Source organism: Streptomyces sp. NPDC098789, assembly GCF_044759975.1.
Lineage (GTDB): Bacteria > Actinomycetota > Actinomycetes > Streptomycetales > Streptomycetaceae > Streptomyces.
The window spans coordinates 448,221-505,165 of record NZ_JBIWAJ010000001.1 but is presented as its reverse complement, the minus strand read 5'-3'; the positions used below and the strand labels follow the sequence as shown (position 1 = coordinate 505,165).

Below are 56,945 nucleotides of genomic sequence, written 5' to 3'. Positions count from 1 at the left end.
CCCCCGCGCGTGGTGGGGGCGGCCGTAGACCGGCGCCGTGGGCTCGCTACTTCGAGCCGGCAGCCTTGCCGAAGCGGGCCTCGAAGCGGGCCACGCGGCCACCGGTGTCGAGGATCTTCTGCTTGCCCGTGTAGAACGGGTGGCACTCGGAGCAGACCTCGGCACGGATGGTGCCCTCGGCCAGGGTGCTACGGGTGGTGAACGACGCGCCACAGGTGCAGCTGACCTGGGTCTCGACGTACTGGGGGTGGATGTCGCTCTTCAAGGTGTCTCCTAGATCGGGAGGGCACCGGGTCGCAGGGGCCGAATTGCGCGCTGCGTGAACCGGGGCCGACGGACCAGTCTGCCAGGACCGGGCCGCCTGTCAAAATTCAGGACGCCAGCCATAACGGGCACGGGACCTCCGGTATTCCTACTGGACGATCGAACCCGCCCCGCTCTTGTCATTGGCGGAGTTCTGCGTGGCCTCTTCGGGTATCGGCCGGTCACCGCGCAGGGCCTCCCAGACCTGCTTGGACTCCTTCTCCAGCGGAATGACCCGGTCCTTGTCCTTGGGGTAGTCCATCACCGGCAGGGTGACCATGTGCATGTTCTCGGCCCCGAGGCCCTGCAGGCCGGCGGCGAAGCCCATGAGGGACTTCACGTCGCCGAGGCCCTTGTCGGTGGTGATCGCCTTGGTGGCGGTGTCCGCGACGGCCAGCAGTCGCTTGGGGTTGTCGAACACCCCGATGCTCTTGACCTGCTTGATCAGCGCCTTGATGAACGCCTGCTGGAGCTGTATTCGACCGAGGTCGCTGCCGACGCCGACGCTCTTGCGGGTGCGGACCAGGCCGAGGGACTGTTCGCCGTTGAGCTTGTGGGAGCCGGCCGGGAGGTCGAGGTGGCTGCCCTTGTCGTCCTTGATCGGCTTGGTGGTGGTCAGCGGGACGCCGCCCAGGCTGTCGACGATCTTCTTGAAGCCGGTGAAGTCGACCTCGATGTAGTGGTCCATCCGGATCCCCGACATCGATTCGACGGTCTTGACCGCGCAGGCGGCCCCGCCGACCGTGTACGCCTCGTTGAACTGCTCGAAGGTGGGCTTGGCCGTCTTGCCGTTGCTCGTCGTGCAGGCCGGCCGGTTGACCATGGTGTCGCGCGGGATCGAAACGATGCTCGCCTGCTTGTGGCCGTCGTAGAGGTGGACGACCATCGCGGTGTCCGAGCGCGCCGAACCGCCGTCGTCGGCCCCGTACTGGGCGTTGTCGCCGCCGCGCGTGTCGGAGCCGAGGACGAGGATGTCCATCGAGCCGTTGTCCACGTTCTGCGGGCGGTCCTTGCCGAGCGCGGCGTCGATGTCCACGCTCTTCAGGTTGCTGTTGTACTTCACGTAGAAGTACCCCAGGCCCGCCCCACCCAGCAGGACCACCCCCGCCGCGGTCCAGGCGGAGATGGTCAGGGCCCTGCGGCGCTTCGTCGTCGGTTTCCGGCGGCTGCGCCTGGCGGCACGCCTGCCGCTGCCCCTGCTGTCCTGACTCATGCTCTCCTCAGTCCTGATGTCCCGGCGACCCGGTCCGGACGCCACCCCCGTTGCCGAATGTCCTCATCCTTCAGACGGTCCAGCGGACCCTAGGGTTCCACGCCGAATGTGACCATTCGGTGATGAACGTCCATCCGATCATCCTGCGGACGCTCCGCGCAACGTCCTCGCCACCTGCGCCTTCGTAGGGCGGGCGGGGTTCCCCGGGGCCCCCGCCCCTGTGGTGAAGGTCGCACGGGCCCGCAAACGCCGAACCGCCCCCGCCGGGTGACCGGCGGGGGCGGTTCGTCGCGTCGCTGCTCCAGGTGCGGCGGCGCGGAGATCAGTCGTCGTTCTTGCCCGACGGCGTGGTCTTCGCGATCTGCATCAGGAACTCGGCGTTCGACTTCGTCTGCTTCATCTTGTCGAGCAGCAGCTCGATCGCCTGCTGCGAGTCGAGCGCGTGCAGCACCCGGCGCAGCTTCCAGACGATGGCGAGCTCCTCGCTGTTGAGGAGGATCTCCTCCTTGCGGGTGCCCGACGGGTCGACGTCGACGGCGGGGAAGATCCGCTTGTCCGCGAGCTTGCGGTCGAGCTTGAGCTCCATGTTGCCGGTGCCCTTGAACTCCTCGAAGATCACCTCGTCCATGCGCGAGCCGGTGTCGACCAGCGCGGTGGCCAGGATGGTCAGCGAGCCGCCGTCCTCGATGTTGCGCGCGGCACCGAAGAAGCGCTTCGGCGGGTAGAGCGCGGTCGAGTCGACACCACCGGACAGGATGCGGCCGGAGGCCGGGGCCGCGAGGTTGTACGCGCGTCCCAGACGGGTGATCGAGTCCAGCAGGACGACCACGTCGTGACCCAGCTCGACGAGGCGCTTGGCGCGCTCGATGGCCAGCTCGGCGACGGTGGTGTGGTCCTCGGCCGGGCGGTCGAAGGTCGAGGAGATGACCTCGCCCTTGACCGACCGCTGCATGTCGGTGACCTCTTCCGGACGCTCGTCGACCAGGACGACCATCAGGTGGCACTCGGGGTTGTTGACGGTGATCGCGTTGGCGATCGCCTGCATGATCATGGTCTTGCCGGTCTTCGGCGGGGCCACGATCAGACCGCGCTGGCCCTTGCCGATGGGCGCGACGAGGTCGATGATGCGGGTCGTCAGCACGCCCGGGTCGGTCTCCAGGCGGAGCCGGTCCTGGGGGTACAGCGGGGTCAGCTTCTGGAACTCGGGGCGGCCGCGGCCCGATTCGGGCGCCATGCCGTTGCACGAGTCGAGGCGCACGAGCGCGTTGAACTTCTCGCGGCGCTCGCCGTCCTTGGGCTGGCGCACGGCACCGGTGACGTGGTCACCCTTGCGCAGACCGGCCTTGCGGACCTGGGCGAGGGAGACGTACACGTCGTTCGGGCCGGGCAGGTAGCCCGAGGTCCGGATGAACGCGTAGTTGTCGAGGATGTCGAGGATGCCCGCGACGGGGATCAGGACGTCGTCGTCGGCGACCTGCGGCTCGTTCGGCGTGAACTCGTCGCGGCCGCGACGGCCACGACGGTCGCGGTAGCGGCCGCGACGGCCGCGCCGACCGTCCTCGTCGAAGTCGTCCTGCGGACCGTTGTCCTGCTGACGGTCCTGACGGCCCTGGCCCTGGCCGCCCTGCTGCTGGCCCTGACCCTGCTGGCCCTGACCCTGGCCCTGGCCACGGCCCTGACGGCCGCCCTGCCGGTCCTGGCGGTCGGCGCGCTCGGCGCCGCCCTGCTGCTGGCCCTGGCCGCCCTGCTGCTGGCCCTGACCCTGCTGGCCCTGGCCCTGGTCGTCGCCCTTGCCGCGGTCACGGCGCTCGCGCTGGCGCTCCGTACGGTCGCCCCGCTCGGCACGGTCGCCGCGGTCGCGGCGGTCCCGGCGGGTGCGGCCCTCGGCGGCGTCCTGACCGGAGACGGCGGTGGCCGCCTCGGCCTTGGCGTCGGGCTGCGCGGTGACGGCCGCGGTGGCGGTCTCGGGCTTGGTCTCGACCTGCACGACCGCGGCGGGGGCCGCGGACTCCGGGCTACCGGAGGGAGCCGTGGCGCGGCGGCGGCGGCGCTCGACCGGCTGGTCGTCTCCCCCGCTCTCGGCTTCGCTCGCGCGGGAGGGGCCCCCTGCCGGCTGGCCGGGGATGTCGATCTGGGCCTGCGCGGCGGGCTTCTCGACGGGCGCCGCGGCGGCGGCCTCACCCGTACGGGCCTTGCTGGTGGCGCGACGCTTCGGCTTGGCCTCGGCGGTGTCGGCGGGGGCCGCGGCCTTGGCGGCGGAGGAGCCACCGGCCTGCGTTTCCTTGATGACCTCGATCAGCTGGCTCTTGCGCATCCGCGCGGTGCCCCTGATACCAAGGCCCGACGCGACCTGCTGCAGCTCGGCCAGGACCATGCCCTCGAGGCCGGTGCCGGAGCGGCGACGCTTGGGTGCGGCGCCCGCGGCGGAGGCACTGGTGTCGACAGTGGTGTCGGCAGCGCCCATCAGATCGGTGGTGTCGCTCACGAAGGGTCCTTCCCTGGAGCGGACGTCGGCCTGTCTGGCTCGGCGACCGGTTGTGCTGTCCGACAACGGGCCATGACTTGATGGGTCGTGGACCGGGGCCGGGGCGGTGGTCCGCCGGCAGAGATACCGCGGCGGAGGGAAACGTGCATGGGTTCCGGCGAGAAGCCCCCGAGCTGGAAGCGTGGGAATATCACGCCGATTCCGGAGCGTGCTCGAAACTGCTTGGCAATGATCAAAGCAGTTGGGGAGGCTCCCGGAAGAAAGGTGGTCCCTGATGGGGACACTGAGCACCGAGCCATGGCGGCTTCGGATGCGCACTTGAGACTAACACTACCGGATCCAACAGATATTCCCCCTCTCGGTCACCGGCAATAGCGCCCGTCCGCGGGGGCGGCCTGCCCGGCCGCCCCGCCCCCTGGCGGCTGTGTCTAGCCGCCCTGGCTGCCCAACGGAAGGACGCTCGCGCCCGCGGCGTCGAGGGCCAGCCGGTTGGCCGCCCACCCTTCGCCCGCGAGCTGCGCGACCTTGTCGGCCGCGTCGTTGTCGGCCAGCGCGAGGACCGTGGGTCCGGCGCCGGAGATGACCGCGGGGATCCCGTCCGCCCGCAGCCTGTTGACGAGTGCCACGCTCTCGGGCATCGCCGGGGAGCGGTACTCCTGGTGGAGCCGGTCCTCGGTGGCGGGGAGCAGCAACTCGGGACGCCTGGTCAGGGCTTCGAGGAGCAGGGCCGCGCGGCCCGCGTTGGCGGCGGCGTCCACGTGCGGGACGGAGCGCGGGAGCAGGCCCCGGGCGGTCTCGGTCAGAACCGGCTTGGAGGGGACGAAGACCACCGGAACGATGGAATCCGCGGGCTCCATACGGATGGCCTTGGCGCTGCCCCCGTCCATCCACGCCAGGGTGAACCCGCCGAGCAGACAGGCGGCGACGTTGTCGGGGTGGCCCTCGATCTCGGTGGCCAGTTCCAGCAGGGCGGCGTCGTCGAGGCGCGCCTCGCCGCCTATGGTCACGGCGCGGGCGGCGACGATGCCCGCGCAGATGGCGGCGGAGGAGGAGCCGAGGCCGCGACCGTGCGGGATCCGGTTGGCGCACACGACCTCCAGGCCGCGCGGCTGACCACCGAGCAGGTCGAAGGCGATGCGCATGGATCGCACGAGCAGGTGGCTCTCGTCGCGCGGCAGGTTGTCGGCGCCCTCGCCGGCGATGTCGACGTTCAGGCCGGAATCGGCGACGCGGACGACCACGTCGTCATAGAGCCCCAGGGCGAGTCCGAAGGCGTCGAAGCCCGGGCCGAGGTTGGCACTGCTGGCGGGAACGCGCACCCGTACGGCGGCGGCGCGGAATGCTGGACCGGCCACGCTCGATGACACTCCTTGTGACTGTGCGAGATCTCTAACCGTGGATCTCTAACCGTGGATCTTCAGCTGTGAATCTTCGCTGCGAAATGTACTGGAGAACGTACGACACCCGAAGGCCCTCGGGGCAGCACCGCGTCACGTGCGCGATGGCGGATGTCAGTACAGCGTATCGAAGGAAGGTTCTTCTCCGACATAGGGCGCACAGGAGGCGCACGATGCGTGTCGCGGTGCTCCGTCAGGCTTTTGTGGCCCTTCGGGCCGACTTGCCGGATTCCGGAAGGCTCTGACGAACGCTTCCGGAAGCCGGCGACGGCCGCGGCGGGGAGGTCGTCCCGGCCGCGACCGTCGGATCAGACCAGGCCGAGGCGTACGGCGGCGGCCTCGGCGTCCACCGGAACGGTGACCGGCTGCGGGGCGCCCGCGACGGCCCAGTCGGGGTCCTTGAGGCCGTTGCCGGTGACGGTGCACACGATCTTCTGCCCCGGGTCGACCAGACCCAGCTCGGCGGCCTTGAGCAGACCGGCGACGGACGCGGCCGAGGCGGGCTCGACGAAGACGCCCTCCTGCGCGGCCAACAGACGGTAGGCGGCCAGGATCTGGCGGTCCGTCACCTCGTCGATGAAGCCGCCCGACTCCTCGCGGGCCTGGAGCGCGTAGTCCCAGGAGGCGGGGTTGCCGATGCGGATCGCGGTGGCGATCGTGTGCGGCTCCTTGACGACCTCGCCGCGCACGATGGGCGCGGAGCCGGAGGCCTGGAAGCCCCACACGCGGGGGAGGAGGGAGGCCAGGCCGTCAGCCTTGTACTCCTTGAACCCCTTCCAGTACGCGGTGATGTTGCCCGCGTTGCCCACCGGGAGGACGTGGATGTCGGGCGCGTCGCCCAGCGCGTCGACGATCTCGAACGCGGCCGTCTTCTGGCCCTCGATGCGGACCGGGTTGACGGAATTGACCAGCGCGACCGGGTAGTTGTCGGACAGCGCGCGGGCCAGGTCCAGGCAGTCGTCGAAGTTTCCGTCGACCTGGAGGATCTTGGCGCCGTGGATGAGCGCCTGACCCATCTTGCCGAGCGCGATCTTGCCCTGCGGCACGAGGACGGCGGACACCATGCCGGCCCGCACCGCGTAGGCGGCGGCGGAGGCGGAGGTGTTGCCGGTGGAGGCGCAGATGACGGCCTTGGCGCCCTCCTCCTTGGCCTTGGTGATCGCCATGGTCATACCGCGGTCCTTGAAGGACCCGGTCGGGTTCGCACCCTCGACCTTGAGGTGGACTTCACAGCCGGTGCGCTCGGAGAGCACCTGGGCGGGGACGAGGGGCGTGCCGCCTTCGCGGAGCGTGACCACGGGGGTCGCGTCCGTCACCGGAAGCCGGTGCCGGTACTCCTCGATGATGCCCCGCCACTGGTGGGTGCCGTTGTCGGTCATGGGTCCCTTACTCCCCTTCAACACGCATGATGCTGGCGACACCGCGTACGGTGTCCAGCTTCCGCAGCGCCTCGACGGTCCCGGAGAGGGCGGCGTCGGGCGCGCGGTGGGTGACGACCACGAGGGAGGCTTCGTTGCCGACCCCGTCCGGACGTCCTTGCTGCCTAACGGTATCGATGGAGACACCGTGTTCCGCGAACGTGGTCGCCACCTGGGCGAGCACGCCCGGCTTGTCGGCCACGTCCAGGCTGATGTGGTAGCGGGTGACGACCTCGCCCATGGTGCTGACCGGCAGCCGCGTGTACGCCGAATCGCCGGGCCCGGTCACCTCCGCGAGCTTGTTGCGGCAGACGGCCACCAGGTCGCCCAGGACCGCCGACGCGGTCGGCGCGCCGCCCGCGCCCGGACCGTAGAACATCAGCCGTCCGGCGGCCTCGGCCTCGACGAAGACGGCGTTGTACGCCTCCCGGACCGAGGCGAGGGGGTGGCTGAGCGGGATCATCGCCGGATGGACCCGGGCGGTCACGGACTGGCCGTCGGCGGCGCGCTCCAGGATGGCGAGCAGCTTGATGGTGCAGCCCATCCGCTTGGCGGAGGCGAAGTCGGCGGCGCTGACCTCGGTCATGCCCTCGCGGTAGACGTCGTCGAGGTGCACCCGGGTGTGGAAGGCGATGCCGGCCAGGATCGCGGCCTTGGCGGCGGCGTCGTAGCCCTCGACGTCGGCGGTCGGGTCGGCTTCGGCGTACCCGAGGGCGGTGGCCTCGTCGAGCGCCTCCTGGTAGCCGGCGCCGGTGGAGTCCATCTTGTCGAGGATGAAGTTCGTCGTGCCGTTGACGATGCCCATCACGCGGTTGATCTTGTCGCCGGCGAGGGACTCGCGCATCGGGCGCACCAGCGGGATCGCACCGGCGACGGCGGCCTCGTAGTAGAGGTCGCGGCCGTGCGCGTCGGCCGCCGCGTGCAGGGCGGCGCCGTCCTGGGCGAGCAGCGCCTTGTTCGCCGACACCACCGAGATGCCGTTCTCGAAGGCGGTGGTGATCAGGGTGCGGGCGGGCTCGATGCCACCGATGACCTCGATGGCGACGTCGATGTCACCCCGTTTGAGGAGGGCGGTCGCATCGGTGGTGATGAGCGCGGGGTCGATGCCCTCGCGCACCTTGGAGGGCCGCCGCACGGCGACGCCGGCCAGCTCGACCGGCGCGCCGATCCTCGCCGCCAGATCGTCGGCGTGCGTCGTCATGATGCGCGCCACCTCTGAGCCGACCACTCCACAGCCCAGCAGCGCCACCTTCAGCGGACGCGTACGCATCATTCGACCCAAACCTTTCGATCCACGGATCGATCTCTGCATCGATCCGTCCATCAGCCCCCGCTGCGCGGTCTTGCGCACCAGGTGTGAACAAGTCTCACTCAATGGACAGAACTTTCCATCCTTGGTCCATTGAGTGAGACGGTTATTTCATTATCCGACGTCGATGCGCAGGAGATCTTCCTCCGTGTCGCGTCGGACGATCACGCGGGCGGCGCCGTCACGCACGGCGACGACCGGCGGACGCAGCGCGTGGTTGTAGTTGCTCGACATCGAGCGGCAGTACGCGCCGGTCGCGGGCACGGCGATCAGGTCGCCGGGCGCCAGGTCGGCGGGCAGGAAGGCGTCGCGCACGACGATGTCGCCGCTCTCGCAGTGCTTGCCGACGACGCGCGAGAGCATCGGCTCGGCGTCGGACCGGCGCGAGACCAGGGCCACGCTGTATTCGGCGTCGTAGAGGGAGGTGCGGATGTTGTCCGACATCCCGCCGTCGACGCTGACGTACGTCCGCAGGCCCTCCAGCGGCTTGATCGTGCCGACCTCGTAGAGCGTGAAGGCGGTGGGCCCGACGATGGCGCGGCCGGGCTCGACGGAGATGCGCGGCGCGCGCAGGCCGGCGCCCTCGCACTCACGCGCGACGATCTCGGTGAGCGCCTTGGCGATCTCGTGCGGCTCGCGCGGGTCGTCGCTGTCCGTGTAGGCGATGCCGAGGCCGCCGCCGAGGTCGATCTCGGGCAGCTCGACGCCGTGCTCGTCGCGCACGGCCGCGAGCAGCTGCACCACGCGCTTGGCGGACACCTCGAAGCCGGCCATGTCGAAGATCTGCGAGCCGATGTGGGAGTGGATGCCGATCAGTTCGAGGCTCTCGTGACCGAGCACCCGGCGCACGGCCTCGGCGGCCATCCCGTCGGCGACGGCGATGCCGAACTTCTGGTCCTCGTGGGCCGTGGCGATGAACTCGTGCGTGTGGGCCTCGACGCCGACGGTGACGCGGATCTGCACGCGCTGGCGGACCCCCAGCTCGGCGGCGACGTGCGCCACCCGGACGATCTCCTGGAAGGAGTCGAGGACGATCCGTCCGACGCCCGCCTCGACGGCGCGGCGGATCTCGGGGACCGACTTGTTGTTGCCGTGGTAGGCGATGCGCTCGGCGGGCATCTCGGCGGCGAGCGCGGTGACCAGCTCGCCGCTGGAACACACGTCGAGGTTGAGCCCCTCCTCCTTCAGCCAGCGCACGACGGCCTTGGAAAGGAACGCCTTGCCCGCGTAGAAGACGTCGGCGCCCGGCCCGAAGGCGTGCGCCCAGGCGCGGCAGCGGGCCCGGAAGTCCTCTTCGTCGAGGAAGTAGGCCGGGGTGCCGAACTCCTCGGCGAGCCGGGTCACTTCGACCCCGCCGACGCTGACCACGCCGTCGCCGTCGCGGGTGACGGTCCGGGACCACACCTTCTCGGGGAGCACGTTGAGGTCGGCGGCCGGCGGGGCGTAGTGGCCCTCCGGCAGGACGTCGGCGTAACGGGGACCGGCGGGGTGTGCGGAACGGCTCATGGCGCTTCTCTTTCTCCTTCTACAAGTCCATGGGGGCGGCGCGCCCGGCTAGACGACGTCGGGGGCGCCGATGCCGAGCAGGGTCAGGCCACCGGCCAGCACCGTCCCGGCGGCGTCGGCGAGTGCCAGCCGGGAGCGGTGGGCGGCCGAGGGTTTCTCGTCCCCCTTGGGCAACACGTCGTACTGGAAGTCGAGGAGGGCGTCGGCGAGCACGACGAGGTGACGGGCGAGCCGCTCGGGCGCCCGGTGGTGCGCGGCGGCCTCCAGCACGAGCGGGTACTCGCGCAGGGCGTCGAGGAGGGTGGTGGCGTCGGCGGCGGTCGTCGCGTCGGCATCGTCCGCCGCGGGGGCGAAGCCGAGCTGGGCGGCGTTGCGCACGAGCGCCCGGGCGCGCGAGGCGGCGTACCGCACCCGGAAGAACTCGCTGGCCTCGCCCTGTACGAGCAGGACCGGCCCGAAGTGCGGCGGCCCGCCGGGGTCGGTGGCGAGCATGGCCCAGCGCGCGGCATCGGCCCCGAAGCGCCGGACGACGTCCCCGTCGGCCCGCGCCGGGGGCACGACGCGCTGCGTCCCGGTCCCGCCCGACACGCCCTGGCAGGCCAGCAGCCGCCCGACGGCCTCGCGCACGGCGCGTGCGCGGGGCTCCTGGTCGGTGGCGGCGGGTGTCACGTCCGGGCGGGGGCGGTCGGCGAACCCGTATCGCGCCCCGCGCTCGCGGACCAGCCGTACGACATCGGCGGCATCGCCGTCGGCGTCAAGACTGAAATTGAGGAACCCCGGCCCGGTGATGTCCACCTGCCGGATCCCGGCCACGCCACCGAGCCGTCGGGCCAGCAGCCCGGCCACCTCGGCGGGGGCGCGTCCACTCGTACCGGCCAGCTGGAGGGCGACGGGGCTGGCGTACTCCCCCACGCCCCCGGGCCGGGTCCGCTCGACGACGATCCGCTCGGGCACGACCGCCCCGGCGCCCAGCTCCCCGTCCTCGACGGCGCAGCGCACGGCGCGCACGACGGTACGGGAGAGGTCAGCGGGGGTCACGGGACCCACCCTAGGGGAGAAGGTCCCCCCTGACGCGAACCGGTTTCGCCATGTGAACTCCCCGCGCCCCGCCACCGCCGCGCTTGCGCTCGACGAGCCGCCGCACGACCCGCACCAGCTCGGTCGGCTCGAAGGGCTTGGCGAGGAACGCGTCCACCTGCGCGACGGTCCCGGGCTCCCCCTCGTACTGGTTGCACGCACTGACGATCGCGACGGGCACCAGCCGCGTCCGCGGATCGGCCCGCAACCGGGCGACGGTCCCGAACCCGTCCAGCCGCGGCATGACGACGTCGAGGGTGATCACATCGGGACACACCCGGTGCACCACGTCCAGGCACTCGGCACCATCGTTCGCGGTCACGACCTCGAAGCCCTCCAGCTCGAGATTGACCTTGATCAGCTGCCGGATGACCTTGTTGTCGTCGACAACAAGCACCCGACCCGAGGCGCCTGACACAACTCGAGAGTAGGTCGCCCTAAGCCCCCGCGTCCGGGTTTTTGCCACTTCCACCCCGTCCGGGCGACCCACCCCTCCTCCCCCACAAACGGGTTCCTGATCACCCCGCGGAAGCTGGTAGTGTTCAACCCGTCGCCGCACAGCGGATGACACGCCCCCGTAGCTCAGGGGATAGAGCAACGGCCTCCGGAGCCGTGTGCGCAGGTTCGAATCCTGCCGGGGGCACTCCAGCTGGTGGTGTGAAAGTGACGCTGACCAGCTGAAGTGCCAAGTACGAAGGCCCGGACTCAGTCCTACTGAGTCCGGGCCTTCGTCGTTGTCGCGCAGGGCTCACGCGTGAGCGGCGTGTGGGCCACACACGGTCCGTCAGGAGGGCGGCGCCTGGCCCACCTGACCTTCTTCCTCCGGCCCGGCCGAACCGCGACCGCCGCGAGCTCGACTGATCCACGGGCGGGGCCGGGACACCTATGGTGGGCGCGACCTGACCGCCGGATCCCGGAGTCGCGCCTCATGCCCACCCGTCAAGCCCGCACCACGCCCCGTACGCGCCGGTCCATGGAGATCCTGGCCGAGCAGTCCGGGGAACTGCACCACGCGGAGTTGTGGAAGCGGGTGAAGGACGAGCTTCCGCTGGCCGCCGAGGACGCCGAGACGTACAAGGACGGACAGGAGAAGGGCGAGAACGCCTGGCGTTGGCAGACGACCGATCTCGTCATGACGGGCTGGCTGCGCAAGAACAACGGGCTGTGGCGGATCACCCACCTGGGGCGGGAGGCACTGCGCGAGCAGTCCGACCCGGCCGCCTTCTACGACGCGGCGAAGGCAACCCTCGCCTACTGGAACCGCAACAAGCCCGGTTTCGCGTACGCGATCCGTCTGGTCGGCGCCATTCCCGCCGGTCGGTGGCTGGCGCTGGACGACCTGTCAGCGGCGACAGGGCTCGACCGCACCCCGCTCAGCCGCTGGCTCTGGGGAGTGCGTCCGTCCGGCGCGCACAGGGTCCTGGATTCCGACGGCCTCCCCGCTCCCGAGGTGAGGGCCGATCCCGACGAGACCGAAGCAGTGCTGAGGGCTGTCGCCGAGGAACTCGGGACCGGGGGCCTCACGGCTGCCACGGCCGACGCTCGTATCGAGATGGACGGACTCCAGCCCTACCTCCTCCCCGAAGACACCAGGGGCGCCCACTCCGTCAGCGCCTGGCTGGTACGGGGAACCAGTGCTCAGGGCAAGAGCATCGTGTCCCAGTGGTTGTCGGACGGCTTCTGTTCCCTGGCCGCGGCCAGGCTCGGCCCTGTGACCGCACCCATCCCCCGGGAAGAGCTGCGCCTGCGGGTCGAAGACCGCTACGCACACCTCTCGTACAACAAGCGCGGGGAACTCGCCGCGGAGTTCGACCTGTTCCTGAACCGGATGCACGAGGATGATCTCGTGTGCGCCACCGGCGGCGGCAGGTTCTTCCTCGGCCGGATCACCGGTGGGCCGCAGTGGCGGTCGGGCCCGGACGACCGAGGCGACCTTCGGCGCGCGGTCGAGTGGAGCGAGCTGGAGCTCGCGTACGAGGAGCTGCCGGAGGAACTGCGCGGACGCCTGTCGAGCCAGCACGATGTGGTGGACCTGACCGGGGCCGTCGACCTGCTCCGGGAGCTTTCCGAGGCGCGGCGGACCCCCGTGGTCCCTGAGGACGAGTCGGCCCTGCTCCCCTCGACCACCGGTGTGGGCGTCTCGCGCCCGGGCACCGAACTTCCCATGCCCGCTCCCGATCTGGCGGCCAGGCTGCTGGTCGGCGAGGACTGGCTCCAGGAAGTCCGCGATCTGCTCCAGGACCGGCGGCAGCTGATCTTCTACGGGCCGCCCGGTACCGGCAAGACCTACCTGGCACAGCACATCGCGGAGCACCTCGCCGGCGATCCGCGCGCGGTCAAGCTGGTGCAGTTCCACCCCTCTTATGCCTACGAGGACTTCTTCGAGGGTTTCCGCCCCGCCGTACAGGACGGCAGCGGATCCGGGGCCCTGACCTTCGCGCTGCGGCCGGGTCCGTTCCGGCAACTCGTCGACCTCGCGGACGAGGATCCCGACACCTCGTACTTCCTGATCATCGACGAGATCAACCGGGCCAATCTCGCCAAGGTGTTCGGCGAGCTGTACTTCGTGCTGGAGTACCGCGACCGCACGGTCGACCTCCAGTACTCGGGAGAATTCCGGCTGCCGAAGAACGTCTTCATCATCGGCACCATGAACACCGCGGACCGCTCCATCGCCCTGGTCGACGCGGCCATGCGCCGACGCTTCGCCTTCCTCTCCCTCCACCCGGACGAGGAGCCCACCCGCGATCTGCTCTCCCGCTGGGTCGAGGAGCAGGAAGCGGCCGGGGTGATCAGTCCGAGCGAAGACGTGCCCGCTCTGCACCGGGAGCTCAACCGGCGCATCGAGGACAAGGACTTCAAGATCGGCCCGTCGTATCTGATGCGGCCTTCCGTCTACGCCGACGGCGGCCTGGAGCGGGTGTGGAAGACGGCCATCCTGCCCTTGCTCGACGAGCACCACTACGGCGACGACGCGGTGGACGTCCCGGCGCGGTACGGGCTCCCGGCCCTGCGGCGCGCAGGCCTCGGTGAAATCCGGCCGGCCTAGTGGACACCGGCATCGCGGGCGAGGGACCGTCGGCGCGGCGCATCGACCTCGTGGAGCACGGCCCGTGGACCGACGTGCGGCTGGCACCCGACGCCGGTCGGGCACTGGCAGACTCCGGCATCGTCGACGCCCGCCCGGACCCGTACTCCGCCCGGACCGGAACCACCTGGCAGGTGCGCGGGCTGGGCAAGGTCGGCGCGATCCGGCTGGGCGGGGTGGAGGTGCACATCGCACCCAAGCTCCCCGTCCGGCGGTTGTTCTTCCTCCTGGGCTACGCGGCGGACCCGGTGAAGCACTGGCGGGACGACACCGAGGGGGTGGAGGTCGGCGCCGAGCCTGAGCTGCTCCCCGCGCTGGCCGCCGCCTTCGTGCGGCAGGCAGAACGCGCATTGCGCCAGGGCCTGCTGCAGGGCTACCGCACCACCGACAGCGCCCTGACCGTGGTGCGCGGACGGATTCGGGAGGGCGATCAGATACGGCGCCGCTTCGGTGTGCCCCTGCCGGTGGAGGTCACGTACGACGAGTTCACGACGGACATCGCCGAGAACCGGCTGCTGCTCGCGGCGACGACCCGGCTGCTGCGACTTCCCGGCGTACCGCGTCCGGTCCACCTCGGACTGTCCCGGCTGCGCGCCCGACTGGCGGATGTCTCCGTCCTGCCACCCGGTCACCGGCTGCCGGTGTGGCGTCCCTCCCGGCTCAACACGCGTTACCAGGCGGCGCTGCGGCTGGCCGGGCTGATCCTGAGGGAATTCTCGGCCGAGCAGGGCGGCGCGGGCACCCGGCTGGACGGCTTCGTCCTCGACCTGGCCGCGGTCTTCGAGGACTTCGTCTGCGCGTCGCTCTCCCGCGCCCTGCGCGCCTACGGCGGCCGCTCGGTCGCGCAAGCGCGCCATCACCTGGACGAGGCCGGCGGGATCCTGATGAAGCCGGACCTCGTCTGGTACGACGATGCGGGGCGGCCCCTCGGGGTCGTGGACGCCAAGTACAAGGCGGAGAGGCGCGAGGGCTTCCCCGGCTCGGACCTCTACCAGATGCTGGCCTACTGCACCGTGCTCGGCCTGCCCCAGGGGCATCTCGTCTACGCCAAGGGCAACGAACCGCGACAGCAGCACGCGGTTCGCGGATCGGGCACGATCCTCACCCAGCACGCGCTCGACCTGGACCAGTCACCGGACTCCGTGGTGCGGTCCATGTCCGTGATCGCCGCGGCTGTCGCCGGGAAGCCCAGCCGCCCTCCCGGGATGTTCGAGGGCACCGCCGGCCGGACCGGAACCGCGATCCGGACCGACCGGTGATTCGGTGTCACCCGTCGCTTCCCCGGCCCGACAGCAGGCCGGCCAGGGTCCGGGCGCTCGCCGGGCCGCCTCGGACCGGTCCGCCGTACATCGCCCGGGCCTGGTCCAGGGTGGGGAGGAGGCTGGGCGCGCGGTCCGTGGGGGCGCGGTCCAGGACGGTGGTGCCTGTTTCGGCTTCATGGGTGGGGGCGTAGCCGGCCGTGCGGAGGGCTGACAGCGTCTCCTCCGGCGGGGCTGTGGAGATCAGGACCGTGGGGGCGATGCGGCGCAGGCGGAGTGTGGTCAGGCCGCGGGCCTGGGCCACCTCGGCGATCAGCGCGGTGTCGTCCGAGCGGATGCAGCAGGCCGAGCGGACGACCTTGAGTTGTCCGTGGGTGCGGGCGCTGTCCTTGATCGTGTAGGCGAGCGGTTGGGGCAGTGCGGTGCCCTGTTCGCTTGCCTCCGTGAGGCGGCCGAGGAGCGCGTCCGCGCTCCAGCCGGCGTCCAGGGCCCGGCGGATGGAGGTTGCCGTGATGCGCCAGACCACCGCGTGCCCCTCGGACTCGATGTCACCGACAGCGGAGAGCAGGTCGGCGAGGGCGGGCGCGGGCGCACCGGTGACGGTGGCGGTCAGGTCGCTCTGGAAGCGGGCCGTCTCGCTGGGCTCGGGCAGCACGGCGTACAGGTCCTCGCGCAGCGCGGTCACCGCATGCGCCAGCGTAGGGCGCGGGGACAGGTCCTCGCCCAGGCCATCGGCGTCGCGGGCGGACGGGTCCGTGCCCGCGCCGGGCACCGCCGGGTAGTGGTGGGCCGCTCCCGCCTCCAGCAGTCGACACAGGGCCCGCCCGATGGGGGTGAGCGCGCCGTGGGCGACCACGCCGAGCAGGGCCGCCTCCGTCAGGGTGGCCGCCAGGCGATCGAGCACTCCGTGCAGGCCGGTCAGCTCCCCGGCGTCGTCCGTGGCCAGGTGGGCGCGCAGGGCGGGCCGGAACCACGCGGCCAGGGAGAGGAGTTCGGCGTAGCCCCGCGCGTCGCCGGTCAACCCGTGTCCGTCGGGAAGGACGGCGAGCGCTCGTAGGACACCGGTGCGCAGGGTCACGGCGTCCTCGTCCTGCGGGCTGACGAGCGCCACCGGGGTCTCGTCGGGGTCCGGCCAGTGGCTGAGCACTGCGGGGACCACGGCCCAGGCGGCCAGCAGCGGCAGCAGCTTGCCCGCGGCGGGGGCGGCCGCCCAGGCGTCGTAACGGTCGCTCGGCAGCAGCCGGGCGGAGGGCTTGGGGGCCTTGGGGTTCCGGCGGCCGCGGGGAGCGGGGGCCGGTTCGTCGTCCTGAGGGGCGGCCAGGCCGGCGTTGACCGCGAGGTCCAACCACAGCCGGGTGCCGGCCTCATCGGCCCCGGCCGCCTTGGCGAGCCGCCGGGTGTCCCGTACGGCGATCCCACCCGCCTTGCGGATCGCGACCGGCTGGGCGGCCAGCGCCCGCAGTACCAGTTCGGCCCGCCAGGAGGCCGCCGCGGCGGCCGCGCCGCCCTCACCGTCCCAGCCGGACGGCAGCGGCACGGTGGCGGTGAACGGTTCCGGTTCCAGCCGGGGGCGGGGTGCCGCACCCTCATCGCGCAGTGCACGCGCGACCTCGTACGGAAGCTCCACCAGGTCGGGACCGACCGGGACCAGCAGCCCGCGCACCGCCAGCCAGTCGGTGCCCTCGTCGCCGCTGCCGCCCTCCCGGAAGGCGTACTTGGCGTCGGGGCCCGCGTAGTGCTCGCCGTACCGGCCGACGAAGCAGTGGGTGCGCAGCAGCGGCGGGCCGGGGACCAGGTGGTCCAGGATCTCCCGCGCCCGGCCCGGGGCGTCCGCCACCAGCGACCGCACCCGGGCCGGATCGGCGAACAGGGCGAGGATCAGGTCCTGGGCCTGGTCGCGGGTACGGGCCGCGCCCTCGCCGAAGAGGTGTGCGGCGATCCGCTTGACCTCGGGGGCGTTGTAGGCGTGGGTCAGCAGCCGGTTGGCGGTGCGCCCGTAACCGTCGAAGCCGGTGGCCCGGACGTGCAACAGCGGCGGCAGCGCCAGTCTCCCCTTGGGCGCGGGGAGCAACAGCGCGCGCTCCCGCAGTCGGGCGAGCGCGTGCTCCGCCCGGCCGCGCTCCTCCCCCGGCTCGAACCAGGCCAGTACGTCCCGCTCGGGCACCAGCCGGTCCGCGGGCTCCACCGCGGCGAGGGAGTTCCTCTGTTGCCAGGGATACCGGGGCCCGTCCTCGGCCTCGCCACCGACCACGGGACCGTGCCGCTCCAGGGCGAGGGCGGCGATGGAAGCGAGCAGTTCCAGTTCCCCGGCGGTGCCCGCCATGAGGCCCTGCACCACGGATTCGTCGGTGAGCAGGTGGTCGGCGAGCTCGCGCAGGGTGGTGATCCGTCGGTGCTCGGCCGCGAGCGGCAGATCCCGCTCCTCCAGCAGTTCGGTCAGCTGCACGGGATCCAGGGTGCCCAGCCATTTCGCGAGGGCGGTACGCGCGTTCACCCGGCCAGGCTAGCGACGCCGGGTGACCCCATGGGGGTGACCCCGACTATCGCCAGGCACGAACGAGGTCTTCCGGACCCCAGTGCGCCGCGAGAGGCAGATCGGCCTCGACACCACAACGCGATACCGCCACCAGCGCCGTGCCCGGCTCGGCGCCGGGCACGGCGAGCACGTCCCGCACCAGGGCGTCGTACTCACGCCGGCCGAACGGCTGCGACTCCAACCACTTCACCGAGCCGATGAAGTGAACCTGCCCCGCGACGGGTTCACGGTCGGCTCCGATCAGGTCGATCTCCGGGTTGTTCTGCCGGTTCCACCAACCTCCGACCGCCTCCGTCCGCGGCCACCTCTCGTCGGGCAGCAGGCGCAGCAGGGACTCCCGGATCAGCGGCTCGACGGCCCGGCCCCGCCAGGTCGTCCACGACCGCTCGATGCGCTCCAGCGCCAGATCGCCGCGACCCCGTTCGACGAGCGGGATCCCGCGCTGCAAAAACGCCAGCCAGAACCGGAGGTACGGATCGGCGATGCGATAACGCTTGTTCTTGTTGTCCGCCTTGACCGACAGCGGCAGGTCAGCGGCCAGGACCCGCTTGGACAGCAGTGTGTTCAACAGTGGAGACAGCGTCCCCGAGGGCAGCGCGCCCGCGCCGCCGGCCTGTGCGGCAATGGTGGAGAACGTCCGCTCGCCGCTGCCGACCGCTTCCAGGATCGCGCGCGAGTGGGACGCCTCGGGAAACTCCCCGAGCAGCGACAGCTCGCCCGCCACCAACAGCGGCGCGAGCGGGTTGTTCACCGCCTCGCGCAGGAAGTCTCCGCGGCCCATCCCCGGCCGCCAGGACTGAACGATCTCCGGGAACCCTCCGGTGATCAGCAGCGCGTCCACCGCTTCCGCCGCGGCAAGGCCGGTCATCGCCTGCACATCGGCCAGATGCAGCGGCCGCACGGTCATCTTCGTCGCCCGGCCGAAGAACGGGCGTCCATAGGACTGCAGCGCTTCCATCACCGACATGTCACTGCCGACCAGGATCAACAGGACCGGCTTGGCGGACAGGTGCCGGTCCCAGACCGTCTGCAGCGCCCCCTCGAACTCCCCGTCCTGTTCCACCAGCCACGGCACCTCGTCGATCACCACGATGCTCGGGGCATCGTCCGGAACCGCGACCGCCAGGGAACGCAGCGCCTGGTTCCAGTCGGCGGCCTGCAACCCGGCCACCAGCTCGGCTCCGGGCAGAGCGGAATGCGCCAGCGTCGCGGCGAAGTCCGCCCGCTCGGTCACGGCATTGCGCCCCCGGGTCGCCTGGAAGACCACGTACGGCATCCCGGAACGGTCGCAGAACTCCTGGACCAGGCGAGATTTGCCCACCCGGCGCCGCCCCGTCACGATCACGGCCTGGCCACGCGTGGCGCCCGCGGCATCGGCTACCAGACCCAGTTGCCGAGCCAGCTGATCCAGGTCAGCGGCCCTGCCCTTGAACTCCATCAGTGTCACCTCCCCAGCATCCATGAAACATAGATTCGATATTACGTAGATCGAATCTTACTTAGATGCTAGCTCGTCTCCGACGTCCGGCGGGTCGGCCGCGCGGTGATCGGGTTCCGGCGGGACGTACGAGTGGGGTGGGGTGCGGATCGGCGGTTTTGCGGGTTGGGGTGGCGGGTCGGGGTCCCTAGGATCTGGGGCAGGCTGCATCGTGCCGCTGACCTGGCACTTTGTGGATCGGGAGTCTTACGGCGATCGAGGTGGCAGGCATGCGTGAGCTGGCCGAGACGGCACGGCAGTGGATCTCGGAGGGGCGGGCCGGTTTTCTGGCGCGGCCCGTCACCGAGCAGGGGTTCGGGCCCCGGGACGCCGGTGGGGCGGTGCTCGTCGATCCGCGCGGGGAGTGCGTGGGGGCCCTGTACCGGGGGGTCTTCGACGCCGAGCTCGTCGCGGAGGCGGGGGCGGTCGGGGCCGGGGAGAGCGCCCGGGTGTGCGAGGTGTCCGTCCGCGGGGCGGAGGCCATGGAGGCGCGGCTGACCTGCGGCGGGCAGGCGGAGATCCTGCTCCAGCCGCTCTCGGCGGTACCGGCCGCGTGGTGGGAGCTGCTGGCCGAGGGCGTCGGGGTGGCGCTGGTGACGCGCCTGAACGAGGCCGCCGACCAGGCCGTCAGTGAGGTCGTACGGGCGCTCGACGCCCCCGCCACCGACGCGGAGCGGCGGGCCTCGGAGCTGCTGGGCACGCACCGGGCGGGGCGCGACGCGCTGTACGGGGAGTCCGGGCTGGTGCTCGTCGAGGCGTACCCCTCCGCGCCCTGCCTGGTGATCGGCGGGGGCGGCGAGCTGGCGCGCGTCATCGAGCGCCAGGCCCTGCTGCTGGGCTGGGACGCCGTGCTGGTCGACGACGGCGCGGAGGCGGGCAAGGTGCTGGAGGCCCGTCGGGACGGCGCGTGCCTGGTGATGCTCAGCCACGAGCCGGACTTCGACGTCCCGACGCTGCGGGGCGCGCTGGCGAGCGGAATCCCGTACGTCGGTGCGCTCGGCTCCCGCAAGACGCAGGCGCGGCGGCGCGAGGCGCTGCTGGCGGACGGGGTAGGCGAGGCGCAGCTGGCCCGGGTGCACGGCCCGATCGGGCTGGACCTGGGGGCCCGGACGCCGGCGGAGACCGCACTCGCGATCTGCGCGGAGATCCTGGGCGTGCTGAGCTCCCGGGGCGATGCGGCGCGGGGCACGGGGGCACTGCGCGACACGGACGGGCCCATATATTCATAGTTTGTAGTTGTTTTTCGTGATTTCTTGGGCATGGCGGGGGTCCGGCGCGGGTACCAATCCGACATGGACACGACCCTGAGCGACATCGCGTGGTTCCTGGTCGTCGGGATTGCCGTGGTCGGCTTCCTGATCGGCGCCTTCTGGATGGGCAAGAAGGTCCGGGCGCAGGAACCAGCGCCCCCCACCCCCGAGAGCCAGCCGCACCTGCCGGACGGCGGCGCGGTCTACGAGCTGCTGGAGGAGCGGGAACCGGTCGAGATCCCCGAGGGCGGCCTGCGGCCGCACGAGATGCAGGGGTACGGGAACTTCGGCTCGACCACCTCCAGCCATCCGGAGGAGGTCAAGGCGGCGCGCGACGCCGAGTACACGACCTGGCACCGCCCCGCCACTCCCTGAGCGGAGCAGCGTCGAACGTGGTGGTGGGCGGCCCCTCGGGCCGCCCACCACCACGTTCACGTCACCACCCCGTTCACGTCAGGCCGAGCTGCGTCCCCGGGGAGCGGCCTTCTTCGTGGCGGACGCCGTCTTGGCCGTTGTCTTGGCCGTTGTCTTGGCCGTTGTCTTGCCCGTCGTCGTCTTGCCCGTCGTCGTCTTGGCCGCCGTGGCCGTCGTGGCCGTTGCCGTCTTGGCCTTCGTCGCCCTCGTCGTCTTGGTCGCGGTGGCGGCCTTCTTCGTGGTCGGCGACGCCGCCGTCGACTTCTTGCCGGTGGCCGCCTTGGGGGCCGCGGCCGCCTTCGGGGCGTTCTTGCGGGCCGCCTGCGGGCGGATCGGGGTCACCTCGGCCACCTCGGCCGGCTCCGCCGCCTCGCCGCGCGACGCCTTGGCCGCCCGTACGCTCTTCTCCAGGGCCGCCATCAGGTCGATCACCTGCGCGTCCCCGCTCGCCTCCGGGGCCTGCGTCGGGGTCACGGCCTCCCCCGACTCCGACTTCGCCGCCAGCATGGCCTCCACCGCCGTGCGGTAGTCGTCGTGCAGCGAGGCCACCTCCACCTCGCCGAGCGTGGCCATCAGGGCGTCCGCGAGGTCCAGCTCGGCTTCCCGGATCGTCACCTTCGTCTCCGGTGCCACGCCCTCCGGCACGCGGATCTCGTCCGGCCACAGGAGGCCGTGCATGGCGATGACGTCGTCCACCACCCGCAGCATGCCGAGCCGCTCGCGCCCGCGCAGCGCGAACTTGGCGATCGCGACCCGGTCGCTGCGCTTGAGGGCCTCGCGCAGCAGGGTGTAGGGCTTGGCCGCCGGGACGCCGTTCGCCGCGAGGTAGTACGCCGCGTCCATCTGGAGCGGATCGATCTGCGCGGCGGGGACGAAGGTCACGATCTCGATCGTCCTGGCCGTGGGCAGCGGCAGCGTCGCGAGGTCCTCGTCCGTGATCGGGATGACCGATCCGTCCGCCTCCTCGTACCCCTTGCCGATCTCGGTCGAGCCGACCTCCTCGCCGTCCAGCTCGCACACCTTGCGGTAGCGGATGCGGCCGCCGTCGGCGGTGTGGATCTGCCGGAAGGAGATCGCATGGTTCTCGGTGGCGTTCACGAGCTTGATCGGGATGCTGACCAGGCCGAAGGAGATGGCCCCGTTCCAAATGGATCGCACGGTTCCTCCTGTTTCGTGGCAATCTCATCGTATGACGCCGATCACAACGGTGGAGGGGCGTCGCCTCGCGCTCAGCAACCTGGACAAGGTCATCTATCCGGGCAACGGCTTCACCAAGGGCGAGGTGCTGCACTACTACGCCACCGTCGCGGGCGCCCTCTTGCCCCACGTGCGCGACCGGCCCGTGTCGTTCCTGCGCTATCCGGACGGGGCGGACGGCCAGCGGTTCTTCACGAAGAACCCGCCGCCGGGCACGCCCGCGTGGGTGGAGACCGTACGGGTGCCGCGCTCCGAGGACCAGCTCGCCGAGCAGGTCGTGGTGGGCGATCTGGCGACGCTCGTGTGGGCCGCGAACCTGGTCGTGGAGTTCCACGTGCCGCAGTGGACCACCGGGCGGCCCGCGGTCGCGGACCGGCTGGTCCTCGACCTCGACCCCGGGGCCCCGGCGGGCGTGGCGGAGTGCTGCGCCGTCGCGCTGTGGCTGCGGGAGCGGCTGGAGGCGGACGGGCTGGAGGCGTACGCGAAGACCTCCGGTTCGAAGGGGATGCACCTGTCGGTGCCGCTGGAGCCGACCCCGTCCGAGCGGGTGTCGGCGTACGCGAAGGCCCTCGCCCAGGAGGCGGAGGGCGCCCTGCCCGAGCTGGTCGTCCACCGGATGGCGAAGGCGCTGCGGCCCGGGAAGGTGTTCGTCGACCACAGTCAGAACGCGGCGGCCAAGACCACCGCCGCGCCCTACACCCTGCGGGCGCGGGCGCTGCCGACGGTGTCCGCGCCGGTGTCCTGGGCCGAGGTGGCCGGCGGCGCGCGGGACCGGGACCCCGGGGCGCTGGTCTTCGTCGCCGACGAGGTGGTGGCGCGCCTGGCCCGGGACGGGGACCTGTTCGCGCCGCTGGCCGACCCCGCCCGCGCCCGGGCGCTGCCGCGCGCCGGCGGTCGTACGGAGCCTGGTGGCCGTACGGCGGGTGCGCCGTGATCCGGGTCGCGCTGGCCGCCGCCGTGCGGGAGCTGCCGCGGGGCGCGGGGCTGGCGTACGAGCCGAAGTTCGACGGGCACCGGCTGGTGGTCCGGCGGACCGTCGAGGGCGTGGAACTGCAGGCCCGGTCGGGGCGGGTGGTGACGAGCGCCTTCCCCGATCTGGCCGCCGCGGCGCGGCAGCTGCCCGCCGGCACCACGCTGGACGGCGAGGTGGTGGTCTGGCACGCGGGCCGCACGGACTTCGCGCTGGTCCAGCGGCGGGCCGCGGCGACGGCCGCCCGGGCGGTGCTGCTGGCCAGGAGCCTGCCGGCGTCCTACGCGGCCTTCGACGTCCTGGAGCTGGCCGGGCTGGATCTGCGGGCGCGGCCGTACGAGCGGCGCCGGGCGCTGTTGGTCGATCTGCTGCTGCCGCTGGGGCCGCCGCTCCAGCCGGTGCCGATGACGACCGACCCAGCACTGGCGGCGACCTGGTACGAGACCCTGCCGGCCAGCGGGATCGAGGGCCTGGTGATCAAGCGGCTGGACCAGGCGTACCCCGCGGGCCGGCGGGGCTGGCAGAAGCTCCGGCACACGGACACGCGGGACGCGGCGGTGGTCGGGTACACGGGCACGGCGGCGCGGCCGCTGGCGCTGGTCCTGGTCCTCTCGGGCGACGGGGACGGTGATCCGGAGCCCGGCGCCGGCACGGCTCCGGACGCCGGGACCGGCCCGGGGGGCCTCCCGGACCCGGACCTCGACGCGCCCCTGGTCTCCAGTCCGCTGTCCGCCGCCGTCCGGGCGGAGGTGGCCGCGGTGCTGGCCGCCGCGCGGGGCCGGGGGGACCCGGGCGGCGGGACGGTCACCGCGATCGGGTTCGGCGAGGTGGCGTACCGCGCGGTCGATCCGCCGCTGACGGTGGAGGTCCGCTGCGCGTCGGGCCGCCACCCGCCGCCGGAGGTGCTGCGGCTGCGCCCCTCCTGGTGAGCCGGTCCGTCCCGGTGGGGCGCGGCAGCGGTGCCCTCCGGGGGCGCCTCAAACGCCGGCGGGGCTGGATTCGGGCAGCCTCGGACCCCACCTGGACCCGGGAGGCGCGCGAGCGACCGTCCCTCCGGGGGCGCCTCAAACGCCGCCGGCGGCGCTGGATTCGGGCGGCCCGCGTGGAGCCGTGGGGGTGGGTCAGACGTCTGACCAGGTGTGGCGGTTGCGGGCCGTCGTGAAGAGGGCCTCGATGTCCGAGGGCTTGAGCGTGGCCGGGGCGCGGGTGAGTCGTGCGGCCGCGGTGGCCGGTTCGAGGACCGCCACGTCGCGCAGGGACGGCACCTTCTCCAGCCGGTTCGACTCGACCACCACGAGCGCCGGGGTGACCGCGGTGACCAGCGCGTGCGTCGCGCGCTCGGCGGCCCGCCGGACCCAGCGGACGTCCGGCCGGGGCTCGGCACGCCCGACGGTGACGAGCAGGTCGCCCACGTGGACCCGCTGCCGGCGGCCCGCCACGGCGCGCACGCACCACACCCCGCCCGGCCCGATCAGCAGGTGGTCGATCCGGCCCGCCCCCGGCAGCGGCACCGCGTGCAGCGCCCGCCAGCCCGCACCCTCCAGGGCGTCCAGCTCGGCCCCGACCCGCTCCTGGGCGAGCAGGTCCGGGCGCATCCGGTGGCGGGTACGGGCCCCCGCGGCGCCGTGTTCCAGCTCGCCCAGCAGGGCCTCGCCGGGGCGGTTCGGGGCCAGGTCGTCGTCCGGGTGGAGGGACAGCCGGGCCAGGTCCGCCGCGCTGGGCACGGGGGGCGGGCCGACGGTCCAGGCTCCGGTCAGGTAGGGACGTAACACCGCCAGCGCCGCGTCCCGGTGCCGGTCGGACAGGACGCTGACCCGGCCGGCCGGCCGGTCGTACCAGGCGACGCTGCGCCCGTCGGGCAGATTGACCCACAGTCGGCCACGGTCGGGCAGCACCTTGAGTCCGAGCCCGAGGCCGTGTTCCCGTTCACGATCACGCATCTCCCTCACCCCCGCCGTCCATGGGAGCAGGCGCGGCCGCGCGCGGCAATCCCCCGGTTGTGTAACGACACCGCCGGGACCCTGCCGCCTCGCTGTTACAAAGCCACCACGGAACTGCAACGGCCGCGGCCTACGTTTATGCCACCTGGACACGCCAGGGCCCGACCTGCGATGAAGGAACCCCGTGAGCACCGTCCGCCGCACCATCGTTCGCGCCGCCGCCGTGACCGCCTGCGCCGGAAGCCTGCTGGCGCTGCCCGCTGCCGCCGCGCTCGCCGACGGGCTGCCCGCCGCGACGTCCGCACAGGCCGCGACCGCCCCGCAGCGGGTCCTCGTCAAGAGCCTGACCCTCGCGGACGGCGTGTCCACCGCGCGGGTCTACCGGGTCGCCCAGGGCGCCTACCAGGCCGACATCCTGCGCGACGGGTCCAAGGTCTCCACCCTCAGCAGCCGCGCCGGCGCCCCCGGCTACGGCCGCGCGGACGGGCTGCGCCTCGCCCTCCAGCCCGACGGCCGGATCTCCTCCTGGTCCGCGGGCGCGTCGGCCGGCACGGCGGCGTCGCCGGCCACCGACGGGAACGACGTCGTACCGGCCGCGCTGTCCTCCTCCGCCGACGGCCACAAGACCGCGCGGCGGACCGGCTTCGCCGACGCCGCCACCATCACCCCGTCCACGACCCTGCGCACGTCCACGACCACGGGCGCGTCCACGACCACGGGCGCGTCCACGACCACGGGCGCCGCCTCCGGCGCCGAGCGCACGGTGGCCCTGCGGCTCGGCACGCTGACCGGCGCGCCCGACGACGGCGCACTGCTGATCGCCGCGGGCGGCGGCATGGCGGCCGTCGGCGCGGCGGGCCTGGGCTTCGCGATGCTGCGGCGCGGGCGCACCGAGGCCTGACCGGCCGGGACCCCCGTAACGACCCCCGCCACGCCCCCTCCACGCCCCTCCACTCCCCCCGCCGCGACCTCCCGGAACGGCCTCCGGTACGGTCCCCGGACCCGCGCCGTCGCGCTCACGAACCGGACGGCCGCGCAATCGGGGCGTACCTCTGCATATGGTTGACGGGACAGGTTCGGTCGGCGACGCAGGGGACGGGAGGACGCAGGGGTCCGTGAAGACGTTCCGCACGCGCGTCCGTACGCGCCTCCGCACCCGGCACCCCGCGCGCTCCCGTTCCCGTACCCCGGCGCTCCCCGCGCTGCTGGCCGTCGCCGTGCTGCTGGCCGCGACCCCGGTGGTCGCGGGATGCAGCAACACCGGCGGGCTGTCCAGCGCCGGGGCGACCCCGACCGCGAACGGGCCCGTGCACCTGTGGCCCGAGCGCAAGGGCGCCACCGTGCCGCCCGCCGATCCGGGCGGGGCGCCGCCCGAGTACGTCAAGGGCATCCCGCCGGTCAAGGACCAGAACGTGCACGGCGTGGATCCGGTCGCGCTCATCCAGGCCGAGGTCAGGAACCACCGGGGCGCCACCGTCGGGCCCGACGGGATGCCGCGGGAGACGGCCGAGGCGATCCTGGCGTGCCCGACCGGGCAGCAGCCCGCGGAGCCGGGCGCCGCGAAGTCGGCGAAGTGCCCGGTGCTCACGCCGTACTACCGCGATCTGACCGGCAACGACAAGGACGAGCTGATCGTCGGCTTCGAGCTGCCGGACCAGCAGATGTCGGTGCGGGTCTACACCGCCGACGCGGACGGCCGGCTGAACCGGATCATGGCCACCACCGACTCCGTGATCAGCGTCGAGCTGGCGGGGCGGGACGTGGTGCTGCACGTGCCGAGCGCGAACCCCGGCTACGAGCTGAACACCGCCTGGTCCTGGGACGAGAAGCAGCGGACCATGCTGCCGACGCGGGAGCAGATCATCCGGGTGCCGCAACGACCGGGCGCCGGCGTGAGCCCGCAGCCGCTGCGGCCCCGCCGCGGGACGAACGGCGGCGGCGGGAACGGTGGCGTGGCGGGCGGCGGCACGGTGAACGGCGGCGGTACGTCGTGACCACACCCAGCGGTCCGCGCGCCCGCGCGGGAGCGCTCCGGGAGCGGATCCCGCTGCGGCTGCCGGCCTGGACGGCCACCCTGACCTGGAAGTCGGCGTGCTTCATCGTGGTGATGTGCTGCACGCTCGCGGCCGTGCTCGGTGCGCTCGTGCACGTCGCGGTCACCCGGCAGACGGTCGCCACCGCCCGCGACAAGGCCCTCGGCAAACTGCACGACGCCTCCCGCTCGTACGAGGCCGGCGAGAACCTGCCGCCGGACTCCGCCATCGACCCGGCGGGGCTGCCGGCCTCGCTGCGCGCGCTCGCGGTCTCCGGGCAGCGGGGCACGATCGTCAGCGACTACGACGGCCGCCCGGTCATGTGGGCGGCGGCGCCCGCCGACGGCCGGGCCCTGGCGACGGCCGTCGACTACAGCCAGAGCGCGCGCACGATCAACGGCCTGGACCAGGCGATCATCGGCTCGTCCGTGCTGGCCATCGGGGGCACCCTGCTGGTCGGCGCCTTCGCCGTCACCCGGGTCACCCGCAGGCTGCACCAGACCGCGACCGTCGCCCGCCGGATCACCCAGGGGGACCTGGACGCACGGGTCGGGGACGCCCGCACGAAGGATCCCGCGCGGCGGCAGGACGAGGTGGCGACGGTGGCCGCGGCGCTGGACACGATGGCCGGCAGCCTGCAGTCGAAGCTGCTGAGCGAGCAGCGGTTCACGGCGGACGTGGCGCACGAGCTGCGCACCCCGCTGACCGGCCTGCAGGCCGCCTCGGAGCTGTTGCCGGAGGGCCGTCCGACGCAGCTGGTGCAGGAGCGGGTGCGCACGATGCGCCAGCTCACCGAGGACCTGCTGGAGATCTCCCGGCTGGATTCGGGCAGCGAGCAGGTCGAGACGGACCTGCACCGGCTGGCGGCGGTGGCGGAGCGGGCGGTGCGGGCCTCGGGCACGGCGACGGAGGTCGTCGTGGTGCGCGACGTCTACGTCGAGACGGACCGGCGGCGCCTGGAGCGGGTCCTGGGGAACCTGATCGCGAACGCCCACAAGCACGGTCGGGCGCCGGTGGCGCTGACGGTGGACGGGCCGGTGGTGACCGTACGGGACCATGGGGACGGCTATCCGGAGTACTTGGTGGCGCACGGGCCGCAGCGGTTCCGGTCGGAGCCGCGGGGTGCGGTCACCGGCGCGGGCGGCGGCGCGAAGGGGCACGGGCTCGGCCTGACGATCGCCGTCGGGCAGGCCGAGGTCCTGGGGGCCCGGCTGGTCTTCGCCAACGCGGCGGACGGCGGAGCGCTGGCGACGCTGACGCTGGACGCGCCCACGGGGGACGTGTCCGCGGGGGGCGTGCCCGCGCGGGACGCGTCAGCCGACGGGGCCTGACCCGTCGCGTTCCGCTTCTCGGTCCGTCCCTCGGTCCGTCGCGGCCGGGGTCACCTTGGTCCAGGGCCAGCGGAGCTTCGGCTTCTGCCCCGAGGGGTCGTAGGCGTACTTCCAGCCCTTCTGGAGGTGCAGGCGCTTGGAGTAGCCCGCCGGGACCCGCTGGTAGAGCAGGACCGCGGGCGGTCCGCCCGCCGCGTCCGGGACGGGGATCTCGTACCACTTCGGCGGGTGGCCGGTCGGGCCGAGCAGGATCGGCAGCACTCGGCCGTCCATCGGGCCGCCCTCGAAGGGGGTCGGTTCGCTTCTCACCCCCCCAGTGTCACAGGACGGCCGGGGTGTCACAGCAGGTGGGCGGCCTCGGCGACGACGGGGACCACCCGGCGGGCGAGCACCCCGACCGGGCCGTCCGCGGATTCCAGGGCCAGCGCCGCCCGGGCGGCCGCGGCCGTTTCGGGGTCGGTGGCCGCGGTGGCGGTCAGCAGGGCGATGAACTGGTCCACCAGCCAGTCGCGCAGCTCCGCGACCGGCGGCTCCTTGCCCTCGTCGAGCCAGATCAGCGAGGCCGCCTCGACCGCCGTGATCCAGGTGCGGACCATCATCCGCAGCCGGGGGCCGGGCTGCGGGACGTTCAGGTGGAAGAGGATCTGGCCCGCGGCGGTGCGCCGGATGCCGTCCACGGTGGCCGTCGTGCGGGAGGTCTCCACCACGCTGCCGCCCTGGAGGAGCGCGCTGAAGCCGGCGTCGTGCTCGTCGACGAAGGCGAGGTAGCGGTCCAGGGCGCGGGAGAGCCGCTGGGTCAGCGGGCCCGCCTGCGCTTCGGCGAAGCACTGGCCGAGGACGTCGGCCGCCGAGCGCAGGGCGGCCTCGTACAACTGCTGTTTGCCGCCGGGGAAGTACCGGTAGACCAGGGGGCGCGAGACCCCGGCGGCCTCGGCGACGTCGTCGAGGGAGATGTCCTCCGGGGCCCGGTGCGCGAAGAGCGACAGGGCCGCCTCGATGATCTGCGCCCGCCGTTCCTCGACGCTCAGGCGGCGGTAGGCACGCGGCGCCGGGGCCGCCGGCGGAGTCCGGGTCATGTCCGCAGGGTAACCCCACGGACCGCTCCACCGGCCCGGCATCCGGCCCTCGCGGGCGCGAGCACCACACGGGCATCACGCGGGCGCCCGTGCGGACAACGGGCGGGCGTCAGGCGAGCAGCCCCGAGGTCTGCCAGAGCTTGCGGCCGACCCCGCGCAGGACGCCGATGTCGTCGAGGAAGTCGGTGAGCCGCTTGGCGCCGGTCTGCATGACCTCGCGGCGGTGGCCGCTCGCCTTCACCTGGGCCGTCGCCTCGGCCCGGTCCAGGCCGATGTTCTCGTACACCTGGCCGTTGACGAAGGCGAGCGAGAAGACCCGGGCGGCCTGGCCGCAGCTGACCCGGGTGAGTTCGCGCTCCCAGCGCGGGGCCGTGATCATCTGTCGGCGCAGTTCCTCGCGGGCGTACCGGACGTGCCGGGCCTCCTCGATCACGTGGATCCGGGTGACCCCGCGCACCAGCGGCTGCACGCGCTCGTCCGGGAAGGTCAGGCGCTGCATCCAGTCGAGGATCTCCTCGCCGAGGAGGGTGCAGGCGAAGGAACCGGGCGTGGTCGAGACGGTCTTCAGGACCCGCGCCAGGTTGTGGTTGAGGCGGGAGACCGGGTATTCGGGGGCGCCGCCCTTCTGGATCATGCGCGCGAACATCATCGAGTGGCGGCACTCGTCGGCGATCTCGGTGAGGGCGTAGCGGACGTGACTGCTGGTCAGCGGCTTGTCGTAGATGTGCCGGGTGAGCAGCTGCATGAGGATGATCTCGAACCAGATCCCGAGCGAGCCGAGCGCGGCCGCCTCGTGCCGGGAGAGCTCGATGCGCTGCTCCTCGCCCATCTTCTTCCACAGCGGGGTGTCGTAGAGGGAGAGCAGCTCGGGCGGCCAGTAGTACTTGCCCTCGATCGTCGGGGCGTCCCAGTCGAGTTCCTTGTCGGGGTCGAAGGAGTGCTTGGCCGAGGATTCGAGCAGCCGTTCGGCGACTTGTTCCCGGTCCTTGAGGAGGCCGAGGGCGTCGCGGAGCGCCGCCCGGTCGGTCACGGTCGTCATGGCTCGGACACCTCTCACAGGGTGGGGTCCACGTGGGTTACCAGCGGTCACCTCTTATGAGACTGCTTGTCAGCAAGCCCGTCAATCCCCTGTGCCCGACTTGTTGACCGGCTGTCTACCAACGTGTGACGCTGCCAACTGTCGAGTCCTGCACGGCAGTCAGCGCACGCGCACCCAGGGGGCGTACATGTCGACACACCCGCTCTACACCAAGGACCCGGGCGACCCCGTCTGGCAGGTTCCGGCCTCCGGCGCGGCCCGTTTCAGCTGGGAGTACGACGAGGGGCGCGAGCGGCTCCTCGCCCTCTACCAGAAGGGCAAGGACAAGCAGTGGGACGGAGCGACCCGGATCGACTGGGACCTCGAAGTCGACCCGTACGACCCGCTGGGCACGCCCGACGACGTCCTGACCCTCTACGGCACCCGGCACTGGGCCAAGATGACCGAACGGGACAAGGGTGACCTGCGACGGCACTACACGGCCTGGCAGTTCAGCCAGTTCCTGCACGGCGAACAGGGCGCGATGATCTGCGCGGCGCGCATCGTGGAGTCGGTCCCGGACCTCGACGCGAAGTTCTACTCCGCGACCCAGACCATGGACGAGGCCCGGCACGCCGAGATATACGGCCGCTTCCTGCACGAGAAGATCGGCATGCTCTACCCGGTCAACGACAACCTCCAGGGGCTGCTCGGCGACACCCTGCGCGACTCACGCTGGGACATGCCCTACCTCGGCATGCAGGTGCTGATCGAGGGCCTCGCGCTCGCCGCCTTCGGGATGATCCGCGACACCACGGACAAGCCGCTGCCCAAGCAGATCCTCGCCTACATCATGCAGGACGAGGCCCGGCACGTGGCCTTCGGCCGGATGGCGCTGCGCGACTACTACAAGCAGCTCACCGACGCCGAACTGCGCGAGCGCGAGGAGTTCGTCATCGAGGGCTGCTACTTGATGCGGGACCGGCTGCGCGGGGTGGAGGTGCTGGAGAACTTCGGCATCGGGAAGCAGGAGGCGGCCGAGCTGAGCGAGCAGTCGGAGTTCCTGCACCTGTTCCGCAAGCTGCTGTTCAGCCGGATCGTGCCCTGCGTGAAGGACATCGGGCTGTGGGGGGAACGCCTGCAGAAGGCCTACCTCGACATGGGCGTCTTCGACATGGGCGACTCCAACCTCGACCTGCTGATGGCCCAGGACGAGGAGATCGCCGAGAACCTCGACCGCGAGCGGTTCGCCGAGGAGGAGCGCCGGCGGGTCGCCGAGGTGGAGGCCGCGATCGCGGACGGGGCGTCGGGCACCTCCGGCACCTGACGCTGTGGCCGCCACGGGGTGTCGGACGCTCAGCGGGCCAGGGCCGCCCGCATCACGGCCCGGGCGATCGGGGCGGCCGCGCCGTTGCCGCTGATGTCCCCGCGGTCGGCCGCCGCGTCCTCCACGACCACGGCGACCGCCACGGCGGGCCGGCCCGCGGCCGCGTCCTGCGCCCAGCCGATGAACCAGGCGTACGGGACGCCCTCGTTGCCCACCCCGTGCTGGGCGGTCCCCGTCTTGCCGCCGACCCTGGCTCCCGGGATCGCCGCGTTGCGGCCCGTCCCGTCCTCCACCACCTTGACCATCAGCTGCTGGAGCCGCAGCGCCGTGCCCGGGGCCATCGCCCGGACCGGGCCGCGCTGGTCGCCGCGGCGGATCGGGTCGCCGTCGCCCTGCGTGGTCCGGTCGATGAGGTACGGGCCGCGCACCTCGCCCCCGTTGGCGACCGCGCCCGCGACCATCGCCATCTGGAGCGGGGTGGCGGTGGTGTTGAACTGGCCGATGGCGGACAGGGCCAGCTGGTCCTGGCTCATGTCGGTGTCGAAGTTGGACCGCGACACCCACGCCGGCACCCGCAGCCCCTCGTCGTTGAAGCCGAACCGGCGCGCCGCCTCCACCATCCCGCGCAGCCCGACCTGCACCCCGATCTTCGCCATCACCGTGTTGCAGGAGAACTGCACGGCCTCCGCCATGCTGGCGTCCTGGCAACCGCCGGAGGCGTTCGGCAGCGTGGTCGTGGTGCCGGGCAGGACGTAGGGGTCGGGGGTCTGCGTCGGGGCGTCCACGTCGCTCACCACTCCGGAGTCCAACGCGGCCGCCGCCGTCACGATCTTGAAGGTGGAGCCGGGCGGATAGGTCTCGCGCAGCGCCCGGTTGAGCATCGGCCGGGCCGGATCGGCGTTCAGTCGGGCCCAGGCGCTCTTGACGGCCGCACCCGTGCCCGAGAGCGCGGCCGGATCGTAGGAGGGGCTGCTGACCAGGGCGAGGATCCGCCCGGTGGCGGGCTCGATCGCGGCCACCGCACCGCGCTTGCCCGCGAGTCCGGCGTAGGCGGCGCTCTGCATGCCGCCCTTCAGCGTGAGCACCGCGTTGCCGCCGTCCGGGCGGCTGCGGGCCAGGTCGTACCAGAGCGGGAAGGCGGTCAGCCCGGGGTCGGTCCCGGCGAGGACCGCGTCCTCGGAGCGCTCGACGAAGCTGGTGCCGTAGGTCTGCGAGGAGTAGCCGGTGACGGGTGCGTACAGCGGGCCGTTCGTGTAGGTCCGCTCGTAGCGCAGCAGTTGGCGGCTGTCGCGGGAGCCGGTGATCGGGCGGCCGTCGACGAGGATGTTCCCGCGCGGCTGGGCGTACCGCTCGATCACCGGACGCTTGTTGGCCGGGTTCCCGGCCAGGGACGGGGCCTCCCAGAGCTGGACCCGGGCCACGCCCACGAACAGGGCGAGGAAGAGCGCCGCGCAGAAGTACCCGCACCAGCGGATGTACCGGATCATCCGACCCCGCCCTCCGCGCCGGCGTCGCCGCGCGGTCGCGGCCGCCGCGCGCTGTCGCTGAGCCGGACCAGCAGGGCCACGATGACCCAGTTGGTCACCACCGAGGAGCCGCCCTGGGCGAGGAAGGGCATCGCCATGCCGGTGAGCGGGATCAGCCCGGTGACCCCGCCCGCGATCACGAAGACCTGGAGGGCCACGATCGAGGCGAGCCCGGTGGCCAACAGCCGCCCGAAGGGGTCGCGCAGGGCGAGCCCGGCCTGGAAGCCGCGGGCGACGAGCAGGGCGTAGAGGACGAGGATCGCGCAGAGTCCGGCCAGGCCCAGCTCCTCGCCCGCGGTGGCGAGGACGAAGTCCGACTTGGCGGCGAAGCCGATCAGGAAGGACTGGCCGTGGCCGAGTCCGGCGCCGAGCAGTCCGCCCGCGCCGAAGGCGAAGAGCGACTGGGCGAGCTGGCCCGGGCCGCGCCCCTGCTCGATGGAGGCGAAAGGATTCAGCCAGTCCTCGACGCGACCGTGCACGTGCGGCTCGAAGGTCCCGACGGCGTACGCGCCCACGCCCGCGAGCAGCAGCCCGACGGCGATCCAGCCGATCCGACCGGTGGCGGTGAAGAGCATGATCACGAACAGCCCGAAGAACAGCAGCGAGGTGCCGAGGTCGCGCTCCAGGACCAGTACGCCGACGCTCAGCAGCCAGATCGCCAGGATCGGGCCCAGTACGCGGCCCGGCAGCATCCGCAGCCACAGGATCCGGCGGCCGGTCAGGGCCAGCGCGGTGCGGTTCGCGGCCAGGTAGGAGGCGAAGAAGACGGCGAGCAGGATCTTGGCGAACTCCCCGGGCTGGAAGGAGAGTCCCGCGAAGCGCACCCAGATGTGGGCGCCGTTGACCGCCGGGAAGAAGACGGGGACCAGCATCAGCGCGAGGGCGGTGGCCACCGCGAGGTACGCGTACCGCTGGAGCGAGCGGTGGTCGCGCAGCGCGGCCACCGCGACCACGAAGAGAGCGACCCCGAGCCCGGACCACAGCAGCTGGTCGCCCGCGGTGGGGTGGCCGGGCGTGGTGAGGTCGAGGCGCTGGATGAGGACCAGGCCGAGGCCGTTGAGGAGGAAGGCGATGGGCAGCAGCAGCGGGTCGGCGTAGGGCGCCCGCAGACGTACGGCGAGGTGCGCGAGGAGCGCGGCGACGGCGAGCCCGGCGGCGTGTCGGGAAGCGTGCGGGGGGAGGTGGCCGACGCTCGCGAGGCCGACGTAGAGGTGGCCGAGGACGGAGATGAGGACGGCGCCCGCGAGGAGGGTCAGCTCGACGCCCCTGCGCCTGGCGTGCGGTGCGCCGGGTGGCGGAGCGGGCTCCGTGACCTGTGCCGTCAGTGCGGTCATGAGGGCAACGTAGCAAGCGGCGGTAGGTTATGTCCCTTTATGTCATAGTGAGCCGAAGAGTCGCCGAAGAGTCGTCAGAAGTGGTCGCGCATGCGCCTGTCAGTCGAGGAGTCGGGGTCATGGGGCCTGTGGAGTTCATCGTCCTCGCCTTCCCGGAGGAGCAGCTGCGGGTGTCCGCGGTCGCGGCCGTGATGGGCCTGCGCAAGAGCGGGAACGTCCGGCTGATCGACGGGCTCGTGGCCACGAAGACGGCGGCGGGCGAGGTGCTGGCGGCGGAGTTCGACGAGTTCAAGGAGCTGAACGGGCTGCTGACCGGCCGGGAGGCGGCCCCGCTCATCGGGCCCGAGGACGTCCGCGAGGCGGCCGACCTGCTGGACCGCGGCAGCTGCGCGCTGCTGGTGTTGATCGAGCACCTGTGGGCCGAGGACGCGGCGATCGCCGTACGGGCGGCGGGCGGCCGGATCGCGGGCTCGGTCCGCATCCCCGCGGACCGGATCCCCACGGACCGGGTGCCCACGGAGCGGATGCCCACGGGCGGAACGGGAGCTGCGTGATGTTCATCCGACCGGTGCACGCGGTGGCCCGCCCCGCCGAGCGCCCGCCGGGGCGGCCGCTGCTACGGGGACTGCTGGCCCGCGGCGCGTACGTCTGGGAGGGCGGCGAACCCGCCCGCGGCGCGGCGGCCACCGCCCCGATGTCCCCGCAGGCCGCCGCCCTGGCCGGACGGCTGGAACGGCTCGGCGCGCTGGCCCGGGAGGGCCTGCTGACCCCGGAGGAGTTCTCGGCGGCGAAGGCGCGCCTGCTGAAGGGCTAGCGACGGAACCTGCGGCGGTACCCGCGGAAGCGGCGGCGAACCCGCGGCGGTACCCGCGCGGAACCGGATCGGCAGCCGCGCGGCCACCGCAGGAGCGCCTTGCGCCGGACGGGTGGGGGCGGCGACCCGGCCGACTCGGGTGGGCGATTTGTCATACCGGTCGTGGCACGATCACGCCCTCGGTTCCCCGGAGGTGATCCCATGTCACGTCGGCTGCTGCGTGCCGCCTGCATCGCCGCGACCCTGGTCGCGACCGTCCCGCTGTCCGCCGCCGCCGCGCCCTCGGTCGGCCCCCCGGTCGGCCCGCCCTCGGGGCCCGCGGCCGCACCGGCCGCGCCCGAGACCCCGGAGACCCCGGAGACCCCGGAAGCCCCCGAAGCGGCCGGGACCCCCGGAGCCACCGGAGCCGCCGGAGCCCTGCCCGGGGCACCCGGTGCGCCGGCCGTGGGCGGGCTGCTCACCCGGATGCAAGGGCTCTACCAGAAGGCCGAGGAGGCCGCCGAGGCCTACAACGCCACCGAAGTCGCCCTCACCGCGCGCCGCGCCGAGGAGCGCCGGCTCAGCGCCGACCTCGGCCGGGCCCGCACCGAGGTCGGCGCCCAGCAGGCGCTGGCCGGTCGGTTGGCCCGGGAGCAGTACCGGGGGGCCCGCGGCTTCTCCCCGTACGCCCGGATGCTGATGTCGGGCGACCCGAACAGCGCCCTGGACGAGCGCCGCCTCGCCGCGCACGAGGGCGCCCGTCGGGCCGGCGTACTGGCCCGGCTCGCGCAGGGCGAACAGCAGGCCGGGACCCTGGCGGCGGCCGCCCGCACGGCGCTGGACACCCAGCAGGCCCTGACGGCGGAGGGCAAGCGGCACAAGGACGAGGCCGCGGCGCAGCTCAAGGAGGTCGAGCGGCTGCTGGCCTCGCTCACCGCCGCGCAGCTGGCCGAGCTCGCCGATCGGGAGCGCGGCGAGAGCGCCGACGCGCAGCGGGAGCTGGTGGATTCGGGGCGCCTGGGCAGCCCCGGCGCGGCCGGCGCCCGTACGCCGAGCGCGGCGGGCGGCGCCGCGCTCGCCTATGCGAGCGAGCAGATCGGCAAGCCCTACGTGTGGGGCGCCGAGGGGCCGGCCTCCTTCGACTGCTCGGGGCTCACCTCGCGGGCCTGGGCGCACGCGGGACGCTCGATCCCGCGCACCAGCCAGGAGCAGTGGGCGCAGCTCCAAAAGGTGCCGCTGGACCGGCTGCGGCCCGGGGACCTGGTGGTCTACTTCCCCAAGGCGACCCACGTGGCCCTCTACGTCGGCAACGGCAAGGTGATCCAGGCACCCCGCCCGGGGGCCGAGGTCAAGGTGTCGCCGATCGCCGCGAACCCGCTGCTGGGGGCCGTGCGGCCGGATCCCGACGGGGTCGCGCTGGCGTCGTACAGCCCGCCGCCGCTGCCCGAGGGCGCCGGTTCGGGCACCGGGTCCGCGACGGCGGGTGACGACAGCGGCTACTCCTCCGAGGAGGCACTGCCCGGCGCGTCCTCGGCGACCGGGGCGTCCTCGGAGTCCGGCGCGGGCGAGGCCGCCGAGGCGACCTCCGCGAGGTAGTCCGCGGTGTCCTCGGGGTCGTAGAAGTACGCGTCGAAGTCGGCCGGGTTGTCGAAGCCGTTGGCGAAGCGGTCCGCGACCGGCTGGAGCCGCCCCGCCGCGCCGATCAGCTCCAGCACGTGCTCCGGCGGGGCGCCCAGCATCGCGTTGGTCCACTGCGTGACCGGCTTGCCGGTGGTGAACCAGTACTTGTCGAAGGTGGCCTTCATCCAGGCCTCGTCGAACGGCTTGTCCCCGTGCATGAGGATCGAGGAGAGGTACGAGGCCGCGCACTTGGCCGCCGAGTTCGAGCCCTGTCCGGTGATCGGGTCGTTCGCCACGACCACGTCCGCGACGCCCAGCACCACCCCGCCGCCGGGCAGCCGGCCGATCGGGTTGCGGACGATGGGCGCGTACCGGCCGGCCAGGGTGGCGCCCGCGTCCGTCAGCTCCACGTCCTTGGCCCGCGCGAACTCCCAGGGCGTGAACCGCTCCATCAGGTCCAGGGTGAAGGCGAGGTGCTTCGCCGGGTCCTTGATCCCGTCGAAGACGTCGAGCGGACCGCCCGGCACCCCCTCCCAGAACAGGATGTCCGCGCGCCCCGAGGTGGTCAGCGTGGGCATGAGGAAGAGCTCGCCGACGCCGGGGACCAGGTTGCAGCGGACCGCCTCGGTGTCCGGGTGTTCGGGCCGCGGGCCCAGCCCGTGCACGTAGGAGACGGCGAGCGCGCGCTGCGGGGCATCGTAGGGGGAACGCGCCGCGTCCCGCCCGAACAGGGAGACCAGCTCGCCCTTGCCCGCCGCGACGAGCACGAGGTCGTAGGTGCGGGAGAAGAAGTCCAGGTCGGCGAGGGAGGCGCCGTGGACGACCAGCTGGCCGCCGCGCTGCACGAAGGCGTCCAGCCAGCCCGCCATCTTCACGCGCTGGTCCACGGACTGCGCGAAGCCCTTGAGCCGGCCGAGCCAGTCGATCGGGCGGGAGCCGTCGGGGGCGGCGACCGAGACGCCGACGCCCTCGATCCGCGGGGCCAGGTCCTCCCAGGAGTTCAGCCCCAGGTCGCGCTCGTGCCGGAGCGCGGTGTCGAACATGCATTGCGTGGACATGACCCGGCCGCCGCGGATCTCGTCCGGCGTGCGGTTGGACATGAGGGTGACCTCGTACCCCTTGGCCTGGAGACCGAGGGCGAGCTGGAGACCGGACTGCCCGGCTCCGACGATGAGTATCTTGCGCATGGCGGTGTGTCTCTCCGGGCGATGCGGGGGCACGGGCGTACAGGACCACGTGCGTACGGGCGGTACGCGAGGGGCTATTCGGGGGTCGCGTCCAGGGCGTGGCCCACGAGCGTCAGCAGGGACTCCACGACCGTGGCCCGGTCGCGCGCGTCCATGACCACGACGGGCACGGACTCGGCGATGGTCAGCGCCTCCCGCACGTCCTCGGGCTCGTAGGAGTCGGAACCCTCGAAGTGGTTGACGGCGACGGCGTACGGCAGCCCGCAGCTCTCGAAGTAGTCGAGGGCCGGGAAGCAGTCGCGCAGGCGGCGGGTGTCGGCGAGCACGATGCCGCCGATCGCCCCGCGCACGAGGTCGTCCCACATGAACCAGAAACGTTTCTGGCCGGGCGTCCCGTACACGTACAGGACCAGGTCGTCGTCGAGCGTGACCCGGCCGAAGTCCATCGCGACGGTGGCCGTTTCCTTCTCCGGGGTGCCCGTCAGGTCGTCCGTCGGCGCGCTCGCCTGGGTCATCACCGCCTCGGTGCGCAGCGGGGTGATCTCCGAGACCGAGCCGACGAAGGTGGTCTTGCCCACCCCGAAGCCACCCGCGACCAGCACCTTGACGGCGACGGGGGCGCGGGAGCGGTCGTACTGCCAGGGCAGGACGGGATCGTCCGCGGGGTCCGCGGGGGCGGTCGGGTCAAAGACGGCGGAGCCCACTGAGCACCCTTTCGAGCAGCGCGCGGTCGGGGCGGCCGGCGGCGTGCCCGGTCCCGTAGACGCGGATCCGTCCCTGGTCGGCGAGGTCGCTGACGAGCACGCGGACCACGCCGAGCGGGAGCTTCAGCAGTGCGGATATCTCAGCGACCGTGCGCATGCGGCGGCACAGCTCGACGATCGCGCGCATCTCGGGCATCTTGTCGGGCCGGGCCGGCGCGGCCTTGGTCCCGGGGTCGAGGGTCGCGACGAAGCTCTCGACGTGCAGGACCTGCGCGAAGCGGGTGCGCCCGCCGGTGAGCGAGTACGGGCGGACGCGGGCGGGGCGCCGGTCCGCGCCGCGTATCGGCAGCCGGTCGGTGGCCGGACTCCTCACGAGGTGTTCTCCATCGACTGGCGCAGCTCGCTGCGGACTTCGGGGGTCAGGACATGGCCGGCGCGGCCGACGAAGAGCGCCATGTGGTAGGCGACGACGCTCATGTCGCAGTCCGGCGTGGCGTGCACGCCGAGCAGGGAGCCGTCGCTGATCGCGGTGACGAAGACGGAGCCGTGCTCCATCGCCACCATCGTCTGCTTGACTCCCCCGCCGTCCATCAGCTGGGCGGCGCCGGTGGTGAGGCTGCCGATCCCGGACACGATGGTCGCGAGGTCGGCGGTGGCTCCCCGCGGGCCCCTGAGACGGGCCCCGGGCTCCGCTCCGCCGTCCCCGTCACCGTCGCCGGCGGTCGGGCTTGGTTCGGAGGAGAGCAGCAGCAGGCCGTCGGAGGACACGACGGCGACCGAGACGATGCCGGGCACCTCCTCGACCAGATCGGTGAGCAGCCATTGCAGGTTGCGGGCCTGGGTGCTCAGTCCGTACGTACTGGGCGCGGTCATGTGCGTGCCTCCTGTGCGGTGTCCCCCGGATCTGTCTGGCCCTCGGCGTCCGCGAGTTCGGCCTCCACGACGCGCCGCCCGTCCCTGGACCCCTGGTAGAAACCGCCGAGGCGACGGCGGAGTTCCTCGGCGTCGACGCGCTTGGGTTCGGCGTCGCCGTCGGTCCCGGCCCCGGCGCCGGCCGCGGTGGTGGAACCCGTGGCCCGGCCGGGGGCCGCCACCGTGCGCGGGGTGCGCTTCGGCAGGCCCTTGTCGGTGACCGCCTCGTCGGCGAGGGCGGCGGGGTGGCTGCCCTGCCGGGGCACCCAGTCGCCGTGTGCGTCGGGAGCCTGGGCGTGCCCGTGCCCGTGCTCCGCGCGGGTGGCGGGCGTGAGGAGTTCCTGGCCGCCGGGCACCTTGCGCCCGGGCAGGTCGCCGCGCCGCGGCAGCGGGGCCGCGGGGGCGCCGCCGTCCGGTGCGGAGGGCACCACGCGGGCGAGCAGTTCCTCGGCCGGTTCGGGGGCTTGCGGGGCCGGTTCCTCGGCCTGCGGCAGCACCGGCAGCCGGACTTCGAGCGTGCGCTCGGCGTCGGGCACCTCCGGGTCCGCCGCGGTGGCGTCCTCCGGTTCCGGGGTCGGGTCGGGGGTCTTCTCGCTCAGCGGTACGACCGGGATCCACTCCCGCTCGCCCGCCGGAGCGGTGTCGTCCGACGCGTCCCGGGCGTCCGGCGCGTCAGTGGCGCCCTCGGCGTCGGACGGCGTCGCCTCCGGCGCGTCAGTGGCGCCCTCGGCGTCGGACGGCGTCGCCTCCGGCGCGGGAGCGGGAGCGGGGACGGACACGCCCTCGCCGCGCGGGCGCGCCGCCAGGACGTTGCCGTTGGCCTCGGCCACCACGCCGGGGAGGTCCAGGAAGGCGAAGCCCTCCGGGGCGGTCAGGTGCTGCACCGGGGAGCCCGGCGCGCCCACCGGCAGCAGCGCGGCCGGAACGACCACGAGGGCCTCCGTGCCGCCGCCGCGGGAGGCGCGGAGCTCGGCGGTGACCCCGTGGCGCGCGGCGAGGCGTCCCGCCACGTACAGCCCCAGGCCCAGCCCGTGCTCCGCCTCGGGCTCCTCGTCGTACGCCTCCGGCGCGGACAGCCGGGAGTTGAGGGCGGCGAGCCGGTCCCCGCTGACCCCGATGCCCTCGTCGATGACGGACAGCACGGCGTCGCCGTTGTCGAGCAGCCACCCGGAGACCTTGACCTTGGCCTCCGGCGGCGAGAAGGTCGTCGCGTTCTCCAGCAGTTCCGCCAGCACGTGCGAGATGTCGTCGGCCGCGTGCCCCGCCACCTGCGTGGCACCCGGCAGCGCCGCGAGGTCGACCCGCTCGTAGCGCTCGATCTCGCTCACCGCGGCCCGCATGACGTCCACCAGCGGGACCGCGCCCGCGTGCCCGGGCCCGTGTTCCTGACCCGCGAGGACCAGCAGGTTCTCGTTGTGGCGGCGCATCACCGTCGCCAGGTGGTCCAGCTTGAAGAGGGTGGCGAGCTGGTCGGGGTCCTGCTCCTTGGACTCCAACTCCTCGATGACCGCGAGCTGTCGCTCGACCAGGCCGAGGGTGCGCAGCGAGAGCGAGACGGAGGTCGTCGACATGATGCGCCGGTGCTCCTCCAGCCCCGCGCGCAGCCGTGCGAGTTCGTCCTCCAGGGCGCTGCGGCCGCTGCTCAGGGCCTCGTTGCGGCCGATGAGGCGGCGGCGGTCGGCGTCGAGCCCGGCGACCCGGGTGTGCAGGGAGACGGTCTGGTCGCGCACCGCGTTGAGGTGGCGGACCACCTCGGCGAACTCGTCGTTGCGCCCGGTGAAGCGGACCGGTTCCACCGAGCCCTCCGGGGTCGCCAGCCGTGCGGCGCCGCGGCGCAGGACGGACAGCGGCCGGGTGAGGGAGCGCGCGACGGCGGTCGCGAAGACGACGGCGAAGAGGAACAGCGCGCCGAGGATCGCGATCGTCCGCTCCAGGGCCGTCACGTCGTCGTCGCGCAGCGCGGCCAGCGCGCTGGAACGCTCCCCCGCGAGGGTGGATTCGACGGTCCGCATCCGGTCTATGCGCGCCGACAGCGCGCTCCCCACGGCCTCGCCGTCGAGCTTGCGGTCGGCGGGGGTGAGGGTGGGCCGGTCGGTGAGCCGCTTGAGGTAGTCCTCGGCGCTCTTCACCTCGGGGCCGGTGACGGTCGCGGCGAGGGTCTGGCGCACGTCGGGGCGGGCGGCGCGCGCGAAGTCGTCGAGCGCGGCCAGCTCCCGCACCCGCGAACGCTGGGCGGCGGTGGCGAGTTCGTCGACGGCGGCGGCGTTCTGGGGCTGCTCGCCGCGCGGCACGGCCAGCGCCGCGAGCAGCAGCCCGCGGGTGGCCGAGGCCTGCTCCACGGCTTGGCCGAGGGGGGCGAGCGGACGCGTGGTGGCGAGCGCTCCGGTGGCGCGGGGCGGGGTCAGTTCGGCGAGCTGGGCGCTCGGGGCGGTCAGCTGCGCGAGCAGGGCCGAGTAGGCCTGGTGGGCCGCGAGGGCGCCGCCCTTGCCGCCCACGGCCTCGGCGCGCACGCCCTGGATCCGGCCCAGCGTCCGGGCGAGCGGTTCGTCGGCGGCCGCGCGGAGTTCGCCGGTCTGCCGGTCGGTGCCCGCGGCGCGTCCGTCGACGACGGACCTGCCCGCGGGGCCCGTGGCGGGGCGCCCCTTGGCGACGTACTCGGTGACGGCGTCGCGCTCGTCGGCGAGCAGGTGCGTCAGGGTGAGCGTCTGCTGCGTCCGGTCGGCGAGGGTGACCAACTGCTGGGAGTCGTTCAGCTCGGAGGTGGCGGTGACCACCGCGGGGGCACCGGCCGCGAGGACGGTGAGCCCGGTGACGGCAACGCCCATGACCAGCCTGCGGCGCACCCGTACGGTGCGTCCCGCACGACCTGCCGCGGCGTGGCCGTCGGCAGGGGTGGCGGCGGTGCCGTTCTTCCGAGACGGCTTCTTCTGCACCGGTGCTCGCAATCCTGTACGTGTGCTCGTGCTCGTCTACTCGTGTGGCCGAGGTACCGGCCGGTCAACAAGTAAACGCCCCCTGCCCCCTCGTACCGCTTCAGACCTTCGCAGTGTGTTTGGGAGAGAGCCGCACATCGCTCACCCGGCCACTTGAACGAGTGAACAACACGGAGGAGTTGACGAACAACTCGGGCAGCTCCTCGTCAGGCCCGGTGTCCGGACAGACGGTTGAAAGATCCATGGGTGCTTGACAGGATGCCCGCCCACAGCTGCTCGGACCCTTCGATTCCGCCACTTTCGGACCATTCGGGCGGCGTTGGCCGCGCCGGCCGACCCCTCGCCCGCCGCCGCGGCACCCCCGCCGCGACCCGGCCCGTTCACCCGCTCGCGCCCCGCCCGCCCCTCCCCCGACCCCCGCCCGACCCCCGGCGGACCGGACATCCCGGGCAGACTGTCCGCATGCGCATCGACCTCTCCTCCGCCCCCGGCAACCCGGAACGCCCCAACGAGGACTGGCTGTCGGCCGCGTTGCCCACGTCGGGCGGCGGTGGCGTGCTCGTCGCGCTGGACGGGGTCACGCCCCCGGGCGGCGATGTCGGCTGCGGGCACGGCGTGCCGTGGTTCGTGGCCCGGCTCGGCGGACACCTGACCGAACTGTCCGGATCGCACGGGGACATGCCCCTCGACGGGGTGCTCGCCGAGGCGATCCGCCGTACGGCCGACGCACACCGTCAAACCTGTGACCTTTCTCACGTCCGCACGCCGCAGGCGACGGTGGTCGTGGTCCGCTGGGACGCGGAGTACGTCGAACACCTCGTCCTGTCCGACTCCGTGCTGCTGCTCCGCGGACCGGAGGGCGGGGTGACGGCCGTGCTGGACGACCGGCTCGACCGGGTGCCCGCCGAGCTCCTGCGCTCGGAGGCCGCGACCGACGTGCTGCGCAACGCGGACGCGCCGGGCGCCTTCTTCACCGCGGCCGCCGACCCGTCGGTGGCCGCCCGGGCGGTCACCGGCCGGACCCCGCGCGCCCGGGTGGTGGCGCTGGCCGCGCTGACGGACGGCGCGAGCCGCTGGACGGACACCTTCGGGGCGGGCGACTGGGCCGACTGCCTCGCGGTGCTGCGCAAGGAGGGCGCCGGGGCGCTGATCGACCGGGTCCGCGCGCTGGAATCCGCGGCGGCGGCCGCGGGCGGCCGGGTCCGCTCGAAGGTCCACGACGACGCCTCGGCGGCCTACGCGGAGCTGTGAGCCCGTACGGAACGGACCCGTACGGAACGGACCCGCGCGGAGCCGTGGGCCCGCGGGCGGGTCACTCGGCCTCGGCGCCCTGGTTCAGCTGGTTGAGCAGTCGGGCCAGCTCCGCGACCTCGCCGCGGTCCCAGTCCGCGAGCTTGCGCATGTACTGCTCGCGGCGGGCGTAGCGGACCCGCAGGAAGCGCTCCCGGCCCTCCTGGGTGAGGTCGACCAGGAAGGCGCGGCCGTCGGCCGGATCCTGTTCGCGGGCCACCAGCCCGAGGGTCTCCAGGGCGCGCAGCTGGCGGCTCATGGTCGCCTTGCCGACGCCGAAGTAGACGGCGAGGTCGGTGGCCCGCTGGCGGCCGGCCGCTTCGAGGCGGGTGAGCAGACCGTACGCCGCCGGTTCCAGCTCCGGGTGCAGTGCCCGGGCCATCTCGCCGGAGGAGGCGCGGGCCCTCCGGAGGAAGACGGACAGCTCCCGCTCCAGCGCGAGGAACTCCTGGTCTTCGCTCCCGTGCACGTACTGCTCCCATCGAAGGTGTGGAACACCAGTATCGAGCAGCGGATCGCGCGACGGCCCGGGACCCCGTCGCAGCGGGATCCCGGGCCGTCCGTCCGGTCAGGCGGCGACGACCACCGGCTCCGCCGCGGCCGACAGGGCCAGCTCCAGCACCTGGCGCACGTCCGTCACCGGGTGCACCTCCAGCCGCTCCAGCACCTCGGCCGGTACGTCGTCCAGGTCCGCCTCGTTCCGCTTCGGGATGATCACGGTGGTGATCCCGGCCCGGTGCGCGGCCAGCAGCTTCTGCTTGACCCCGCCGATCGGCAGCACCCGCCCGGTCAGCGACACCTCGCCGGTCATCGCCACGTCCGTCCGCACCTGGCGGCCCGACAGCAGCGAGGCCAGCGCCGTGGTCATCGTGATGCCCGCGCTCGGGCCGTCCTTGGGGACCGCGCCCGCCGGGAAGTGGATGTGCACGCCCCGGTCCTTGAGGTCGGCGACCGGGAGCTCCAGCTCCGCGCCGTGCGAGCGCAGGAAGCTGAGCGCGATCTGCGCCGACTCCTTCATCACGTCACCGAGCTGGCCGGTCAGGGTGAGCCCCGCGGCCCCGGTCTCCGGGTCGGCCAGCGAGGCCTCCACGAAGAGCACGTCGCCGCCCGCGCCGGTCACGGCGAGGCCGGTGGCCACACCGGGGACGGCGGTGCGCCGCTCGGCCGGGTCCTGGCCCGCCTCGGGCACGTGGTGCGGTCGCCCGATCAGGCCCCGCAGATCGTCCGCACCGATCCGGAAGGGGAGCTCGCGCTCGCCCAGTTCGTGCTGGGAGGCCACCTTGCGCAGCAGCCGCGCGATGGACCGCTCCAGCGTGCGCACGCCCGCCTCGCGGGTGTACTCGCCCGCCAGCTTGCGCAGCGCGTCCTCGCCGAGGGTGACCTCCTCGGCCGCCAGTCCGGCCCGCTCCAGCTGCCGGGGCAGCAGGTGGTCCCGGGCGATGACGACCTTCTCGTCCTCGGTGTAACCGTCCAGCCGGACCAGCTCCATGCGGTCCGCCAGCGCCTCCGGGATCGCCTCCAGCACATTGGCGGTGGCGAGGAAGACCACGTCGCTGAGGTCCAGTTCGACCTCCAGGTAGTGGTCCCGGAAGGTGTGGTTCTGGGCCGGGTCCAGGACCTCCAGCAGCGCCGCCGCCGGGTCGCCCCGGTAGTCGGAGCCCACCTTGTCGATCTCGTCCAGGAGCACCACCGGGTTCATCGACCCGGCCTCCTTGATGGCCCGCACGATCCGGCCGGGCAGCGCGCCGACGTACGTGCGGCGGTGGCCGCGGACCTCGGCCTCGTCCCGTACGCCGCCCAGCGCGACCCGGACGAACTTGCGCCCCATGGCGTGCGCCACGGACTCGCCGAGCGAGGTCTTGCCGACCCCGGGCGGCCCGACCAGGGCCAGCACGGCCCCGCCGCGACGGCCGCCGACGACGCCCATGCCGCGCTCGGAGCGGCGCTTGCGCACGGCCAGGTACTCCGTGATGCGGTCCTTCACGTCGCTCAGCCCGGCGTGCTCGGCGTCCAGGATCGCGCGGGCGCCCTGGATGTCGTACTCGTCCTCGGTCCGCTCGTTCCAGGGCAGTTCCAGCACGGTGTCCAGCCAGGTGCGGATCCAGGAGCCCTCGGGCGACTGGTCGCTCGCCCGCTCCAGCTTCTCGACCTCCTTGAGGGCCGCCTCGCGGACGTTCTCGGGCAGGTCGGCCTCCTCGACGCGGACGCGGTAGTCGTCGGACTCCTCGCCCTCCTTCTCGCCGTTCAGCTCGCGCAGTTCCTTGCGCACGGCCTCCAGCTGGCGGCGCAACAGGAACTCGCGCTGCTGCTTGTCGACGCCTTCCTGCACGTCCTTGGCGATGGACTCGGCCACGTCCTGTTCGGCGAGGTGGTCGCTGAGCATCGTGACGGCGAGCCGCAGGCGGGCGACGGCGTCGGCCGTCTCCAGCAGCTGGAGCTTCTGCTCCAGGGTCAGGAACGGCGAGTAGCCGGAGTTGTCGGCGAGGGCCGAGACGCCCTCGATCTGCTGCACCCGGTCCACGACCTGCCAGGCGCCGCGCTTCTTGAGCCAGCTGGTGGCGAGCGCCTTGTACTCCTTGACCAGCTCGGCGACGGCGCCGGGCAGCGGCTCCGGCACCTGCTCGTCGACGGTCTCCCCCTCCACCCACAGGGCGGCCCCCGGCCCGGTGGTACCGGCCCCGATCCGGACCCGGCCCCGGCCCCGGATCAGCGCCCCGGGATCCCCGTCGGACAGCCGCCCCACCTGCTCGACGGTGCCCAGCACACCGGTCCCGGCGTACTTCCCGTCGACCCGCGGTACGAGCAGCACCCGTGGCTTCCCGGTCCCGGCGGCGGCCTGGGCCGCTTCCACGGCACCGCGCACCTCCGAGTCGGACAGGTCCAGCGGAACGACCATCCCCGGCAGCACGACCTCGTCGTCAAGCGGCAGCACGGGCAGAGTGAGCGTTACGGACGTCGAAGCCATGATTTTCCCTCCGGCAGCGAAGTTGAGCTATGCCGACTCAATGCTTGTGCGCCGCCCAATGTTCCCCAACCTCCGTTCGCCCGGGGCGAACGCGTCCGGCCCTCCCCGGACCCGGGGCCGTTGTCAGTGGTCGGTCCTACCCTTCGCGCATGAGCATCCTCGGGAGCTACGTCCGGCTGGCCGTCGACGAGCTGGAGCGCGCCCGGCGCGATCCGGCCTGGGTCGAGGCGTGCCTGGGGGCGCGGTCCGAGGAGACGCACGGGGCGCTCGGGGCGGGATGGACGGGCGGGGAGCGGTGGTGCAGTACCGGTACGGCCTGGGACGCCCTCGGGTTCCTGACCCGGCGCCTCGGCTTCCCCGTCGACATCGCGCACGGCGAGGAGGCGCTCCCCTGGAGCGGGTCGGAGGGCGCCGGGGCGGGGGCGGCGGCGTGGAGCTACGGGCCGCCGCGCTGCCTGACGCCCGGGCAGGTGCGGACCGCCGCCGCGGCCATGGCGGCGACGGGCGGCGAGCGGCTGGTGGGCGGCGTCGGCCCGGCCGACCTGGCCCGGGCCGACGTCTACCCGGTGCACGCCTGGGAGGGCGGGGCGTCGCTGGAGGGCGTCGTGGCCCGCTACGAGGAGCTGCTGCCCTTCTTCCGCGCCGCGGCGGCGGACGGTGACGCGCTGCTGGTGTGGCTGTCCTAGGAGCTCGTCCAGGAGTTAGTCCAGGAATTGGTCCAGGAATTGGTCCAGGAGTTCGTCTAGGAGGCCGTGATCTTCACGTCGCCCGAGCTGGTCGTCACGGTCAGGCGCGCCGCGGCCGCCGCGTCCGTCGGGACGCTCACCTCGCGGTCGCCGGAGCTGGTGCTCACGCCGACCCGGTAGGGGCCGCCGGGCACGCGCAGGGTGACGTTCCCCGAGCTGGCCTGCGCCGTCACCGAGGAGGGCGCCCGCGTGAAGTCGAGGTGGGCGTCGCCGGAGCTGGAGCTCACCTCGGCGCCCGGCCCGCCCAGTGCCGTACCGGTGATCTCGCCGGAGGAGGTCGAGACGCGCAGCGCCCCGGCGATCCGGTCGGCCCGTACGGATCCGGAGCTCGCCTCCAGGTCGGCCTCCGCCACGCCCGTCACCTTGATGGAGCCGCTGCTCGTGCCCAGCTTCACCTTGGCCGCGGCCGGCACCTCCAGCCGGTAGTCGACGTAGCAGGAGGTGCCGTCGCCGCAGTCGTCGGTGAAGGTGAGGGCGCCGGCGGAGACCCGCTGGCCGGGGCGCGGCGCGGTGTCGCCGCGGTAGTGGACCGTGCGGTGGACGGCGACGCCGGGACCGTTGCCGGGGACCACCTCGATGGAGCCCCTGCGCGCGTCCTTGATCTCCACCGAGGTGACGGCCTCGGTGACGGTGGCGTCGGCGGCCGCGGTCTTCGTCGTCTTCTGGTCCCCGCCGGCGAGGAGGTCGGGGGTGCAGCCGGAGACGAGCAGGCCCGCGGTGAGGGCGGCGAGGGCCGTGACCGGCAGGGCGAGGGCGCGGCGTGAAGTCATGCGACCAGTCTCCCGACCGGGGCCCCGTCGATCGATGACGCTGCTACCCGTCCCGAGGTGGTGCTAGCACCACCCCCGTTCGCCCGCTGCCGACTCGATCCGCCGCCGGCGGGTGTCCTCAATCGCCGGACGGGCCGGCTCCCCCACCCCCGGACACCGGCGCGCCCCGCCCCAGCCCTCCGGGCCCGGCCCACATCAGCCCGTCCGGCGCCCGAGGCCCGGCCCAAATCAGCCCATCCGGCGCCCGAGGCCCGGCCCACATCAGCCCGTCCGGCGTTTGAGGACCCGCCGGAGGCAGGCCGCGCCGACGCGGACCGGAACCGGCCCACCTGCGACGGAACATCCGAGGTATCCGGGACCCTCGGACCGTCTCGCCCCCGGCCGCCCCCGGCGGGTCCTCAAACGCCGGACGGGCTGAATGTGGCCCGACACCCGGCCCGGAGGGCCTGGTCAGGGGCCGGTGGTCACCGGGAGGGGGCCGGGGGCGCCCCACTCGCTCCACGACCCGTCGTACACCCCCGGATCGGCGTACCCCGCCAACACCGCCCCCAGCGCGAGCACACAGGCCGTGACCCCCGAACCGCAGCTGACGTACAGCCGCTCCCGATCCCCCGCCACCCCCCGCAGCGCGGCCCGCAGCTCCGCCTCCGGCAGCATCGCACCACCCCGCTGGAGCTCGCCGAACGGCAGGTTGAGCGCGCCCGGCATGTGCCCGCCGCGCACCCCGGCCCGGGGTTCGGGGGCCGTCCCGGCGAAGCGTTCGCGCGTACGGGCGTCCAGGACCGCCGCACCCGCCGGATCCGCGAGGGCCGCGGTGACGGCCGCGCTGTCCACGATCAGCCCGGGCCGGGGCCGGGCGGTGAAGGTCCCCCGGGGCCCGTCGTACCCGGCGGGCAGCTCCTCGACCGGCAGCCCGGCCGCCTCCCAGGCGGGCAGTCCGCCGTCGAGCACCGCGGCCCGGTCGAAGCCCATCGCCCGCAGCATCCACCAGGCGCGGGCGCTGGAGTAGATCCCCGCACCGTCGTAGACCACCACGGCGCTGGTGTCGTCGATCCCGAGGGCCCGGACGGCCCCGGCGAAGGCCTCGGGTCCGGGCATGGCGTGCGGCGCGGGGGCGGTGTGGTCGGAGAGGACGCCGTCGAGGTCGAAGGGCCGGGCCCCGGCGATCCGTCGGGGCGCCCCGCGGTGGGCCCCGACGGACGCGTCCACCACGATGAGCCCGTCCTCCCCGAGGAGTTCGGCGAGCCGTGCCACGCCGATCAACGGGCGGTCGAAGTCGAAGGGGGAACTGACCGTCACTGCGGGCCTCCTGGGTACGCGGGGTCCCCCATCCTGCCCAACCGGGTCCCGAGGTGGCTACGAACAGCCGCCCGGGCGGGCGAAGACGGCCAGGCGGGCGCCGTGGACGGGGACGATCCGGCACAGGTCGAAGTGCGCGGCCAGGGCCTGCCGCTTCACCGCCTCCCGCGGGTACGGGTCCACCGGTTCGCCCACCGGGTCGAGGACCGCGAGGACCCGGGGGGCGGCGAGCAGCCGGGCGCGCAGCCGCTCCGCCGGCAGTTCGGTGCCCCACAGGGTGCGCGAGGTCGCCGGGGACCGGTCGAGGGCCACGTCGTCCAGCGGCCCGTACACCCCGGGCGAGGACAGCAGCCATTCGCGCCGCCGCGCCGGCATGAAGAGCACCGCGTCCCCCGGGCGGGCCTCGGCCCGGACGGCCGCCGCGACGGCGAGGACGTCGTCCTTGCGGCTCTCGGGCGTCCGCAGCCACGCCGACCAGAAGCCGAACGGCAATAGCAGCGCGGCCGCCACCACCCAGGCGACCCAGCCCCCCGCCGCCAGCCGGGCCCCCGCGAGCAGGGCGAGGCCGGCGAGGGCGTAGAGCACGTACCGGTCGACGTACAGCGGGTGCACCAGCGAGACGAAGAGCAGCAGTCCGGGCGGTACGAGCGTCAGGGGCAGCGCGACGCGCACGAGCGCGCGGTCCGGGATCCCCCGCGCGAGCAGCAGCGCCGCGCCCGCGACCACGACGTACGCCGCCCAGTCGGCCGGCTTCGGGCGGCCGAGCCAGCCGAGCTGCTGCTGCGCCTGCCCCGCGCTCAGCAGCACCAGCGGGGCGAGCGAGAGCGCCACGGCCAGGGCGCTCCACCGCCAGGCCCGCGAGCGCCACGCCACGAAGCCGTGCGCGAGCAGGGCCAGTACGGCGAACTCGTGCAGCCAGCAGCCGAGCGCGAGCACCACGGCGTAGGCGACCCAGCGCTCGCGCACCAGGAAGTACGTCGCCCAGCTCACGGCGGCCGCGACCAGCGCGTACGAGCGGCCCTCCTGGGCGTACATCTGCACCGGGGGCGCCACCGCGTAGGCCGCTCCCGCGAGCAGCGCGACCCGCTCCCCGGCCAGCCGGTGCGCGAGCGCCGCGACGCCGGCGGCGGCGAGCGCGGTGGCGGCGACGGAGGGCAGCCGCAGCGCCCACAGCACGCCGTCCCACAGCGCGAAGACGCCGTGCATCAGCAGGTAGTACACGCCGTGGACGGCGTCGACCTGCCCGAGCAGACCGGTGAGCTGCCCGAAGCTCCGGTGGGCGACCTGGTAGGTCACCGACTCGTCGCGCCACATGGAGCCGCCGCGCGGCAGCTCCCACAGGCCGAGGGCGAGCGCGAGCAGCGGAGGCAGCCAGCGCCACGCTCCGGGCCACGGCCGGAACCAGGCGGTGTTGCGGCTGATGGTGTGCCTCCGGGTGACGTGCGGGCGCGGGACCTCCATACTCGGGGGCGACCCGAGTCCTCACGGAGGTGGGGTGTGCGAACGTACCGAACGGCGGCCGCATCGGCCGTCGGCGCGCTGGCCGTCGTACTCGTGCTCGCCCTCGGCGGCTGCACGTCCACCGGACCGGCCGGACCGGACCCCGCCCCCGGGCCGGGGTCCAGCAGCGCCGCCCCCACCCCCACCGCCGCTCCGGGCACCACGGGCTCCGCCACCGCGGCACCGACCGCCCCCGGCACGCCCACCGGCCGCGCCACCCCGAGCCGCGCCGCGCAGCTGCTGCGGGTCACCCGCAGCGGGGGCTTCGCCGGGCACCGGAGCACCCTGGACGTCCTGGACGACGGGTCGTGGACCCTCCTGGACGGCTCGGCGAAACCGGTGGGCACGGGGAAGCTGACGGCCGCCCGCCTCGACGGGCTGCGCGCCGCCGTCCGGCAGGTCGACTTCGTCCACCCGCCACCGGCGGCCACGGGCGGGGCGACGGTGTACGACGGCTTCACCTACGCCTTCGCCCACGCCGGCCACGAGGTGACCGCGTCCGACGGCGCGATCCCGCCGTCCCTGCGAAAGATCCTGGACGCCCTACCGTCCTTCGACCCCACCAGCCCACCCAGCGACTGAGGACCCGCCAACCCAGCCCGGCGACTGAAGACCCGCCAACCCAGCCCACCCGGCGAATCCAGCCCACCCGGCGTTTGCGGGCCCGCCCAACCCAGCCGGGCGGCTGAGGACCCGCCAATCCAGCCCGCCCGGCGAATCCAGCCCGCCCGGCGTTTGAGGGCCCGCCGGAGGCACCATCGACCCCGCCGGAGGCACCATCAGCCACGGCGGAGGCCAGCCCGACCCAGCCCGCCCCGGGGGCACCTCCCAGCGGTAGCCGGGGGAGATCAAGGGCAAGCCCGGCCCCGCCGCCTAGGCGGGGACGTACGGCCCCAGGCCCGCGCCGCCGGTCGAGATGCCGCGCAGCAGCCGGTCCAGGAAGGCGTGCAGCAGGACGGGCATGTCCACGGCCCCGGGCGCCAGGATCCACTGGATCTGGAGGCCGTCCATGACGGCCAGGGTCTCGCGCCCGGCCGCCTCGCAGTCGGTGTCGGCCCGCAGCTCCCCGCACGCGACGCCCGCTTCCAGCAGGGCGACGGTCCGGTCGAGCACCCGGGCGTAGCGCTCGGTGAAGTACGCGTGCGCCGGGTGGCCCGGGTTGCCGGATTCGCCGACGAGGGTCTGGAACATCCGGACGATGCCGGGCCGCCGGGCGTTGTCCGCGGCGAGGGCGACGACGGTGGCGAAGTAACGGGCCACCGCCCCCTCGTCCGCGGGGACGGCGCCCCCGTCACGGCCGCCGGGCGGGTCCGTGAAGAGCCGTTCCACGTCGTGCAGCTCGCTCTGGGCGAGGACGCAGAGCAGCAGGTCCTCCTTGCCCCGGAAGTGGTGCAGCAGCCCGCCCTGGGTGATCCCGCAGTCGTTGGCGATGCGGGCGAGGGAGGAGGCGTGGAAGCCCCACCGCGCGAAGTGGTCCACGGCGGTGTCGAGGATCTTCTGGCGCCGGGCGTCGCCCACGGCGTAGGTGCCCCGGGCCGCGGCGGCCCCGCCCGCGCCCTTGCGGGCCGTGCGCCCCTGCTCCCGTGCTGCTGCTGCCATGCGGACCACCCTAGTGCGGCCCCCTCGGGGCTTCTCGGGCCCTCCCCGGGCCGAGGGGCCAGTGACCCAGGTCACTTCCGAATACCTAGTGGGTACAAGGTTTTTGCGCTTGGCTGGACGCGTCCGCCCGCCTCCCAGCCCACGCCGGAGTACCCCGTGCCGCTTCCCCAGGCCCCCCAGGACCCCCAGCACCCGTACCAGGACGCCGGCCTGCCCGTCGAGCGGCGCGTCGAGGACCTGCTCTCCCGGATGACCCTGGAGGAGAAGGCGGGCCAGCTCTTCCACTCGATGCTGATGATGAACGCCGACGGCACGCCCGTCACGGACACCGACGGCTCGATGCTCCCGCACACCACGCCCGAGCTGATCGGCGAGCGGCTGCTGACCCACTTCAACCTGCTGGGCACCTACGGCGCCCGCGAGATGGCGCTGTGGCAGAACTCCGTCCAGGAGATGGCCGCCGCCACCCGCCTCGGCATCCCGGTCACCCTCTCCACCGACCCGCGGCACGCCTTCACCGACAACATCGGCGCCTCCTTCAACTCCGGCGCCTTCTCCGCCTGGCCCGAAGCCCTCGGCCTCGCCGCGATCGGCGATCCCGAGCTGGTGCGCGCCTTCGCCGACACCGTGCGCCGCGAGTACCTCTCCGTGGGCTTCCGGGTCGCCCTGCACCCGCAGATCGACCTGGCCACCGAGCCCCGCTGGGCCCGCCAGACGGGCACCTTCGGCTCGGACGCCGAGCTGACCGGCGAGCTGGTGCGGGCGTACGTGGGCGGCCTCCAGGGCGAGCGCCTGGGGTCAGAGTCGGTCTCCGCGATGGTCAAGCACTTCCCCGGCGGCGGCCCGCAGAAGGACGGCGAGGACCCGCACTTCGCCCACGGCAAGGAGCAGGTCTACCCGGGCGGGATGCGCGAGCACCACCTGGAGCCCTTCAAGGCGGCGATCGCGGCCGGATGCGCGCAGATGATGCCGTACTACGGCCAGCCGATCGGGACCGACTGGGAGGAGGTGGGCTTCGGCTTCAACAAGGGCGTCGTCACCGGCCTGCTGCGCGAGGAGCTCGGCTTCGAGGGGATCGTCTGCACCGACTGGGGGCTGCTCACGGACTCGGTGATCTTCGGCGAGGTCCACCCGGCACGCGCCTGGGGGCTGGAGCACCTGTCCGTCGCCGAGCGGGCGGCGCGGGCCCTGGACGCGGGCGCGGACCAGTTCGGCGGCGAGCAGTGCCCCGAGGTCGTCGTGGAGCTGGTGCGCTCCGGGCGGATCGCCGAATCCCGGATCGACGCCTCCGTACGGCGCCTGCTGCGGGAGAAGTTCGTCCTCGGCCTGTTCGAGAACCCGTACGTCGACCCCGACCTCGCCGAGGCCACGGTCGGCCGGGCCGACTTCACCGCGCTCGGCGCGGCGACCCAGCGGCGCTCCCTGACCGTCCTGACCAACCGGGACGCCTTCCTGCCGCTGGCCGGCCGGCCGAAGCTGTACGTCGAGAACGTGGACCCGGCGGTGGCGGCGGCGTACGGGGACGTGGTCGCCGACCCGGCCGGGGCGGACCTGGCGGTGCTGCGGCTGCGCACGCCGTACGAACCCCGCGAGAACGTGTTCGAGTCCTTCTTCCACTCCGGCTCGCTGGCCTTCCCGGAGCCGGAGCTGGCCGGGATCCTCGGCCTGCTCGACACCGTGCCCACGTTGGTGTGCGTCAACCTGGAGCGGGCCGCCGTACTCCCGGAGATCGCGGAGCGGGCGGCGGCGCTGATCGCGGACTACGGCGCGGCCGACGCGGCGCTGCTGGACGTGGCCTTCGGGCGGGCCGAGGCGCAGGGGCGGCTGCCGTTCGAACTGCCGCGGTCGATGGCCGCCGTGGCCGCGTCCCGCCCGGACGTGCCGAACGACACGCTGGACCCCGTCTTCCCCGCGGGCCACGGCCTGCGCCTGCCGGGCGTGTCCCCCGCCGGGGGCTGACCGCGGCCCGGCCGACCCCGACGGCCCGCCGGACCTGACGGACCGGCTCCGGACCTGACGGACGTGCCGGACCTCGCGGACCTGACAGACCCGAAGAACCTGACGGACCTCGCGGACCTCGCGGACCTCGCGGACGTGACGAACGATGCCCCGCCGGTGGAACCCCCGCCGGCGGGGCTTCGTTGTGGGATCGAGTGACCGTCCGGTCACGGAGAGGATCCGCCCGTGTCAGCCTTCGTCTCCTCCGCCTCCCCCGTCTCCTCCGCCTCCCCCACCGGCCCCACCGCCCCCGACACCGCCCCCGTCACGATCGACCGCCGCCAGGGCCCGTACGGCGAGGTCGTCCTGCGCCGCCGCGGCGGGACGTACGAGATCATCGCCAACGGCTGCTTCCTCATGGACACCTCCGACGGGCGCTCCGAGCGCCTGCTCGTCGACGCCGCCCGGCTCGCCCTGACCGGCTCCTCCGGGACGACCGGGACCGGGGCGACCGGCGACGCGGCACCGGCAGCGCGTCCGGCCCTGCTCATCGGCGGGCTCGGGGTCGGCTTCTCGCTGGCCCACGCGTCCGCCCGGGGCGATTGGGGGCGGATCAGCGTGGTCGAGCGGGAGGAGGCGGTCATCGACTGGCACCGCGGCGGGCCGCTCGACGCGATCTCGGGCCCGGCCCTGGCGGACCCGCGCGTCGAGATCGTCCGGGCGGATCTGATCGCGCACCTGCTCGATCCCGCCTCCGGGCCCTACGACGCCCTCTGCCTGGACATCGACAACGGCCCCGATTGGACCGTGACCGAGGACAACCGCGGGCTCTACGCCCCGGCCGGACTGGCGGCCTGCCGGGCCCGGTTGACCCCGGGCGGGGTGCTCGCCGTATGGTCCGCACAACCGTCCGCACTGTTCGAGCACGCCTTGCGGAATGCCGGATTCAGCTCGGTACGGACGGAAGAGGTGCCGGTTGCCCGAGGTGTCCCGGACGTCGTGCACCTCGCCCTGAACCCCTCGTAGCCGAGGCCCTGCGCCTCCTCTACGCTGCACCCCAACACGCGGGATCTTCACGGGTCCCCCGTCGGACTATCCGGGGCGGGACATGGATCAGACACACACCACCCACAACGGGGCCGCGGCGTCACCCGCCACCCCCGGCGCACAACGGCGGGTGCTCGTCGTCGAGGACGACCGCACGATCGCCGAGGCCATCGCCGCCCGGCTGCGCGCCGAGGGGTTCCAGGTGCAGACCGCGGCGGACGGGCCCTCCGCCGTCGCGGCCGCCGAGAGCTGGCTGCCGGAGCTGCTCGTGCTCGACGTGATGCTGCCCGGCTTCGACGGGCTGGAGGTCTGCCGGCGGGTCCAGGCCCAGCGGCCGGTACCGGTCCTGATGCTCACCGCGCGCGACGACGAGACGGACCTGCTGGTCGGCCTCGGGGTCGGCGCCGACGACTACATGACCAAGCCGTTCTCCATGCGCGAGCTGGCCGCCCGGGCGCACGTCCTGCTGCGCCGCGTGGAGCGGGCGACGATCGCCGCCCACGCCCCGCGCGGCTCGACGCTGCGCCTCGGCGACCTGGAGATCGACCACGCGCAGCGCAGGGTCCGGGTCCAGGCGGAGGACGTGCACCTGACGCCGACCGAGTTCGACCTGCTGGTCTGCCTCGCGGGCACCCCGCGCGCGGTGCTCTCGCGGGAACAGCTGCTGGCGGAGGTCTGGGACTGGGCGGACGCCTCCGGGACCCGCACGGTCGACAGCCACATCAAGGCCCTGCGCCGCAAGATCGGCGCCGAGCGGATCCGTACGGTCCACGGCGTCGGGTACGCCCTGGAGACCCCGGCGCAGCCGTGAGCGGGCGGCTGCCCGGGCCCGGGCTCAGGCCCTACTCGCCGTTCTCGATCAAGACCAAGCTGGGCACCCTGGTGGTGGTCTCGGTCTTCATCACCACGGGCCTGCTGATGGTGGCCATGCGCACGGCCACCGAAGTCCGCTTCATCACGGTCTTCTCGGTGATCGCCTCGATGCTGATCACCCAGTTCGTGGCGCACAGCCTGACCGCGCCGCTGGACGAGATGACCACCGTGGCCAAGGCGATCTCCCACGGCGACTTCACCCGCCGGGTGCGCGGCTCGGGCCGGCGCGACGAGCTGGGCGACCTCGCCGCGACGATCAACCTGATGGCCGACGACCTGGAGGCG

49 protein-coding genes and 1 tRNA gene (1 of these 50 only partly in view) are annotated in these 56,945 nt (G+C 73.4%); 21 read left to right on the top strand and 29 right to left on the bottom strand.

Translation table 11 applies throughout. The annotated features are described in order from the left end of the window. Window positions 1-46: 46 nt before the first annotated feature. The 9 genes from rpmE to ACIQWR_RS02485 form a co-directional block, all read right to left on the bottom strand. Complete coding sequence (gene rpmE / locus ACIQWR_RS02525; RefSeq protein ID WP_385774256.1) at window positions 47-265, bottom strand: 50S ribosomal protein L31; 219 nt, start codon at window positions 263-265, stop codon at window positions 47-49. A gap of 147 nt (window positions 266-412) precedes the next feature. Beyond that, the gene (locus ACIQWR_RS02520; RefSeq protein ID WP_404004502.1) at window positions 413-1,516 is read right to left on the bottom strand and encodes an LCP family protein; all 1,104 of its coding nucleotides are present in this window, start codon (window positions 1,514-1,516) and stop codon (window positions 413-415) included. A gap of 322 nt (window positions 1,517-1,838) precedes the next feature. Continuing rightward, window positions 1,839-4,001 (bottom strand): transcription termination factor Rho, encoded by a 2,163-nt coding sequence (gene rho / locus ACIQWR_RS02515; protein ID WP_404004499.1) that lies wholly within the window; start codon window positions 3,999-4,001, stop codon window positions 1,839-1,841. A gap of 428 nt (window positions 4,002-4,429) precedes the next feature. Continuing rightward, window positions 4,430-5,356, bottom strand: coding sequence for a homoserine kinase (gene thrB / locus ACIQWR_RS02510; RefSeq protein ID WP_404004497.1), 927 nt, complete (start codon window positions 5,354-5,356; stop codon window positions 4,430-4,432). A gap of 350 nt (window positions 5,357-5,706) precedes the next feature. Then, window positions 5,707-6,777, bottom strand: coding sequence for a threonine synthase (thrC, locus tag ACIQWR_RS02505; protein ID WP_404004495.1), 1,071 nt, complete (start codon window positions 6,775-6,777; stop codon window positions 5,707-5,709). Between the two features lie 7 nt (window positions 6,778-6,784). Further along, entirely contained in the window at window positions 6,785-8,089 is a 1,305-nt protein-coding gene (locus ACIQWR_RS02500) for a homoserine dehydrogenase (RefSeq protein ID WP_399262716.1), read from the bottom strand. A 150-nt stretch (window positions 8,090-8,239) separates the two neighbouring features. Next, window positions 8,240-9,631 (bottom strand): diaminopimelate decarboxylase, encoded by a 1,392-nt coding sequence (gene lysA / locus ACIQWR_RS02495; protein WP_404004493.1) that lies wholly within the window; start codon window positions 9,629-9,631, stop codon window positions 8,240-8,242. Between the two features lie 48 nt (window positions 9,632-9,679). Then, window positions 9,680-10,669 carry an ArgS-related anticodon-binding protein NrtL gene (gene nrtL, locus ACIQWR_RS02490; RefSeq protein ID WP_404004491.1) on the bottom strand — a complete coding sequence of 330 codons (990 nt, stop codon included), beginning with the start codon at window positions 10,667-10,669 and terminating at the stop codon, window positions 9,680-9,682. 10 nt (window positions 10,670-10,679) lie between these two features. Next, entirely contained in the window at window positions 10,680-11,174 is a 495-nt protein-coding gene (locus ACIQWR_RS02485) for a response regulator (protein WP_404005024.1), read from the bottom strand. A 105-nt stretch (window positions 11,175-11,279) separates the two neighbouring features. Here ACIQWR_RS02485 and ACIQWR_RS02480 point away from each other — a divergent pair. The 3 genes from ACIQWR_RS02480 to ACIQWR_RS02470 all read left to right on the top strand — a co-directional run bounded on the left by ACIQWR_RS02480 (window position 11,280) and on the right by ACIQWR_RS02470 (window position 15,055). Then, window positions 11,280-11,351 (top strand) — tRNA-Arg (locus tag ACIQWR_RS02480). Window positions 11,352-11,636: 285 nt separating this feature from the next. Continuing rightward, entirely contained in the window at window positions 11,637-13,757 is a 2,121-nt protein-coding gene (locus tag ACIQWR_RS02475) for an AAA family ATPase (RefSeq protein WP_404004489.1), read from the top strand. Continuing rightward, complete coding sequence (locus ACIQWR_RS02470) at window positions 13,757-15,055, top strand: McrC family protein (RefSeq protein WP_404004486.1); 1,299 nt, start codon at window positions 13,757-13,759, stop codon at window positions 15,053-15,055. The genes ACIQWR_RS02475 and ACIQWR_RS02470 overlap by 1 nt, the downstream gene beginning before the upstream one ends. Before the next feature lie 7 nt (window positions 15,056-15,062). Here the strand turns inward: ACIQWR_RS02470 and ACIQWR_RS02465 are convergent, their stop codons facing one another. Next, complete coding sequence (locus tag ACIQWR_RS02465; protein ID WP_404004485.1) at window positions 15,063-17,549, bottom strand: helicase-associated domain-containing protein; 2,487 nt, start codon at window positions 17,547-17,549, stop codon at window positions 15,063-15,065. 46 nt (window positions 17,550-17,595) lie between these two features. After that, on the bottom strand, window positions 17,596-19,029 hold the full coding sequence (locus ACIQWR_RS02460; protein WP_404004483.1) for an ATP-binding protein: 1,434 nt from the start codon (window positions 19,027-19,029) through the stop codon (window positions 17,596-17,598). 269 nt (window positions 19,030-19,298) lie between these two features. Here ACIQWR_RS02460 and ACIQWR_RS02455 point away from each other — a divergent pair, with 269 nt between their 5' ends. Together ACIQWR_RS02455 and ACIQWR_RS02450 are read left to right on the top strand one after the other, a co-directional pair. After that, window positions 19,299-20,297: an XdhC family protein gene (locus ACIQWR_RS02455; protein WP_404004481.1), complete on the top strand. Its 999-nt coding sequence runs from the start codon at window positions 19,299-19,301 to the stop codon at window positions 20,295-20,297. Window positions 20,298-20,360: 63 nt separating this feature from the next. Then, entirely contained in the window at window positions 20,361-20,693 is a 333-nt protein-coding gene (locus ACIQWR_RS02450; protein WP_404004479.1) for a DUF6479 family protein, read from the top strand. A gap of 78 nt (window positions 20,694-20,771) precedes the next feature. Here ACIQWR_RS02450 and ACIQWR_RS02445 read toward each other — a convergent pair whose 3' ends face one another. Beyond that, on the bottom strand, window positions 20,772-21,890 hold the full coding sequence (locus ACIQWR_RS02445) for a Ku protein (protein ID WP_404004476.1): 1,119 nt from the start codon (window positions 21,888-21,890) through the stop codon (window positions 20,772-20,774). Window positions 21,891-21,921: 31 nt separating this feature from the next. Here ACIQWR_RS02445 and ligD point away from each other — a divergent pair, with 31 nt between their 5' ends. Together ligD and ACIQWR_RS02435 are read left to right on the top strand one after the other, a co-directional pair. Then, window positions 21,922-22,863, top strand: a complete 942-nt coding sequence (ligD, locus tag ACIQWR_RS02440; RefSeq protein ID WP_404004473.1) for a non-homologous end-joining DNA ligase — start codon at window positions 21,922-21,924, stop codon at window positions 22,861-22,863. Next, the gene (locus ACIQWR_RS02435) at window positions 22,863-23,828 is read left to right on the top strand and encodes an ATP-dependent DNA ligase (protein ID WP_404005023.1); all 966 of its coding nucleotides are present in this window, start codon (window positions 22,863-22,865) and stop codon (window positions 23,826-23,828) included. Before ligD ends, ACIQWR_RS02435 begins: the two co-directional genes overlap by 1 nt. A gap of 192 nt (window positions 23,829-24,020) precedes the next feature. On the opposite strand, the gene ACIQWR_RS02430 is transcribed toward ACIQWR_RS02435, so the two are convergent. Then, window positions 24,021-24,839: a nuclease-related domain-containing protein gene (locus ACIQWR_RS02430; protein WP_404004470.1), complete on the bottom strand. Its 819-nt coding sequence runs from the start codon at window positions 24,837-24,839 to the stop codon at window positions 24,021-24,023. 184 nt (window positions 24,840-25,023) lie between these two features. Between ACIQWR_RS02430 and ACIQWR_RS02425 the strand changes: the two genes are divergently transcribed. The 3 genes from ACIQWR_RS02425 (at window position 25,024) to ACIQWR_RS02415 (ending at window position 28,203) form a co-directional block, all read left to right on the top strand. Further along, window positions 25,024-25,740 (top strand): hypothetical protein, encoded by a 717-nt coding sequence (locus tag ACIQWR_RS02425; protein ID WP_404004468.1) that lies wholly within the window; start codon window positions 25,024-25,026, stop codon window positions 25,738-25,740. Window positions 25,741-25,954: 214 nt separating this feature from the next. Further along, window positions 25,955-26,833 (top strand): hypothetical protein, encoded by an 879-nt coding sequence (locus tag ACIQWR_RS02420; RefSeq protein ID WP_404004465.1) that lies wholly within the window; start codon window positions 25,955-25,957, stop codon window positions 26,831-26,833. A 47-nt stretch (window positions 26,834-26,880) separates the two neighbouring features. Then, window positions 26,881-28,203: a histidine kinase dimerization/phospho-acceptor domain-containing protein gene (locus ACIQWR_RS02415; RefSeq protein ID WP_404005022.1), complete on the top strand. Its 1,323-nt coding sequence runs from the start codon at window positions 26,881-26,883 to the stop codon at window positions 28,201-28,203. Here ACIQWR_RS02415 and ACIQWR_RS02410 read toward each other — a convergent pair. From ACIQWR_RS02410 to ACIQWR_RS02400, 3 genes are all read right to left on the bottom strand, one after another. Then, complete coding sequence (locus ACIQWR_RS02410) at window positions 28,186-28,512, bottom strand: hypothetical protein (RefSeq protein ID WP_404004462.1); 327 nt, start codon at window positions 28,510-28,512, stop codon at window positions 28,186-28,188. The two genes, ACIQWR_RS02415 and ACIQWR_RS02410, sit on opposite strands and share 18 nt — an antisense overlap. Window positions 28,513-28,541: 29 nt before the next feature. After that, a complete protein-coding gene (locus ACIQWR_RS02405) occupies window positions 28,542-29,279 on the bottom strand; it encodes a TetR/AcrR family transcriptional regulator (RefSeq protein WP_404004460.1) in 738 nt (245 codons plus the stop codon). 109 nt (window positions 29,280-29,388) lie between these two features. Then, window positions 29,389-30,318, bottom strand: coding sequence for a diiron oxygenase (locus ACIQWR_RS02400; protein ID WP_404004457.1), 930 nt, complete (start codon window positions 30,316-30,318; stop codon window positions 29,389-29,391). A gap of 187 nt (window positions 30,319-30,505) precedes the next feature. Between ACIQWR_RS02400 and ACIQWR_RS02395 the strand changes: the two genes are divergently transcribed. After that, complete coding sequence (locus tag ACIQWR_RS02395) at window positions 30,506-31,624, top strand: ferritin-like domain-containing protein (RefSeq protein WP_404004455.1); 1,119 nt, start codon at window positions 30,506-30,508, stop codon at window positions 31,622-31,624. A 29-nt stretch (window positions 31,625-31,653) separates the two neighbouring features. Here ACIQWR_RS02395 and ACIQWR_RS02390 read toward each other — a convergent pair whose 3' ends face one another. Further along, window positions 31,654-33,111, bottom strand: coding sequence for a penicillin-binding transpeptidase domain-containing protein (locus ACIQWR_RS02390; RefSeq protein ID WP_404004452.1), 1,458 nt, complete (start codon window positions 33,109-33,111; stop codon window positions 31,654-31,656). Beyond that, window positions 33,108-34,484, bottom strand: coding sequence for an FtsW/RodA/SpoVE family cell cycle protein (locus ACIQWR_RS02385; RefSeq protein ID WP_404004449.1), 1,377 nt, complete (start codon window positions 34,482-34,484; stop codon window positions 33,108-33,110). Before ACIQWR_RS02385 ends, ACIQWR_RS02390 begins: the two co-directional genes overlap by 4 nt. A 119-nt stretch (window positions 34,485-34,603) precedes the next feature. Here ACIQWR_RS02385 and ACIQWR_RS02380 point away from each other — a divergent pair, with 119 nt between their 5' ends. From ACIQWR_RS02380 to ACIQWR_RS02370, 3 genes are all read left to right on the top strand, one after another. After that, entirely contained in the window at window positions 34,604-35,038 is a 435-nt protein-coding gene (locus ACIQWR_RS02380) for a DUF6325 family protein (RefSeq protein WP_404004447.1), read from the top strand. Further along, the gene (locus tag ACIQWR_RS02375) at window positions 35,038-35,298 is read left to right on the top strand and encodes an SHOCT domain-containing protein (protein WP_404004446.1); all 261 of its coding nucleotides are present in this window, start codon (window positions 35,038-35,040) and stop codon (window positions 35,296-35,298) included. Before ACIQWR_RS02380 ends, ACIQWR_RS02375 begins: the two co-directional genes overlap by 1 nt. Window positions 35,299-35,499: 201 nt before the next feature. After that, entirely contained in the window at window positions 35,500-36,873 is a 1,374-nt protein-coding gene (locus ACIQWR_RS02370; RefSeq protein WP_404004444.1) for an NlpC/P60 family protein, read from the top strand. Here ACIQWR_RS02370 and ACIQWR_RS02365 read toward each other — a convergent pair. From ACIQWR_RS02365 to ACIQWR_RS02345, 5 genes are all read right to left on the bottom strand, one after another. Next, window positions 36,774-38,084 carry a styrene monooxygenase/indole monooxygenase family protein gene (locus ACIQWR_RS02365; protein ID WP_404004441.1) on the bottom strand — a complete coding sequence of 437 codons (1,311 nt, stop codon included), beginning with the start codon at window positions 38,082-38,084 and terminating at the stop codon, window positions 36,774-36,776. The two genes, ACIQWR_RS02370 and ACIQWR_RS02365, sit on opposite strands and share 100 nt — an antisense overlap. 74 nt (window positions 38,085-38,158) lie before the next feature. Beyond that, window positions 38,159-38,731 (bottom strand): GTP-binding protein, encoded by a 573-nt coding sequence (locus tag ACIQWR_RS02360; RefSeq protein WP_404005021.1) that lies wholly within the window; start codon window positions 38,729-38,731, stop codon window positions 38,159-38,161. 37 nt (window positions 38,732-38,768) lie between these two features. Continuing rightward, a complete protein-coding gene (locus tag ACIQWR_RS02355) occupies window positions 38,769-39,161 on the bottom strand; it encodes a DUF742 domain-containing protein (protein ID WP_404004438.1) in 393 nt (130 codons plus the stop codon). Then, complete coding sequence (locus ACIQWR_RS02350) at window positions 39,158-39,661, bottom strand: roadblock/LC7 domain-containing protein (RefSeq protein WP_404004436.1); 504 nt, start codon at window positions 39,659-39,661, stop codon at window positions 39,158-39,160. Before ACIQWR_RS02350 ends, ACIQWR_RS02355 begins: the two co-directional genes overlap by 4 nt. Continuing rightward, window positions 39,658-42,633 (bottom strand): nitrate- and nitrite sensing domain-containing protein, encoded by a 2,976-nt coding sequence (locus tag ACIQWR_RS02345; RefSeq protein ID WP_404004435.1) that lies wholly within the window; start codon window positions 42,631-42,633, stop codon window positions 39,658-39,660. Before ACIQWR_RS02345 ends, ACIQWR_RS02350 begins: the two co-directional genes overlap by 4 nt. A gap of 462 nt (window positions 42,634-43,095) precedes the next feature. On the opposite strand from ACIQWR_RS02345, the gene ACIQWR_RS02340 reads away from it, so the two are divergent. Continuing rightward, window positions 43,096-43,884: a hypothetical protein gene (locus ACIQWR_RS02340; RefSeq protein ID WP_404004433.1), complete on the top strand. Its 789-nt coding sequence runs from the start codon at window positions 43,096-43,098 to the stop codon at window positions 43,882-43,884. 61 nt (window positions 43,885-43,945) lie between these two features. Here the strand turns inward: ACIQWR_RS02340 and ACIQWR_RS02335 are convergent, their stop codons facing one another. Further along, a complete protein-coding gene (locus tag ACIQWR_RS02335; protein ID WP_404004431.1) occupies window positions 43,946-44,392 on the bottom strand; it encodes a MarR family winged helix-turn-helix transcriptional regulator in 447 nt (148 codons plus the stop codon). Between the two features lie 99 nt (window positions 44,393-44,491). Further along, on the bottom strand, window positions 44,492-46,888 hold the full coding sequence (lon, locus tag ACIQWR_RS02330; protein WP_404004428.1) for an endopeptidase La: 2,397 nt from the start codon (window positions 46,886-46,888) through the stop codon (window positions 44,492-44,494). 149 nt (window positions 46,889-47,037) lie between these two features. Here lon and ACIQWR_RS02325 point away from each other — a divergent pair, with 149 nt between their 5' ends. After that, window positions 47,038-47,574, top strand: coding sequence for a DUF1877 family protein (locus tag ACIQWR_RS02325; RefSeq protein ID WP_404004426.1), 537 nt, complete (start codon window positions 47,038-47,040; stop codon window positions 47,572-47,574). A gap of 56 nt (window positions 47,575-47,630) precedes the next feature. Here ACIQWR_RS02325 and ACIQWR_RS02320 read toward each other — a convergent pair whose 3' ends face one another. The 3 genes from ACIQWR_RS02320 to ACIQWR_RS02310 all read right to left on the bottom strand — a co-directional run bounded on the left by ACIQWR_RS02320 (window position 47,631) and on the right by ACIQWR_RS02310 (window position 51,164). Next, window positions 47,631-48,404, bottom strand: coding sequence for a DUF4097 family beta strand repeat-containing protein (locus ACIQWR_RS02320; RefSeq protein ID WP_404004423.1), 774 nt, complete (start codon window positions 48,402-48,404; stop codon window positions 47,631-47,633). A 450-nt stretch (window positions 48,405-48,854) separates the two neighbouring features. Continuing rightward, entirely contained in the window at window positions 48,855-49,703 is an 849-nt protein-coding gene (locus tag ACIQWR_RS02315; protein ID WP_404004421.1) for a sulfurtransferase, read from the bottom strand. Between the two features lie 57 nt (window positions 49,704-49,760). Further along, window positions 49,761-51,164: a hypothetical protein gene (locus ACIQWR_RS02310; RefSeq protein ID WP_404004419.1), complete on the bottom strand. Its 1,404-nt coding sequence runs from the start codon at window positions 51,162-51,164 to the stop codon at window positions 49,761-49,763. Window positions 51,165-51,200: 36 nt separating this feature from the next. Here ACIQWR_RS02310 and ACIQWR_RS02305 point away from each other — a divergent pair, with 36 nt between their 5' ends. Next, entirely contained in the window at window positions 51,201-51,785 is a 585-nt protein-coding gene (locus ACIQWR_RS02305) for a hypothetical protein (protein WP_404004417.1), read from the top strand. A gap of 291 nt (window positions 51,786-52,076) precedes the next feature. On the opposite strand, the gene ACIQWR_RS02300 is transcribed toward ACIQWR_RS02305, so the two are convergent. Further along, the gene (locus ACIQWR_RS02300) at window positions 52,077-52,802 is read right to left on the bottom strand and encodes a TetR/AcrR family transcriptional regulator (RefSeq protein ID WP_404004415.1); all 726 of its coding nucleotides are present in this window, start codon (window positions 52,800-52,802) and stop codon (window positions 52,077-52,079) included. A gap of 156 nt (window positions 52,803-52,958) precedes the next feature. Here ACIQWR_RS02300 and ACIQWR_RS02295 point away from each other — a divergent pair, with 156 nt between their 5' ends. The 4 genes from ACIQWR_RS02295 to ACIQWR_RS02280 all read left to right on the top strand — a co-directional run. Further along, window positions 52,959-54,761 carry a glycoside hydrolase family 3 protein gene (locus ACIQWR_RS02295; RefSeq protein ID WP_404004413.1) on the top strand — a complete coding sequence of 601 codons (1,803 nt, stop codon included), beginning with the start codon at window positions 52,959-52,961 and terminating at the stop codon, window positions 54,759-54,761. A gap of 225 nt (window positions 54,762-54,986) precedes the next feature. After that, window positions 54,987-55,766, top strand: a complete 780-nt coding sequence (locus ACIQWR_RS02290) for a spermidine synthase (RefSeq protein WP_404004411.1) — start codon at window positions 54,987-54,989, stop codon at window positions 55,764-55,766. Between the two features lie 82 nt (window positions 55,767-55,848). Then, entirely contained in the window at window positions 55,849-56,598 is a 750-nt protein-coding gene (locus tag ACIQWR_RS02285) for a response regulator transcription factor (protein WP_354382789.1), read from the top strand. Further along, window positions 56,595-56,945: the 5' end (the start) of an ATP-binding protein gene (locus ACIQWR_RS02280; protein ID WP_404004408.1), read on the top strand. It continues 717 nt past the right edge of the window; only the first 351 of its 1,068 coding nucleotides appear in the window; it begins with the start codon at window positions 56,595-56,597; the stop codon falls past the right edge of the window. The genes ACIQWR_RS02285 and ACIQWR_RS02280 overlap by 4 nt, the downstream gene beginning before the upstream one ends.

What these genes read in the sequence shown, in the direction of transcription:
- thrC (WP_404004495.1), bottom strand. Translation starts at nt 6,777, where the DNA reads ATGACCGACAACGGCACCCACCAGTGGCGGGGCATCATCGAGGAGTAC.
- ACIQWR_RS02475 (WP_404004489.1), top strand. Translation starts at nt 11,637, where the DNA reads ATGCCCACCCGTCAAGCCCGCACCACGCCCCGTACGCGCCGGTCCATG.
- ACIQWR_RS02460 (WP_404004483.1), bottom strand. Translation starts at nt 19,029, where the DNA reads ATGGAGTTCAAGGGCAGGGCCGCTGACCTGGATCAGCTGGCTCGGCAA.
- ligD (WP_404004473.1), top strand. Translation starts at nt 21,922, where the DNA reads ATGACGCCGATCACAACGGTGGAGGGGCGTCGCCTCGCGCTCAGCAAC.
- lon (WP_404004428.1), bottom strand. Translation starts at nt 46,888, where the DNA reads ATGGCTTCGACGTCCGTAACGCTCACTCTGCCCGTGCTGCCGCTTGAC.
- ACIQWR_RS02450 (WP_404004479.1), top strand. Translation starts at nt 20,361, where the DNA reads ATGGACACGACCCTGAGCGACATCGCGTGGTTCCTGGTCGTCGGGATT.
- ACIQWR_RS02390 (WP_404004452.1), bottom strand. Translation starts at nt 33,111, where the DNA reads ATGATCCGGTACATCCGCTGGTGCGGGTACTTCTGCGCGGCGCTCTTC.
- ACIQWR_RS02325 (WP_404004426.1), top strand. Translation starts at nt 47,038, where the DNA reads ATGAGCATCCTCGGGAGCTACGTCCGGCTGGCCGTCGACGAGCTGGAG.
- ACIQWR_RS02385 (WP_404004449.1), bottom strand. Translation starts at nt 34,484, where the DNA reads ATGACCGCACTGACGGCACAGGTCACGGAGCCCGCTCCGCCACCCGGC.
- ACIQWR_RS02520 (WP_404004502.1), bottom strand. Translation starts at nt 1,516, where the DNA reads ATGAGTCAGGACAGCAGGGGCAGCGGCAGGCGTGCCGCCAGGCGCAGC.
- ACIQWR_RS02395 (WP_404004455.1), top strand. Translation starts at nt 30,506, where the DNA reads ATGTCGACACACCCGCTCTACACCAAGGACCCGGGCGACCCCGTCTGG.
- ACIQWR_RS02430 (WP_404004470.1), bottom strand. Translation starts at nt 24,839, where the DNA reads ATGCGTGATCGTGAACGGGAACACGGCCTCGGGCTCGGACTCAAGGTG.
- ACIQWR_RS02405 (WP_404004460.1), bottom strand. Translation starts at nt 29,279, where the DNA reads ATGACCCGGACTCCGCCGGCGGCCCCGGCGCCGCGTGCCTACCGCCGC.
- ACIQWR_RS02310 (WP_404004419.1), bottom strand. Translation starts at nt 51,164, where the DNA reads ATGGAGGTCCCGCGCCCGCACGTCACCCGGAGGCACACCATCAGCCGC.
- ACIQWR_RS02400 (WP_404004457.1), bottom strand. Translation starts at nt 30,318, where the DNA reads ATGACGACCGTGACCGACCGGGCGGCGCTCCGCGACGCCCTCGGCCTC.
- ACIQWR_RS02365 (WP_404004441.1), bottom strand. Translation starts at nt 38,084, where the DNA reads ATGCGCAAGATACTCATCGTCGGAGCCGGGCAGTCCGGTCTCCAGCTC.
- lysA (WP_404004493.1), bottom strand. Translation starts at nt 9,631, where the DNA reads ATGAGCCGTTCCGCACACCCCGCCGGTCCCCGTTACGCCGACGTCCTG.
- ACIQWR_RS02455 (WP_404004481.1), top strand. Translation starts at nt 19,299, where the DNA reads ATGCGTGAGCTGGCCGAGACGGCACGGCAGTGGATCTCGGAGGGGCGG.
- ACIQWR_RS02300 (WP_404004415.1), bottom strand. Translation starts at nt 52,802, where the DNA reads ATGGCAGCAGCAGCACGGGAGCAGGGGCGCACGGCCCGCAAGGGCGCG.
- ACIQWR_RS02285 (WP_354382789.1), top strand. Translation starts at nt 55,849, where the DNA reads ATGGATCAGACACACACCACCCACAACGGGGCCGCGGCGTCACCCGCC.
- ACIQWR_RS02320 (WP_404004423.1), bottom strand. Translation starts at nt 48,404, where the DNA reads ATGACTTCACGCCGCGCCCTCGCCCTGCCGGTCACGGCCCTCGCCGCC.
- ACIQWR_RS02350 (WP_404004436.1), bottom strand. Translation starts at nt 39,661, where the DNA reads ATGACCGCGCCCAGTACGTACGGACTGAGCACCCAGGCCCGCAACCTG.
- ACIQWR_RS02370 (WP_404004444.1), top strand. Translation starts at nt 35,500, where the DNA reads ATGTCACGTCGGCTGCTGCGTGCCGCCTGCATCGCCGCGACCCTGGTC.
- ACIQWR_RS02340 (WP_404004433.1), top strand. Translation starts at nt 43,096, where the DNA reads ATGCGCATCGACCTCTCCTCCGCCCCCGGCAACCCGGAACGCCCCAAC.
- ACIQWR_RS02380 (WP_404004447.1), top strand. Translation starts at nt 34,604, where the DNA reads ATGGGGCCTGTGGAGTTCATCGTCCTCGCCTTCCCGGAGGAGCAGCTG.
- ACIQWR_RS02375 (WP_404004446.1), top strand. Translation starts at nt 35,038, where the DNA reads ATGTTCATCCGACCGGTGCACGCGGTGGCCCGCCCCGCCGAGCGCCCG.
- ACIQWR_RS02500 (WP_399262716.1), bottom strand. Translation starts at nt 8,089, where the DNA reads ATGATGCGTACGCGTCCGCTGAAGGTGGCGCTGCTGGGCTGTGGAGTG.